54 protein-coding genes, 1 tRNA gene and 2 pseudogenes are annotated in these 55,785 nt (G+C 73.3%); 40 read left to right on the top strand and 17 right to left on the bottom strand.

Annotation, left to right across the window (positions count from 1 at the left end; translation table 11 throughout):
- The first annotated feature begins 219 nt into the window (after positions 1–219).
- The 13 genes from ACZ407_RS28730 to ygfZ all read left to right on the top strand — a co-directional run bounded on the left by ACZ407_RS28730 (position 220) and on the right by ygfZ (position 10,217).
- Positions 220–474: a MoaD/ThiS family protein gene (locus ACZ407_RS28730; RefSeq protein ID WP_468133253.1), complete on the top strand. Its 255-nt coding sequence runs from the start codon at positions 220–222 to the stop codon at positions 472–474.
- A gap of 10 nt (positions 475–484) precedes the next feature.
- Positions 485–1,981, top strand: a complete 1,497-nt coding sequence (locus tag ACZ407_RS28725) for a hypothetical protein (protein ID WP_468133251.1) — start codon at positions 485–487, stop codon at positions 1,979–1,981.
- A gap of 122 nt (positions 1,982–2,103) precedes the next feature.
- Positions 2,104–2,823, top strand: a complete 720-nt coding sequence (locus ACZ407_RS28720) for an LmeA family phospholipid-binding protein (protein ID WP_468133249.1) — start codon at positions 2,104–2,106, stop codon at positions 2,821–2,823.
- 301 nt (positions 2,824–3,124) lie between these two features.
- Complete coding sequence (locus tag ACZ407_RS28715; protein WP_372482430.1) at positions 3,125–3,208, top strand: putative leader peptide; 84 nt, start codon at positions 3,125–3,127, stop codon at positions 3,206–3,208.
- Positions 3,209–3,383: 175 nt separating this feature from the next.
- Positions 3,384–4,229, top strand: coding sequence for a sulfurtransferase (locus ACZ407_RS28710; RefSeq protein WP_468133247.1), 846 nt, complete (start codon positions 3,384–3,386; stop codon positions 4,227–4,229).
- Positions 4,230–4,261: 32 nt separating this feature from the next.
- On the top strand, positions 4,262–4,552 hold the full coding sequence (locus ACZ407_RS28705) for a DUF1416 domain-containing protein (RefSeq protein WP_226734345.1): 291 nt from the start codon (positions 4,262–4,264) through the stop codon (positions 4,550–4,552).
- Between the two features lie 132 nt (positions 4,553–4,684).
- Positions 4,685–4,960: a DUF3099 domain-containing protein gene (locus tag ACZ407_RS28700; protein ID WP_468133245.1), complete on the top strand. Its 276-nt coding sequence runs from the start codon at positions 4,685–4,687 to the stop codon at positions 4,958–4,960.
- A gap of 137 nt (positions 4,961–5,097) precedes the next feature.
- Positions 5,098–5,931 (top strand): hypothetical protein, encoded by an 834-nt coding sequence (locus ACZ407_RS28695; protein WP_468133243.1) that lies wholly within the window; start codon positions 5,098–5,100, stop codon positions 5,929–5,931.
- Positions 5,928–6,671 carry a hypothetical protein gene (locus tag ACZ407_RS28690; RefSeq protein WP_468133241.1) on the top strand — a complete coding sequence of 248 codons (744 nt, stop codon included), beginning with the start codon at positions 5,928–5,930 and terminating at the stop codon, positions 6,669–6,671. Before ACZ407_RS28695 ends, ACZ407_RS28690 begins: the two co-directional genes overlap by 4 nt.
- Entirely contained in the window at positions 6,668–7,762 is a 1,095-nt protein-coding gene (locus ACZ407_RS28685; RefSeq protein WP_468133239.1) for a hypothetical protein, read from the top strand. Before ACZ407_RS28690 ends, ACZ407_RS28685 begins: the two co-directional genes overlap by 4 nt.
- Before the next feature lie 283 nt (positions 7,763–8,045).
- The gene (locus ACZ407_RS28680) at positions 8,046–8,618 is read left to right on the top strand and encodes a heme-binding beta-barrel domain-containing protein (protein ID WP_468133237.1); all 573 of its coding nucleotides are present in this window, start codon (positions 8,046–8,048) and stop codon (positions 8,616–8,618) included.
- A gap of 160 nt (positions 8,619–8,778) precedes the next feature.
- On the top strand, positions 8,779–9,216 hold the full coding sequence (locus ACZ407_RS28675; protein ID WP_468133235.1) for a Fur family transcriptional regulator: 438 nt from the start codon (positions 8,779–8,781) through the stop codon (positions 9,214–9,216).
- Between the two features lie 32 nt (positions 9,217–9,248).
- A complete protein-coding gene (gene ygfZ, locus ACZ407_RS28670) occupies positions 9,249–10,217 on the top strand; it encodes a CAF17-like 4Fe-4S cluster assembly/insertion protein YgfZ (RefSeq protein WP_468133233.1) in 969 nt (322 codons plus the stop codon).
- Positions 10,218–10,298: 81 nt separating this feature from the next.
- Here ygfZ and dtd read toward each other — a convergent pair whose 3' ends face one another.
- Positions 10,299–10,724: a D-aminoacyl-tRNA deacylase gene (gene dtd / locus ACZ407_RS28665; RefSeq protein WP_468133231.1), complete on the bottom strand. Its 426-nt coding sequence runs from the start codon at positions 10,722–10,724 to the stop codon at positions 10,299–10,301.
- Between the two features lie 124 nt (positions 10,725–10,848).
- Between dtd and ACZ407_RS28660 the strand changes: the two genes are divergently transcribed.
- From ACZ407_RS28660 to ACZ407_RS28630, 7 genes are all read left to right on the top strand, one after another.
- Positions 10,849–11,436, top strand: a complete 588-nt coding sequence (locus ACZ407_RS28660) for an RsiG family protein (protein WP_468133229.1) — start codon at positions 10,849–10,851, stop codon at positions 11,434–11,436.
- Positions 11,437–11,836: 400 nt separating this feature from the next.
- A complete protein-coding gene (locus ACZ407_RS28655; protein ID WP_468133227.1) occupies positions 11,837–13,138 on the top strand; it encodes a GNAT family N-acetyltransferase in 1,302 nt (433 codons plus the stop codon).
- A gap of 112 nt (positions 13,139–13,250) precedes the next feature.
- On the top strand, positions 13,251–14,195 hold the full coding sequence (locus ACZ407_RS28650) for a sigma-70 family RNA polymerase sigma factor (RefSeq protein ID WP_468133225.1): 945 nt from the start codon (positions 13,251–13,253) through the stop codon (positions 14,193–14,195).
- Between the two features lie 26 nt (positions 14,196–14,221).
- On the top strand, positions 14,222–15,025 hold the full coding sequence (locus tag ACZ407_RS28645; protein WP_468133223.1) for a putative protein N(5)-glutamine methyltransferase: 804 nt from the start codon (positions 14,222–14,224) through the stop codon (positions 15,023–15,025).
- 115 nt (positions 15,026–15,140) lie between these two features.
- On the top strand, positions 15,141–15,560 hold the full coding sequence (locus ACZ407_RS28640) for a helix-turn-helix domain-containing protein (RefSeq protein ID WP_468133221.1): 420 nt from the start codon (positions 15,141–15,143) through the stop codon (positions 15,558–15,560).
- A 23-nt stretch (positions 15,561–15,583) separates the two neighbouring features.
- Positions 15,584–16,174, top strand: a complete 591-nt coding sequence (locus tag ACZ407_RS28635; RefSeq protein WP_468133219.1) for a hypothetical protein — start codon at positions 15,584–15,586, stop codon at positions 16,172–16,174.
- Between the two features lie 152 nt (positions 16,175–16,326).
- Positions 16,327–16,668, top strand: coding sequence for a DUF2516 family protein (locus ACZ407_RS28630; RefSeq protein WP_468133217.1), 342 nt, complete (start codon positions 16,327–16,329; stop codon positions 16,666–16,668).
- A gap of 163 nt (positions 16,669–16,831) precedes the next feature.
- Here the strand turns inward: ACZ407_RS28630 and ACZ407_RS28625 are convergent, their stop codons facing one another.
- From ACZ407_RS28625 to ACZ407_RS28615, 3 genes are all read right to left on the bottom strand, one after another.
- Positions 16,832–18,187: a PP2C family protein-serine/threonine phosphatase gene (locus ACZ407_RS28625; protein ID WP_468133215.1), complete on the bottom strand. Its 1,356-nt coding sequence runs from the start codon at positions 18,185–18,187 to the stop codon at positions 16,832–16,834.
- A gap of 337 nt (positions 18,188–18,524) precedes the next feature.
- The gene (locus tag ACZ407_RS28620; protein WP_468133213.1) at positions 18,525–19,568 is read right to left on the bottom strand and encodes a C40 family peptidase; all 1,044 of its coding nucleotides are present in this window, start codon (positions 19,566–19,568) and stop codon (positions 18,525–18,527) included.
- Between the two features lie 169 nt (positions 19,569–19,737).
- On the bottom strand, positions 19,738–20,553 hold the full coding sequence (locus ACZ407_RS28615) for a class I SAM-dependent methyltransferase (RefSeq protein ID WP_468133211.1): 816 nt from the start codon (positions 20,551–20,553) through the stop codon (positions 19,738–19,740).
- Positions 20,554–20,848: 295 nt separating this feature from the next.
- Here ACZ407_RS28615 and mshA point away from each other — a divergent pair, with 295 nt between their 5' ends.
- Complete coding sequence (gene mshA / locus ACZ407_RS28610; protein ID WP_468133209.1) at positions 20,849–22,240, top strand: D-inositol-3-phosphate glycosyltransferase; 1,392 nt, start codon at positions 20,849–20,851, stop codon at positions 22,238–22,240.
- A complete protein-coding gene (locus ACZ407_RS28605) occupies positions 22,233–22,739 on the top strand; it encodes a type III secretion system chaperone family protein (RefSeq protein ID WP_468133207.1) in 507 nt (168 codons plus the stop codon). The genes mshA and ACZ407_RS28605 overlap by 8 nt, the downstream gene beginning before the upstream one ends.
- Here the strand turns inward: ACZ407_RS28605 and ACZ407_RS28600 are convergent.
- On the bottom strand, positions 22,711–23,997 hold the full coding sequence (locus ACZ407_RS28600; RefSeq protein WP_468133205.1) for an MDR family MFS transporter: 1,287 nt from the start codon (positions 23,995–23,997) through the stop codon (positions 22,711–22,713). The genes ACZ407_RS28605 and ACZ407_RS28600 overlap by 29 nt on opposite strands.
- A gap of 222 nt (positions 23,998–24,219) precedes the next feature.
- Here ACZ407_RS28600 and ACZ407_RS28595 point away from each other — a divergent pair, with 222 nt between their 5' ends.
- Complete coding sequence (locus ACZ407_RS28595; protein ID WP_468133203.1) at positions 24,220–24,978, top strand: phosphoglyceromutase; 759 nt, start codon at positions 24,220–24,222, stop codon at positions 24,976–24,978.
- A gap of 82 nt (positions 24,979–25,060) precedes the next feature.
- Here the strand turns inward: ACZ407_RS28595 and ACZ407_RS28590 are convergent, their stop codons facing one another.
- The 3 genes and pseudogenes from ACZ407_RS28590 to ACZ407_RS28580 all read right to left on the bottom strand — a co-directional run.
- Positions 25,061–25,237, bottom strand: a complete 177-nt coding sequence (locus ACZ407_RS28590; protein WP_468133201.1) for a hypothetical protein — start codon at positions 25,235–25,237, stop codon at positions 25,061–25,063.
- Between the two features lie 345 nt (positions 25,238–25,582).
- A pseudogene (locus ACZ407_RS28585) lies at positions 25,583–26,369 on the bottom strand (site-specific integrase); the annotation flags it as partial.
- Positions 26,358–26,525: pseudogene (locus tag ACZ407_RS28580) on the bottom strand (helix-turn-helix domain-containing protein); the annotation flags it as partial. The pseudogenes ACZ407_RS28580 and ACZ407_RS28585, both read right to left, overlap by 12 nt.
- A 756-nt stretch (positions 26,526–27,281) precedes the next feature.
- On the opposite strand from ACZ407_RS28580, the gene ACZ407_RS28575 reads away from it, so the two are divergent.
- Positions 27,282–27,746 carry a GNAT family N-acetyltransferase gene (locus ACZ407_RS28575; protein ID WP_468133199.1) on the top strand — a complete coding sequence of 155 codons (465 nt, stop codon included), beginning with the start codon at positions 27,282–27,284 and terminating at the stop codon, positions 27,744–27,746.
- Positions 27,747–27,867: 121 nt separating this feature from the next.
- Positions 27,868–28,017 carry a hypothetical protein gene (locus ACZ407_RS28570; protein ID WP_468133197.1) on the top strand — a complete coding sequence of 50 codons (150 nt, stop codon included), beginning with the start codon at positions 27,868–27,870 and terminating at the stop codon, positions 28,015–28,017.
- A 142-nt stretch (positions 28,018–28,159) separates the two neighbouring features.
- Here the strand turns inward: ACZ407_RS28570 and phoU are convergent, their stop codons facing one another.
- The gene (phoU, locus tag ACZ407_RS28565; RefSeq protein WP_468133195.1) at positions 28,160–28,831 is read right to left on the bottom strand and encodes a phosphate signaling complex protein PhoU; all 672 of its coding nucleotides are present in this window, start codon (positions 28,829–28,831) and stop codon (positions 28,160–28,162) included.
- Between the two features lie 210 nt (positions 28,832–29,041).
- On the opposite strand from phoU, the gene phoR reads away from it, so the two are divergent.
- Positions 29,042–30,370, top strand: coding sequence for a two-component system sensor histidine kinase PhoR (gene phoR / locus ACZ407_RS28560; RefSeq protein WP_468133193.1), 1,329 nt, complete (start codon positions 29,042–29,044; stop codon positions 30,368–30,370).
- Positions 30,371–30,375: 5 nt separating this feature from the next.
- Entirely contained in the window at positions 30,376–31,047 is a 672-nt protein-coding gene (gene phoP, locus ACZ407_RS28555) for a two-component system response regulator PhoP (RefSeq protein WP_468133279.1), read from the top strand.
- Positions 31,048–31,175: 128 nt separating this feature from the next.
- On the opposite strand, the gene ACZ407_RS28550 is transcribed toward phoP, so the two are convergent.
- Entirely contained in the window at positions 31,176–31,838 is a 663-nt protein-coding gene (locus ACZ407_RS28550; protein ID WP_468133191.1) for a copper chaperone PCu(A)C domain-containing protein, read from the bottom strand.
- A 764-nt stretch (positions 31,839–32,602) separates the two neighbouring features.
- Here ACZ407_RS28550 and ACZ407_RS28545 point away from each other — a divergent pair.
- The 6 genes from ACZ407_RS28545 to ACZ407_RS28520 all read left to right on the top strand — a co-directional run bounded on the left by ACZ407_RS28545 (position 32,603) and on the right by ACZ407_RS28520 (position 39,076).
- Positions 32,603–33,085 carry a CarD family transcriptional regulator gene (locus tag ACZ407_RS28545; RefSeq protein WP_003953493.1) on the top strand — a complete coding sequence of 161 codons (483 nt, stop codon included), beginning with the start codon at positions 32,603–32,605 and terminating at the stop codon, positions 33,083–33,085.
- A gap of 401 nt (positions 33,086–33,486) precedes the next feature.
- Positions 33,487–34,233 (top strand): 2-C-methyl-D-erythritol 4-phosphate cytidylyltransferase, encoded by a 747-nt coding sequence (gene ispD / locus ACZ407_RS28540; RefSeq protein ID WP_468133189.1) that lies wholly within the window; start codon positions 33,487–33,489, stop codon positions 34,231–34,233.
- Positions 34,223–34,747 (top strand): 2-C-methyl-D-erythritol 2,4-cyclodiphosphate synthase, encoded by a 525-nt coding sequence (gene ispF / locus ACZ407_RS28535; RefSeq protein WP_468133187.1) that lies wholly within the window; start codon positions 34,223–34,225, stop codon positions 34,745–34,747. Before ispD ends, ispF begins: the two co-directional genes overlap by 11 nt.
- 139 nt (positions 34,748–34,886) lie before the next feature.
- Positions 34,887–36,290 carry a cysteine--tRNA ligase gene (gene cysS / locus ACZ407_RS28530; protein WP_468133185.1) on the top strand — a complete coding sequence of 468 codons (1,404 nt, stop codon included), beginning with the start codon at positions 34,887–34,889 and terminating at the stop codon, positions 36,288–36,290.
- Between the two features lie 100 nt (positions 36,291–36,390).
- A complete protein-coding gene (gene rlmB, locus ACZ407_RS28525) occupies positions 36,391–37,347 on the top strand; it encodes a 23S rRNA (guanosine(2251)-2'-O)-methyltransferase RlmB (RefSeq protein WP_468133183.1) in 957 nt (318 codons plus the stop codon).
- Positions 37,348–37,492: 145 nt separating this feature from the next.
- On the top strand, positions 37,493–39,076 hold the full coding sequence (locus ACZ407_RS28520; RefSeq protein WP_468133181.1) for a DoxX family protein: 1,584 nt from the start codon (positions 37,493–37,495) through the stop codon (positions 39,074–39,076).
- Positions 39,077–39,216: 140 nt separating this feature from the next.
- Here the strand turns inward: ACZ407_RS28520 and ACZ407_RS28515 are convergent, their stop codons facing one another.
- The 4 genes from ACZ407_RS28515 to ACZ407_RS28500 all read right to left on the bottom strand — a co-directional run bounded on the left by ACZ407_RS28515 (position 39,217) and on the right by ACZ407_RS28500 (position 43,589).
- Entirely contained in the window at positions 39,217–40,032 is an 816-nt protein-coding gene (locus ACZ407_RS28515; protein WP_468133179.1) for a nucleotidyltransferase family protein, read from the bottom strand.
- Positions 40,033–40,218: 186 nt separating this feature from the next.
- Positions 40,219–40,632, bottom strand: a complete 414-nt coding sequence (locus ACZ407_RS28510) for a hypothetical protein (RefSeq protein ID WP_468133177.1) — start codon at positions 40,630–40,632, stop codon at positions 40,219–40,221.
- 187 nt (positions 40,633–40,819) lie between these two features.
- Positions 40,820–41,908, bottom strand: a complete 1,089-nt coding sequence (locus ACZ407_RS28505) for an ABC transporter ATP-binding protein (protein WP_468133175.1) — start codon at positions 41,906–41,908, stop codon at positions 40,820–40,822.
- A gap of 316 nt (positions 41,909–42,224) precedes the next feature.
- Positions 42,225–43,589 carry an RNA-guided endonuclease InsQ/TnpB family protein gene (locus ACZ407_RS28500; protein WP_468133173.1) on the bottom strand — a complete coding sequence of 455 codons (1,365 nt, stop codon included), beginning with the start codon at positions 43,587–43,589 and terminating at the stop codon, positions 42,225–42,227.
- Positions 43,590–43,755: 166 nt separating this feature from the next.
- On the opposite strand from ACZ407_RS28500, the gene ACZ407_RS28495 reads away from it, so the two are divergent.
- Positions 43,756–43,831, top strand: a tRNA-Thr gene (locus ACZ407_RS28495).
- 90 nt (positions 43,832–43,921) lie between these two features.
- Here the strand turns inward: ACZ407_RS28495 and ACZ407_RS28490 are convergent.
- Both ACZ407_RS28490 and ACZ407_RS28485 read right to left on the bottom strand, forming a co-directional pair.
- Positions 43,922–44,128 (bottom strand): hypothetical protein, encoded by a 207-nt coding sequence (locus ACZ407_RS28490; RefSeq protein WP_468133171.1) that lies wholly within the window; start codon positions 44,126–44,128, stop codon positions 43,922–43,924.
- A 149-nt stretch (positions 44,129–44,277) separates the two neighbouring features.
- Positions 44,278–44,472, bottom strand: coding sequence for a hypothetical protein (locus ACZ407_RS28485; protein ID WP_468133169.1), 195 nt, complete (start codon positions 44,470–44,472; stop codon positions 44,278–44,280).
- 136 nt (positions 44,473–44,608) lie between these two features.
- Between ACZ407_RS28485 and ACZ407_RS28480 the strand changes: the two genes are divergently transcribed.
- The 5 genes from ACZ407_RS28480 (at position 44,609) to ACZ407_RS28460 (ending at position 53,029) form a co-directional block, all read left to right on the top strand.
- Positions 44,609–45,373 (top strand): GntR family transcriptional regulator, encoded by a 765-nt coding sequence (locus tag ACZ407_RS28480; RefSeq protein WP_468133167.1) that lies wholly within the window; start codon positions 44,609–44,611, stop codon positions 45,371–45,373.
- Between the two features lie 126 nt (positions 45,374–45,499).
- The gene (locus ACZ407_RS28475) at positions 45,500–47,170 is read left to right on the top strand and encodes an FG-GAP repeat domain-containing protein (protein ID WP_468133277.1); all 1,671 of its coding nucleotides are present in this window, start codon (positions 45,500–45,502) and stop codon (positions 47,168–47,170) included.
- Positions 47,171–47,370: 200 nt separating this feature from the next.
- The gene (locus ACZ407_RS28470) at positions 47,371–49,113 is read left to right on the top strand and encodes an FG-GAP repeat domain-containing protein (RefSeq protein WP_468133165.1); all 1,743 of its coding nucleotides are present in this window, start codon (positions 47,371–47,373) and stop codon (positions 49,111–49,113) included.
- A gap of 163 nt (positions 49,114–49,276) precedes the next feature.
- Entirely contained in the window at positions 49,277–51,019 is a 1,743-nt protein-coding gene (locus ACZ407_RS28465; protein WP_468133163.1) for an FG-GAP repeat domain-containing protein, read from the top strand.
- Positions 51,020–51,289: 270 nt separating this feature from the next.
- Positions 51,290–53,029 carry an FG-GAP repeat domain-containing protein gene (locus ACZ407_RS28460; RefSeq protein WP_468133162.1) on the top strand — a complete coding sequence of 580 codons (1,740 nt, stop codon included), beginning with the start codon at positions 51,290–51,292 and terminating at the stop codon, positions 53,027–53,029.
- Between the two features lie 104 nt (positions 53,030–53,133).
- Here the strand turns inward: ACZ407_RS28460 and ACZ407_RS28455 are convergent, their stop codons facing one another.
- Positions 53,134–54,558 (bottom strand): NAD(P)/FAD-dependent oxidoreductase, encoded by a 1,425-nt coding sequence (locus ACZ407_RS28455; RefSeq protein ID WP_468133160.1) that lies wholly within the window; start codon positions 54,556–54,558, stop codon positions 53,134–53,136.
- A 327-nt stretch (positions 54,559–54,885) separates the two neighbouring features.
- On the opposite strand from ACZ407_RS28455, the gene ACZ407_RS28450 reads away from it, so the two are divergent.
- Positions 54,886–55,590, top strand: a complete 705-nt coding sequence (locus tag ACZ407_RS28450; RefSeq protein ID WP_468133158.1) for a DsbA family protein — start codon at positions 54,886–54,888, stop codon at positions 55,588–55,590.
- The last annotated feature ends 195 nt before the right edge of the window (positions 55,591–55,785 follow it).

The raw sequence follows: 55,785 nt of genomic DNA, 5'->3' as shown, positions 1-55,785 counted from the left end.
GGCTACGTTGCCCGGATCCTCTGCCCAGCAGAATAGCCCACTCGCCCCCGCCGGTGCGGGCCGATTGCAAGCTCTTTCTGTCGCCTCGGTCACGTGCGGGTCAGGTGCCGGTGCCCGCTCCCGAGGGACCGCTGAACCGTCCCGGGGGCCGCAGGCGTCATCATGGAGGCCTGCGCACGCCGCCCGTCGGGCGGGACGAGCGGGACGAAAGGAGCTGCTGTGGCAGCGGGAACCATCCGCTACTGGGCGGCGGCCAAAGCCGCGGCCGGGACCGCGGAGGAGCCGTACTCCGCCGAGACACTGGCCGAGGCCCTCGACGCGGTGCGCGAGCGCCACCCCGGGGAGCTGACCGCCGTGCTCAAGCGCTGCTCCTTCCTGGTCGACAGCGATCCCGTGGGCACGCGCAGCCACGACGCCGTCCGGCTGTCCGAGGGGGGCACCGTCGAGGTGCTCCCGCCCTTCGCGGGCGGGTGAGCGCAGCACGATGAACAGCACTCACGGCAACCACGGCGGCCACGGCGAGCCGGACCCGCAGCATCCCGGGGCGCAGCAGGACCCGGACCCGTACACGACGCAGACCTGGTCCACGGACACCTGGGACACCTCGTACCAGCCGGTGCAGCCCCCGGCCCCGGCGCCCGGCCCCGCGGCGGACCCGGTCTGGCCGCAGCCGCAGGCCGGCGTGCCCGCGCAGGGCGGCGGCTGGGACGCACCCGCGGCGCCGCCCGCGGCCGCCGACGACTGGTCGTACGGGGGCGGGCAGCACGCCCCGCAGCGGCACGCCCCGCAGCACCCCGGACCCGAGCACGGCGGGCAGCAGCACACCGGGCAGCAGCCGTGGCCGCAGGCCGGGGCCGCGGTGCCGGGGCAGCAGACCGGCGGGGGCTACGGCGCGCAGCCGTGGCCGGAGGCGGGCGGCGCGGGATACGCCGGGGCCGGCGGAGCGGCGGAGTACGCCGACGAGCACACGGGCCACGGCAGCCACAGCAGCCACATGGGCCACGGCGGTCACACCGGCGATGGCAGCCACACCGGCCACGGCCGGCACGCCGGCCAGGCCGACCACGGCGGCCACCCCGGGGACCCCGGCCACGGCCGGCACGCCGGCGAGGGCGCCGAGCTCTACCGGCAGCTGTCCGCCGACCCCGTGCCCGACGCGGCGCCCGGCGCGGCCGCCGCCGGGGGCCCCGCGTACTCCACGCCCACCCTCGGCGGGAGCACCCGCGTGCGCGACCCGCGGCAGGCCCGGGCCGAGGGCCGGTCGCCGATCATCGACCCCGGTCCGCAGTCCGCGCTGCTCACGGCCGGACTCGGGCTGCTGCTCGCGGTCGCGGCCCCGGTGGGGGACTACGCGCTGCTGGTGCCGCTGGTGCTGCTCCAGGCCCTGACCGCGGCCGGCTGGTTCCGGCTGAACGGCATGTGGCCGGCCCGCCAGGGCATCGCGCTCGCCTTCCTGGGGGCACTGGTCGCGGACGCGGCCGTGCTGGCCGTGGCCGAGGAGCACTCCGCGGGGGCGCTCACGGGCACCCTCGGGGTGTGGGTGGTCCTCACCCTCGTCCTCCAGCTGCGCAGCCAGGCCGATCCCGACGAGCGGGTCTACGGCCTGATGGCGAGCGTGGCCTCGGCGGCGCTCGCGGTGATCTGCACCGCGTACCTGGCCGCCGGGCACGCCGCCGTGACGGTGGGGGCGGCCGCGGTGGCCGTCGCCGCGGTGGCGCGTGCGCTGCCGCTGCCGCAGGTCCCGTCCGTGGTCGCGTCGCTGGGCGCGGCCGTGGGCGCCGGGATCGCCGTCGGCGGGTTCACGGACCTGGGCGCGGGCGGGGCGCTGGTCGGCCTGGGGGCCGGGGTGTGCGCGCTCGTCGGCCTGCGGGTGGCCGCGTACGACTACCCGTCGAAGTTCGTCCACATGACCGCGGGGGTCGCGCTGCCGCTGGCCGCCGCCGCGCCCGCGGTCGCGATCCTCGGCCGCGTCGTCGGCTGAGCTCCCGGCCGGCCCGCGCACCGCCGGGGGCCGGCCGGGAGGCACCGCCGCCCGGCGGCCCGACCAGGGGCCGGGCCGGGCGGACCGAGGCACCATCACGCCCAGGCACCAGGGGGGAAGCCGTGCGTCCACTGCGCTCCAAGCGCGTGCTGCTGATCGTCGGAATCGTGGGGGTGGTCCTGGCGGCCCTCCTCGTGGGCGCGGACCGTTTCGCGGCCGCCCGCGCCGAGGGGAGGATCGAGGCGGCCGTCCGCCTCGAACACGGGGCCCGGGCCGGGGAGACCGAGGTGGAGATCACCGGATTCCCCTTCCTCACGCAGGCCCTCTCGGACCGCCTCGACCGGGTGGACGCCACCCTCGTCGGGGTCCGGTCGGGCGGCAGCTCGGGCCGGCAGGTGCGGATCACGCGGATCGACGCCCGCTTCCACGACGTGCGCCTGGAGGGCAGCTGGTCCGAGGGCCGGGCCGCGCGGGCCGACGGCGAGGTGTTCGTCTCGTACGCGGACCTCACGCGGGCGGCGGGCACCGCGGTGACGGTCGGCTACGGGGGCACCCCCGGCACCATGAAGGTCACCGCCTCGGTCGGGATCTTCGGCCGCAGCCTGTCGCGCAGCGTGGTCTCGACGATCAGCCTCCTCGGCGACGGCCGCACGGTCCGGGTGCGGGCGGGCCGCGTACCCGGCGAGGGCTTCCCCGGGCTGGAGGAGCTGGTCCGCTCCAAGACGGACTTCGACCACCGGATCGCCGGCCTGCCGCAGGGGCTGCAGCTGGGCCGGGTCACCACCGACGAGGACGGCGTACGGGCCACCCTCACGGGCCGGGACGTGCTGCTCGGACGCTGACGGGAGAGCCCCGCGCGGGTCGGCGGCAGGCGTCCGCACGGGCGCACCGCGGGGCCCGTGGCACCCCGCGCCGGAGGCCCGGCAGAGCCCCGGCGGAGCCCTTCCGGAGCGCCCGCGGACACCCCTTGGCCGCATAGTGAGACGGCGCGGTCCGTACCGCAGATGAACTGGGCCTTCCGAGTGGCCGGGAAGGGCCGCGGGGGTGGCGGAAACCGAATTCCATCCCGGAATCCGGACGATCCTGTCTCGATATATGACACAACGGTGACAGGCCCGCCCGTTCGTCCCTACGATCCTTGCCATGAAGCGACAGCAGGCGGACCTCACGAAGCGGCGGGCAGTAGACCTGTGCCGCGTCGCCGCCATGCTGTGTCGCTCGATGTGAGCGCATCCGCTCCCAGCCGGCCGTTCCACGGCCCTCCCCGCGTGACCGCACCCGCCGCCCGCCCCGCCGCCTCCCCGCGCCGGACGGCCGCGCGCCTTCCGTGCCACGCGCAGCACCACGCAGCACCCGCAGCATCTGCACGACCTCGCCGCACACTGCCCCGGAGGAGAACACCATGAGCCGCAGCGACGTCCTCGTCGACGCCGACTGGGTCGAGGCCCACCTGGACGACGCCAACGTCGTCATCGTCGAGGTGGACGAGGACACGTCCGCCTACGACAAGAACCACATCAGGAACGCCGTACGGATCGACTGGAAGAAGGACCTCCAGGACCCGGTCCGCCGCGACTTCGTGGACCAGGAGGGCTTCGAGAAGCTCCTGTCGGCCAAGGGCATCTCCAACGACGACACCGTCGTCCTCTACGGCGGCAACAACAACTGGTTCGCGTCCTACGCCTACTGGTACTTCAAGCTCTACGGCCACCAGGACGTGAAGCTCCTCGACGGCGGCCGCAAGAAGTGGGAGCTCGACTCCCGCGACCTGGTCGACGGCTCCGAGGTCCCGCAGCGCCCGGCCACCGCCTACAAGGCCCAGGCCCAGGACACGTCCATCCGCGCCTTCCGCGACGACGTGGTCGCCGCGATCGGCAGCAAGAACCTGGTCGACGTCCGTTCGCCCGACGAGTTCAGCGGCAAGCTGCTCGCCCCGGCGCACCTTCCCCAGGAGCAGTCGCAGCGCCCCGGCCACGTGCCGAGCGCCCGCAACATCCCGTGGTCGAAGAACGCCAACGACGACGGCACGTTCAAGTCCGACGAGGAGCTGACCGCCCTCTACCAGGCCGAGCAGGTCGATCTGGACAAGGACACCATCGCGTACTGCCGCATCGGCGAGCGCTCCGCGCTGACCTGGTTCGTGCTGCACGAGCTGCTCGGCCAGGAGAACGTCAAGAACTACGACGGCTCGTGGACCGAGTACGGCTCCCTCGTCGGCGTGCCGATCGAGCTCGGCGCCAACAAGTAACCCTTCTTCGCTCTCTAGGACAGGACAGAGACATGTGTGGAGCGCAGGCAGGCGGCCCCGACGCCTCGACGATCAAGCCCGGTGAGACCACCATCCAGGGCCAGGTGACCAAAGACGGCGAGCCCGTCGTCGGTTACGTGCGACTGCTGGACGGCGGCGGCGAGTTCACCGCCGAGGTCCCGACCTCGGCGACCGGACAGTTCCGCTTCTACGCGGCCGAGGGCGAGTGGACCCTGCGGGCGCTCGTGCCCGGCGGCACCGCCGACCGCAAGGTCGTGGTCGTGGAGACCGGTGGCGTGACGGACGTCGCGATCGCCGTCTGAGACTGCCCCTCGGGCAGCACCGCATGACCGGCCGGAGGGCCGCACCCCAGGGGGTTGGACGCCACTGGAACGGGGTGCGGCCCTTCGTGCCGTCCGGGGTCGTTCCCGCGCGGGCGGGCCTACGCTGGAGGTGTGTACGCCCGGCGGCGCCGCGCCTACTTCCTGATGATGGGCGGATGCCTGTTCCTCTTCGTGTCCGCCTGGTCCTTCGTGCGCCTGTGGTCGGTGGAGGCGGCGGTGGCCCTGTGCGTGGTCGCGATGGTCATCCCGCCGTTCGCCGCGATGACCGCGAACCGGCGCGGACCGGACGACCGCTGGTGGGACGACCCGTCCGGGGACCCGCAGTCGGACGAGTGGTGGGACGAACTGGACGGAAAGCGGCGTCCCGGGCGGGATGCCGATCCGTAACCGGGGTGCGTGTGCCGCCTTGCAGGTGCTAATGATCTGATGGGGATGCGGACCGCGAGGGTCCGCTGCCCGAACGTCCTGTGGGGGGACCCTTGCAATCAGATCAGACCCTGCCTGACCAGCGCACATCGGGGGAGGTGGGCGCGGAACCGGAAAATCCGACATTCCCGGACGCCTTTCCGGACGCGAACGAATCCGAGGCCGATCCTTCGGTCCTTCCCGGCGCCGGCCCCGACAGCCCCGCCCGGCCCCCGCGCCGCCGCGGCCGCACCGCCGCCCTGATCGCCGCCGCGGCCGCCCTCGGCGTCCTCGCCGGCACGGCGACCGGCTACGCGATCCAGTACGACCGCACACCGACCCCGCTGCCCCCGCTGGCCCAGCAGGAGCTGCCGCACCCGAAGCTGCGCGCCCCGGGCGACGCGACCACCGTCCGCTCGGTGAACGCGAACCGGTGGCACCCGACCGACGGCCCGCTGGCCAAGCTGCTCGTCAGGGCGCCGGCCGGGGCCAAGACCGCCATCGCGCCGGGCGCCCTGGGGGTGCCGGACTACGTGACCGACTTCTTCGACTATCCCGGCAGCATGTTCGACGACCTCCAGGCGGACGGCATCCGCCGGGTGGCGGTCACCGAGTGGCAGCAGAACGGCCGCCTGAACGTGACCGTACGGCTCATCCAGTTCCGCGACCGCGACGGGGCCGAGCACTTCCAGGACGACCAGGCCGCCTACATGGGCGACGAGGACTACGCCGACAACCTCGGCACGGCCGTGCCCGGCTCCGACATCGCCAACGGGCGGTACTGGGTGTACTCCGAGGCGGACGAGAAGGCCGGCTACCTGCCGACCCGGCAGGCCCGGGCCGTCGCCCGGCGGGGCGACGTCGTGATGGACATCTGGTTCTGGGACAACCGCGGCTCGATCGCCGAGCGCACCGTCCGGGAGCTGGCGAAGAAGCAGCTGGAGCGTCTGTGAAGCACAAGGCCCTGATCGCGGGCGCACTCGGGCTCGCAGCCCTCGCCGGCACCGGCACCTGGGGGGTGATCGCACTCGACGGCGCCGACCGGACCGCCGAGACCCGCTACTGGCGGACCGCCGAGGCCCGCCCGACCGGGGCGGCCACCCCGCCGTCCGTACCGGAAGGCGAGCTGCACAAGCTCCTGCTGCCGATGCCCTCGGGCATGCGCCCGGGCCCCGACCTGGGCGAGGACGGCAACGACTACGCGCTGTCCGGTCCGGTCGCCGTGGAACGCATCAAGGAGGAGCGCAAGGGCCTGCGGGCCGCCGAACGCCGGCAGCGCGACCGCATCCTCGACCGCCTCAAGCTGACCGGCACCGCCGGCCGCAGCTACGTGGAGCCCCGCGGCTATGCCGCCGAGGTCCGCGTCACCCGGGCGGAGGGCAAGGGGCTGGCGGATCTCGGCCGCTTCATGGAACGCGCGCTGAAGGCGGTGGCGAAGGAGGGCGGGGGCAAGGCGCGGAAGGTCGCCGGACACCCGGAGGCGTCCTGCGTCCAGGTTGCCCTGACGCCCGACGGCGACCGCTCGCGAAGCAAGAAGGACGAGGGCGTGGAATCGCTCTTCTGCTCGGCCTACAGCGAGGGCACCCTCGTGTCCTTCGAGGCCCACGGGGCCAAGCCGTTCGACCCCGCCGAGGCGCTGGGCCTGCTCGCGGACCAGCTCGACCACCTGAAGTCCCCCGGGGAGCGCGTGTGAGCGACCAGAACACGACCTGCACGGCCGAGCCGGCCGACGCGGCAGGCCTGACCGACGCGTCCGGCGCAACCGATGCGGCCGGCGTGACCGACGCGGCTGGTGCGGCCGACACGGCCCACGCGGCCGGCGTGCCCGACGCGTCCGACACGGCCGACGCGTCCGACACGGCCCACGCGACCGACGCGGCCGGCGTGCCCGACGCGTCCGACACGGCCGACGCGTCCGACGCGTCCGACACGGCCGACGCGTCCGACACAGCCGGCGTGACCGACGCGGGCGGCGCACCCGCCGGGAAGCCGCCGCGCGACCGGCGGGTGCTGCGGGCCGCCCTGCGCTGGACTGCCGCCGTCCTCGTCTTCGCGGCGGCCGGCGGTGCCACGGCGTACGGCATCACCGAGCGCGAGCGCACCGACCTGCCCGGTCTGGGCACCCTGGCCGACGGCCGCTGGGACTACCCCGAGCTGGTGAAGCCGCCCGTGCCCGCGGGCGCCCCGCTGCCCTTCGCCGAGGACAACCGGCAGAACGTCCACTACGCCGACCTGGGCGCCCTGCTGCTGCCCGCCCCCGCCGGGGCGGCACCCGACCGGCAGCCCGGGGCCCAGGCGGGCGAGGGCCGGGCCGACGTCACCCACGAGGTCCCCCTCGGACGGCTCCTGTCCGAATACGCCGAGGACGAGCGGGCCGCCACCCGGCAGTCGCTCGTCGACGAGGGCGTCCGGCACGTGGCCGCCCGGGGCTGGACCATGCCGGACGGCACCAGGACCCGGATCTACCTGATCCGGTTCCCCGGCGCGCAGGCCTCTGCGGCCTGGACCGGCTGCGCCCGGCAGATGTCCCTCGCAGGTACCGGGGAGCTCCAGCTCGACCTGGCATGGACGCGGACGAAGTCCGAGCAGAACTTCGTCACCCGCACCACCGACGTCGAGCTCGGCGTGTACGAGGAGTCCGCGCCCACCGGGCCCGAGCAGACCCGGGCCGCCTGCATCCAGGCGGGTGACGTGCAGGCGCTGGTCGTCGCACGGCGCAGGGGCGGGGTCCCGCCGGTCCCGTTCCACCAGACCGTGGTGCTGCAGAACCAGCTGCTCGGCTGAGTGCCGCCCACCTCGCAGAGAGGGCCGGGCCCCGGACCAGTAGGCTTGGGGACCGGCCCGTACCTCCCGCCGGCCCAGTCCGGAGGGATCCCGACGAATCCTCCGAGGAGCACCCCGTGCTTGAGGCAGTCTTCACCTCCCTGCTGGTCCTGGTCTGCGTCGGCGTTCTCGCCTTCTCCGGCCTGGCCGTGAAGAAGCTGTACCAGGGTCAGCGCTGAACCGCTGACCGCCCCGGACCCCCTCCGCACCTTCCGCACCCGACAGATCGCCTGAGCTGCCAGCCATGATCCAGATCCCCTCCGACCTGAACCCGGGTCTCGTCCCGCTCGCCTTCCTCCTCGGTACCTGGGAGGGCGCGGGTGTCTTCGACTTCCCCGGCGACGAGAAGTGCAACTTCGGCCAGGAGGTCGTCTTCAGCCACGACGGCCGGGACTTCCTGCAGTACACCTCGCACAGCTGGGTCCTCGACGCCGAGGGCAACAAGGTGCGGCCGCTGGAGTCCGAGTCCGGCTACTGGCGCATCGACAAGGACCGCAACGTCGAGGTCGTGATGGTGCGCGACCAGGGCGTCGTCGAGATCTGGTACGGGCAGCTCGCCGACCAGAAGCCGCAGATCGACCTGGCCACGGACGCGGTCGCCCGCACCGCCGCCTCGGGCCCGTACAGCGGCGGCAAGCGGCTCTACGGCTACGTCAAGAGCGACCTGATGTGGGTCGGCGAGAAGGCCACCCCCGAGGTGGAGCTGCGCCCGTACATGTCGGCCCAGCTGAAGAAGGTCGTCACCCCGGAGGAGATCGCCGACATGGCGCGCAACCTCCCGGACATGCCGGACGACGGCATCGCCTTCTTCCGCTGACGCGCTGACGCGCTGACGCGCAGACGCGCTCACGCGGCCACGCGCTGACGCAGCCACGCGCTGACGCGCTGAGGGCCCCGCCCGCAGGCGCACTCCGGCAAGGGGATCACGGCCTCCGTGATCCCCTTCCGCATGCCCGCCCGCCGCCTAGACTGGGGGCGTGGTGACTACCGACTGGAAGAGCGACCTGCGGCAGCGGGGCTACCGGCTGACCCCGCAGCGGCAGCTGGTGCTCGAAGCGGTCGACACCCTGGAGCACGCGAGCCCGGACGCGATCCTCGCCGAGGTCCGCAAGACCGCCTCCGGCGTGAACATCTCCACCGTCTACCGGACCCTGGAGCTCCTGGAAGAGCTCGGACTCGTCTCGCACGCGCACCTCGGGCACGGAGCGCCGACCTACCACCTCGCCGACCGGCACCACCACATCCACCTGGTCTGCCGGGACTGCACCGGGGTCATCGAGGCCGACGTGGACATCGCGGCGGAGTTCACCGCGAAACTGCGCGAGACCTTCGGGTTCGACACCGACATGAAGCACTTCGCGATCTTCGGCCGGTGCAAGGAATGCGCGGCCGGGAAGCAGCCGGACCCCTCCTAGCGGGCCGCCCGGGCAGTCGTACGCTTGGTCCCATGACCAGCAGCCCTTTGCTTGCCCTGCCCGGCGCCGTGGCGGCCGAAGGCCGTGACGAAGCCGTCGCCGCCCATTACGGTGATCTGTTCCGAGAGCAGCGCTCTCTCGCCGAGGGCCGCGGTTTCGTGGACCTCTCCCACCGGGGCGTCGTCACCGTCAGCGGCCCGGAGCGGCTCAGCTGGCTGCACCTGCTGCTCACCCAGCACGTCACCGCCCTGCCCGCAGGCCAGGCCACCGAGGCGCTGATCCTCTCCGCGAACGGCCACATCGAGCACGCGCTCTACCTCGTGGACGACGGCGAGACCGTGTGGGCGCACGTGGAGCCCGGCACCCAGGAGGCCCTGCTCGGCTACCTGGAGTCGATGAAGTTCTTCTACCGGGTCGAGATCGCCGACCGCACCGCGGACTTCGCCGTGGTCCACCTCCCCGCCGGCTCCACCGACGAGCTCGACGAGGAGCTCGTCGTCCGGGACACCCCGTACGGCCGCGACGTCTTCCTGCCGCGCGCCCGGCTGGAGGAGTTCGCCGCCGCGCACGGCCCCGCCGCCGGACTGCTCGCGTACGAGGCGCTGCGCGTGGAGGGGCACCGGCCGCGCCTGGGCCTGGAGACCGACCACCGGACCATCCCGCACGAGCTCGGCTGGATCGGCACCGCCGTGCACCTCCAGAAGGGCTGCTACCGCGGCCAGGAGACCGTGGCGCGCGTCCACAACCTGGGGAAGCCGCCGCGCCGCCTGGTCTTCCTGCACCTGGACGGCAGCGAGGTGCTGCTGCCCGGCCACGGCACCCCGGTGCGGCTGGCGGCGGACGGCGCCGAGGGCCGCCAGCTCGGCTTCATCACCACCGCCGCCCGGCACCACGAGCTCGGCCCGATCGCCCTGGCCCTGGTGAAGCGGAACGTTCCGGTGGACGCCCCGCTGCTCGCGGGCACGACGGCTGCCGCCCAGGAGGTCGTGGTCGCCCCGTAGCGGCGGGCCCGGCCCGGGCCCCGGCCCCGGGACGCTGCGGGGCGGCGGCCCGGACGCCGCGTGGCTTGCGGGCTGCGGGCCTCAGACCTCGACGAGAACGGTGAACGGGCCGTGGTTCGTCAGCGAGACGCGCATGTCCGCTCCGAACCGGCCCGTCTCCACCGTCGCCCCCAGCGCCCGCAGCTGCGCCACCACTTCGTCGACCAGCGGCTCCGCGACCGGGCCCGGCGCAGCCGCGTTCCACGTGGGGCGGCGCCCCTTGCGGGCGTCGCCGTAGAGGGTGAACTGGGAGATGACCAGCAGCGGCGCGTTCACGTCGCTGCACGACTTCTCGCCGTCCAGGATCCGCACCGACCACAGTTTGCGCGCCAGCTGCGCCGCCTTCTCCGGGGTGTCCTCGTGGGTCACCCCGACCAGGACGCACAGTCCCTCGCCGACGATCTCGCCCACGGTCTCTCCGGCGACGGTCACGGCCGCCCCGTCCACTCGCTGAACCACTGCTCGCATACCCCTTGTGTAGCAGGCGTGCACCCGTCCGGGGCCGATCGGGTGGACTGCGACTGCACCTGCGGTACGGAGAGTGGCACGATGCTCGCAAGCGGTGTGCCGCACGTCGAGGGGACGGATTCGTATGAACAACTCTGGTGCCGGACAGCCCCACGGGCCGGCCGCCGTGGACGTCCCGACGACCCGACGGCCCCCGCTCCAGCGCACTCCCGACCGGCTGCCCGACGGCCGGCCCGGGCCGGGACTCGGCGGACTGCGCCTGCCGGAGCTGCGCACCCTGCGCCGCGAGGCCCAGCGGGACGAGGCCGACCTCAGCTACGTGCGCCGGCTGCTCCAGGGCCGCATCGACATCCTCCGGGCCGAACTGGCCCGGCGGGCCGATCCCGAGGCCCCCGTCGTGGACCGGCTCTCCGAGATCCTCGCCGACGCCCCCTCCAGCCGCAGCGCCTCCGCCCGGCACGTCACCCTCGGCACCCCGCACGGCGAGGAGTACCGGCTGCTGGCCGCCGAGATGCTTTCCGACGTGGAGCTGTCCGACCTGGACGCCCGTACGGACGAGGAACTGCACGCCGCGATGGCCCGCCTGGTCCGCTACGAGCACCAGGTCTCGCGGCGCCGGCAGCAGCTCCAGCAGACCACCGACGAGTGCAGCGCGGAGATCACCCGCCGCTACCGGGAGGGCGAGGCGCAGGTCGACGACCTGCTGGCCTGACCCACCGGTCCGGCCGACCGGTCCGGCGCAGCGGCTAGGTCGTGTCTTTCGGATATTGCCGGTCAAGCCCGCGGCGTCTGGTGCCACTGCGTTCGCTGCGCTCACTCCGTCTCGGCTCTCTGAGCCTTCCTTCGGATGCCGAGCGCATCGCAAGGCGGAGGGTGGACCGCCGTACTGGACGTACTTGGTCTGCCCGACAGCTCGGCATCCAAGGGCCTTCAAGAAGAGCCGAGACGAAGCGAGCGGAGCGAGCGCAGTGCGGCGAGGCGCGGTGCCAGGCGTCGCGGGTCAGGCAAGATCCGGAAGACACGGCCCAGGCCCCTGCGCCACCCCGGTGCCACCCGGCCCGACACCGGGAAAACAGGGTGACCCCGGGCGCGGCCCGCCGTACGTTGGCCGGATGAGCGCCGCCGGCACCCCCACGCCTCCCGCCGTCGAAGACCGACCCGCCGCCGAGGTCCGGTCCGTCACCGAGTCCGAGTTCAAGGGCTGGCTGACGGCCGCCCGGACCGGCTTCCTCAGCCCGCCGGTCGTCACGGACGAAGAGGTCGCCCGGCGGCTCAAGCACACCGACATGAGCCGGGTGCAGGGCGCCTTCGACCCGGACACCGGCCGCTGCGTGGCCACCTTCCGCTCCTTCCGGCAGGAGCTGACCGTGCCCGGCGGCGCAGCCGTCCCCGCGGACGCCGTCTCGCACGTGACCGTGCTGCCCACCCACCGCCGCCGCGGGCTGCTCACCCGCATGATGGCCGCGGACCTGCGGGCGGCCAAGGACCGCGGCGAGGTGCTGGCCACCCTGGTGGCTGCCGAGTACCCGATCTACGGCCGCTACGGCTTCGGCCCCGCCACCTCCCTCACCGCCTGGGAGATCGACGTCCCGCGCACCGGCCTCGACCCGCGCCGCACCGGCCGCCCGGAGTGCGGCGGGCGCATCGACCTCGTGGACGCCGCCGAGGTGCGCCGGGTCGGCCCCGTCCTGCACGAGCGGCTGCGGGCCCGGCAGCACGGGCTGATCGACCGCAGCGCCCACTGGTGGGACCGGGCCACCGGGCTGGAGCCGGACCCCTTCCGGCCGTGGACCGAACCCTTCTCCGCGGTCTACCGCTCGCCCGCCGGGGAGCCGGAAGGCCTGGCCGTCTACACCGCCGACGACCGGTGGGGGGACGCGAAGACCCCGCAGAACACCGCCACCGTCAAGGACCTCATCGCGCTCACCGCCGCCGCCGAGCGGGCCCTGTGGCACTACGTGTGCTCCATCGACTGGATCCGCACCGTCCGCAGCGGCCACCGGGCGCCCGACGACCTGCTCCCCGACCTCTTCCCGGACGTCCGGGCCGCCGCGGTCGTCACCCACGCGGACTGGCTGTGGGTGCGCGTCCTGGACGTCGTACGCGCCCTGGAGGCCCGTACGTACGAGGCTCCCGGCGCGCTCGTGCTGGAGGTCGAGGACCCCGACGGCCTCGCCGGTGGCCGCTTCCGGCTCGCGGCCGGCCCGGACGGCCGGGCCCGGTGCACGCCGAGTGCGGAGCCCGCCGAGCTGCGGATCGGAGTGGCCGGCCTGGGCGCCCTGTACCTGGGGGAGGGCTCGGCGGTGCGGATGGCCGCGCTCGGCCGGCTGACGGAGGAGGTGCCGGGGGCGGCCGCCCGCGCGGAGGCCCTGTTCCGCACCGCCCGCCGCCCCTGGTGCCCCGACCTCTTCTGATCCCGCCCGCGCCCGGCGCACCGGCCCCCGCTGTCACATCGGCGGGCGCAGCCGCGTCAGAGAGGTGTACGGCAGCCACGAGGCACGAGCGATGCGACACGGGGAGCGGGACATGACGACGGAGACCGGCCGGCGCGACTACCTGGCGGAGCGGTTCGAGGAGAACCGCGGGCACCTGCGGGCGGTGGCCTACCGGATGCTGGGATCGGTGGGCGAGGCCGAGGACGCCGTCCAGGAGGCCTGGCTGCGGCTGGACCGCAGCGACACGGCGGAGGTGGACAACCTCGGCGGCTGGCTGACGACCGTGGTGGGCCGGGTCTGCCTCGACCAGCTGCGCACCCGCAACTCCCGGCGGGAGGAGCCGCTGGAGGAGCGGGTCCGGATGCCCGAGCCGGTGCTCGGTCCGGCGGACCCGGTGCCCGGCCCGGAGCAGGACGCGATGATCGCCGACTCGGTGGGGCTGGCCCTGCTGGTGGTGCTGGAGCAGCTGGCCCCGGCGGAGCGGCTGGCCTTCGTGCTGCACGACATGTTCGGCATGCCCTTCGACGAGATCGCGCCGATCGTGGACCGCACTCCTGCGGCCACCCGGCAGCTCGCGAGCCGGGCCCGGCGGCGGGTGCAGGGCAGCGCGCCCGTCCAGGACGCCGATCCCGCCGTGCAGCGGGAGGCGGTCGCCGCCTTCCTCGCGGCGGCCCGCAACGGGGACTTCGAGGGGCTGCTGGCCGTGCTCGACCCGGACGTGGTGCTGCGCGTGGACCTCGGCGCGGCCGCGGGCGGGGCGTCGAAGCTGCTGCGGGGGGCGCGGAACGTCGCCCAGCAGGCCCTCACCTTCGCCCGGTTCGGGTCGGTGGGCGTGCCGGCCATGGTCAACGGGGCGCCCGGGGTGGTCTCCATGCCGGGCGGGAAGCCGTCCGCGGTGCTGGGCTTCACGGTCGGCGGGGGCCGGATCGTCGAGATCGACATCCTGGCCGACCCCGAGCGGCTGGAGCGGCTGGACCTGGCCTTCCTGGACGCGGCTGCGGGCGGGCCGGCTGCGGGCGACGGGGGTACCGAGTGATCTTCCTGCGAGTAGGGTGACCGTACGTGACTGTCTCCGATCTCTCCCCCGTGGTGGCGGCCCTGCGCGCGGCCGGCTGCGTCTTCGCCGAGGACGAGGCACAGCTGCTGGCGGCCGCGGCCGGGAGCCCCGAAGAGCTCGACGCCCTCGTGGCGCGGCGGGCGGAGGGCCATCCGCTGGAGCACGTGGTGGGCTGGGCCGGGTTCTGCGGGCTGCGGATCGCGGTGGGCCCCGGGGTCTTCGTACCGCGGCGGCGCAGCGAGTTCCTGGCCCGGCAGGCCGCCCGGCTGGCCCGGGGGGCCGGGCCCGGGGCGGTGGTCCTGGACCTGTGCTGCGGGGCGGGGGCGGTGGGCGCGGCGGTGGCCGCGGCCGTGCCGGGCGTGCGGCTGTACGCGGCGGACATCGAGCCGGCCGCGGTGCGCTGCGCTCGCGACAACGTGGCGGCGGCGGGCGGGCAGGTCTTCGAGGGTGACCTGTACGCCCCGCTGCCGCCGGAGCTGCGCGGCCGGGTGGACGTGCTCGTGGCCAACGCCCCGTACGTCCCCACGGGGGAGATCGGCCTGCTGCCGCCGGAGGCCCGCGACCACGAGCCGCTGGTCGCCCTGGACGGCGGCGCGGACGGGCTGGCGGTGCAGCGGCGGGTCGTGGCCGAGGCCCCCCGCTGGCTGGCCCCCGGCGGACACCTCCTCGTCGAGACGGGCGGGCACCAGGCGGCGGAGACGGGGGCCGCGTTTCGGGCGGCCGGGCTGGCGGTGCGGGTGGCCGCGTCGGAGGAGTACGCAGCCCACGTCGTGATCGGCACGGCGAAACCCAGCCCGTCCGGCGTCTGAGGACCGGGGTCCGGGGCGGAGCCCCGGGGGGTTTCGGCCGGGCCGAGTCGCGGAAAAGGCGTGCCGTTGCAAGCATCCGCTTGCAAAAGTTAGCGCCGCGGGGCAGGATCGGAGCATGGGAACGCTCAACGTCGGGAACCTCGGGGAGTACCTGCGCGAGCAACGGCGCCAGGCCCAGCTCTCGCTGCGCCAGCTGGCCGACGCGGCGGGGGTCTCGAACCCGTACCTGAGCCAGATCGAGCGAGGGCTGCGCAAGCCCAGCGCAGACATCCTGCAGCAGCTCGCCAAGGCGCTGCGCATCTCCGCCGAGACCCTGTACGTGCGCGCCGGGATACTCGACGAGCGCAGCCCGGACGAGGTCGAGACGCGGGCCGCGATACTCGCGGACCCCTCGATCAACGAGCGGCAGAAGCAGGTGCTCCTGCAGATCTACGAGTCGTTCCGCAAGGAGAACGCCTTCGAGGCGATGGCCGACGACGGCGACGGCACCGCCCAAGGCGGCACGGGCACCCCGACGAATCCGAACACGAACTGAACTGAGATCCGGGAGGACCAGTCATGGCCATCACCGATGACCTGCGCAAGACCCTCGCCGACCCCACCCCCCTCTACTTCGCCGCCGGCTCGGCCGACCTCGCCCTCCAGCAGGCCAAGAAGGTCCCGGCCCTCATCGAGCAGCTGCGCGCCGAGGCCCCGGCGCGCATCGAGGCCGTGCGCAACACCGACCCCAAGGTCGTGCAGGACAAGGCCAAGGAGGCCCAGGCCGCCGTGACCGCCAAGGTCACCGAGGTGCTCGGCTCCTTCGACACCGACCTCAAGAAGCTCGGCGAGCAGGCCCAGGACCTGGCGCTCCGCGGGGTCGGCGTGGCCGCCGAGTACGCCGTACGCGCCAAGGAGGCCTACGACCGGGTCGCCGAGCACGGCGAGCAGGCCGTGAAGCAGTGGCGCGGCGAGGTCGCCGAGGAGATCGTCGACCTCGCCGTCACGGTCGAGGTCAAGGAGGAGCCGGCGCAGGAGCCGCAGCCGGCCGAGGCGGCGGCCGGTGCCAAGCCGGCGCGCAAGACCGCGGCCCGCAAGACCACGGCGAAGAAGGCCGCCGCGGAGGAGCCGGCCGCCCCGGCCGAGGACTCCGCCGCCGAGCAGGGCTGACCGGCTGAGGCGCGGGCCGGCGGACCGGGCACCCGGCGGGTGCCCGGTTCGTTGGCCCTTCAGCGGGTAATTTGGCCGCTGGGCCGCCACCCGGCCCGGGCGCCCCGCAGGGGCCGTTCCCCGAAGACGAAGACGACGAAGCTGGTGCCGGCATGCTGATGCAGAAGTTCGACTCCCTCCTCGCGACGCTGCTGTACTTCGGCACGCTCGTGCCCGCCGTCATCGCCCTCGTCCTGGCCGCCACCTCGCGCGAGGACGCGTTCCGGGCCGCCGACAAGCAGACCAAGCCGTTCTGGCTGATCCTGCTCGGGATCACGGTCCTCGTGGACATGTTCCTCGGGATGCTGTTCCTGCAGATCGCCGGACTGATCGCGACCATCGTCTTCTTCGTGGACGTGCGCCCCGCGCTGCGGCAGGTCTCGGGCGGCGGACGCCGGCCCCGCGGCGGCAGCAGCAGCGACGGCCCGTACGGGCCCTACAACGGCGGCCGCTGACCCCAGCCGGGCCCTACAACGGCGGCCGCTGACCCGAGCCGGGCCCTACAACGGCGGCCGCTGACCCGAGCCGGGCCCTACAACGGCGGCCGCTGACCCGAGCCGGGCCCTGCAACGGCGGCCGCTGACCCGAGCCGGGCTCCCTGCGGCACCCGGCCGCGCCTCAGCGCCGCCGACCGCCCGCGGTGCGGTCCAGCAGGACCACGGCCACGTCGTCCGTGAGCTCCCCGCCGTTGAGCCGGCGGGCCTCCGTCACGGCGGCCTCCAGCAGCGCCTCGCCGCTGAGGGACTGCTCCAGGTGGCGGTTGATCATCTCGACCATGCCGTCCTGCCCCAGCCTCTCGCGGCCCCGGCCGATCCGGCCCTCGATCAGGCCGTCGGTGTACAGCATCAGGCTCCAGGTGCCGCCCAGCTCCACCTGGCGGCGCGGCCACCGGGCCCCGGGCAGCAGACCCAGCGCCGGCCCGCTGTTCTCGTACGGCAGCAGCTGCGCGGCCCGTCCCGGCCGGGCGATCAGCGGGGCCGGGTGCCCGGCCAGGCACAGCCCGGCGCGGCGCCCGTCGGGGGCTATGTCCACCGTGCACAGGGTCGCGAAGATCTCCTCGTGCGGCCGCTCCACCTCCAGCACCTCCTGGAGGGTGGCGAGCAGCTCGTCCCCGCACAGCCCGGCCAGGGTCAGCGCCCGCCAGGCGATGCGGAGCTCCACGCCGAGGGCGGCCTCGTCGGGGCCGTGCCCGCAGACGTCGCCGATCATCGCGTGGACCGTGCCGTCGGGGGTGCGGACGGCGTCGTAGAAGTCGCCGCCGAGCAGGGCGCGGCTGCGGCCGGGCCGGTAGCGGGCGGCGAAGCGCAGGTTCGAGCCCTCCAGCAGGGGGGTGGGCAGCAGGCCGCGTTCCAGTCGGGCGTTCTCCTGGGCCCGCAGTTTCGATTCTGCAAGCTTGTACTGGGCGATGTCGGCGCGCTTGCGCTCCACCGCGTACCGGATGGCGCGGCTCAGCAGCCGCCCGTCGAGCTCGTCCCGCGACAGGTGGTCCTGGGCACCGATCCGCACCGCCTCGGCGGCCCGCTCGGTGTCGGTCTCGGAGGTCAGGACGAGCACCGCGTGGCCGGGGGCGATCCGCAGCACCTGCCGCAGGGTGGCCAGCTCGTCCACGGCCGGCTCGGCGGCGGGGCCCGCGGGCGCACCGCCTGCCGCCCCGGCGGCCGAGGGGGCCGCGGCCGGGGCGGGCCGCCGGCCGCCCCGCAGGGACAGGTCGAGCAGGATGCAGTGCACGTCGGGGGTGAGCAGCCGGGCGGCCTCGGTGAGGTTGCGCGCGGTGCGGATCCGGATGCGGTTGCCCTCGCCGTCGAGCATTTCGGGGACGGTGAGGCCGCCCGCCGGATCGTCCTCGATCACGAGCAGGGTCAGCGACTGCTGCTGCGGGTGCTGCGGCAGGTGCTGGGGCGGATGCGGGGGGAGACCGGCCTGACCGCTCTCCGCGGCCGGGGTGTCCCTCTGCCGCGGTACGGGTACGGGCATCGTCTGGGTTCCTTCCCTCCCCCCGAGGGTGCGGCGGTGCCGGAACGGCACCCCACCAGACCGGGACCATAGCGGTACGAGCCGCGTAATCGGAATGCCGCGGCGGAACCGGCCACCGTCATATGCCGAAATCCCGGGGAAAACGGCGCACAGGGGGATGACGAACATCACGCCGGACGGACCGTCCCGCCCGGCACCCGGCACCCGGCACCCGGCACCCGGCACCCGGTACGCCGCGCCCCCGCCCGGTCCGCGGGCTGCGCATGCCGCCCGGGGCGCTGTACGTACGGCCCTGAGGGCTGCGCGTCCGCCCGAGGGCTGCGCGTCCGCCCGGGGGCTACGCGTCCGGCCGGACCACCGCGAGGATCGGCATCGAGCCCGCGCCGGCGATCGTCACCTGCCGCCCCGGCCGCGGGGCGTGCACCATCGCGCCGTCCCCTATGTACATGGCGACGTGGCTGGCGTCGTTGAAGTAGATGATCAGGTCGCCGGGGCGCATGTCCTTGATCGCGACCTTCGGCAGCAGCCGCAGCTGCTCCTGCGAGGTGCGCGGGATCTGCCGGCCGGCCGCCAGCCAGGCCTGCGAGGTCAGACCGGAGCAGTCGAACGCGTCGGGGCCCTCGGCGCCCCACACGTACGGCTTGCCGATCTGGGCCGTGGCGTACAGCACCGCCCGCTTGCCGGCCTCCGTGGCCTTGCCGTTGACGTCCTTGAGCGCGCCGGACTTGAGCCAGTTGTCCTGCGCCTTGTACTGGGCCTCGCGCTCCAGCTGGAGCAGCCGGGCCTTCTCCTCGGCCTCCAGCCGGTTCTCCAGCTGCTCGGCCGCCTTGATCTTGTCGTTGATCTGCTTCTTGGCGGCCTCCTTCTTGATCCGGTTGGCCTCCAGGGTCTTCCAGTGCGCGCTCGCGTCCTTCGCGTACTGCTTGAGGTCCGCCTGGGTGCGGTCCAGCTCGGTCAGCATCCCCTTGGCGGCCCGCTCGCCCTGGCGCAGCAGGCCCGCGCCGTCGAGGAACCGGTTGGGGGTGGGGCTCAGCGCGAGGCGGGCGGCCGGCGGCAGCCCGCCGGTGCGGTATTGGGCCCGGGCCGCGGCGCCCGCCCGGTTCTTCAGGTCGGCGATCCGCTCCTGCCCGGCGACGATCTGCTTGGCGAGGGCGACGAGTTGGTCGGACTGCCGCTTGGCCTCCTCCTCGGCGAGGTTGTACTCGTCGGTGGCCTTCGCGGCCTGGTGGTAGAGGTCCTCGATCTGCTTGCGGACCTGCTCCAGGGCGGGGCTGGGGGTGGGCTCGGGCCGCTGCGGCGCGGCATGGGCCACCCCGGTGGCGCTCAGCACCGTCATGGCGCAGATCAGCGTGAGTGCGGCGGCGCCGCGCCTTCGGTTCACTGTCCCCCCAGCGAAATGTCCGGTCGTTCCCTCGCGACAGAAGCTGATTTACCGTCAGTAACTTGTTGTCGCCTTCGGGATGGTGTCACGACTCGGCGGATTGCGACACCCCCGACCGGGGGTTTGTGGACAACTCCCGCCGTACGGCGCGTCCGACGCCTTCATACGGCTACCGGACGCCCGGGCGCAACGCCTCCCACCGGACCGTCAGCTCCCCCTGCCGCCACCGCCGGGGCCCGTCCGCGAGCGGCCAGTCGGCCGCCAGCGAGCGCGCCGTGCGGATCCACCGCTGCCGCGCACCGAGCGAGGCGTACGGGGCGGCCGCCGCCCAGGCCCGGTCGAAGTCCCGGAGGAAGGCGTGCACCGGCTCGCCCGGCACGTTGCGGTGGATGAGCGCCTTCGGCAGCCGCTCCGCCAGGTCCGAGGGGCGCTCCAGGGAGCCCAGCCGGGTGGCGAAGGTGACGGTGCGCGCCCCTTCGGGCCCCAGTGCGACCCACACGTGGCGGCGCCCGATCTCGTCGCACGTCCCCTCGACGAGCAGGCCGTCCGGGGCCAGCCGGGCGCAGAGCCGCGCCCAGACCGCCGCCACCTGCTCCTCGTCGTACTGGCGCAGCACGTTCGCGGCCCGGATCAGCGCCGGGCGCTCCCCGCCGTCGAGGGGGACCTCGAACCCGCCGTGCCGGAAGGACAGCCCCTCGCGCTCGTACGGCCGGGCGCCGGCCACCCGGGCCGGTTCGATCTCGATCCCCACCACCCGCACCGCGGGGGCCGCCGCCCGCAGCCGGGCCAGCAGTTCCACGGCCGTCCAGGGCGCTGCCCCGTACCCGAGGTCCACGGCCACCGGGGATCCGGCGCGGCGCAGCGCCTGCCCGTGGGTGGCGGCGATCCAGCGGTCCATGCGCCGCAGCCGGTTGGGGTTGGTGGTGCCGCGGGTGACCGTGCCCACGGGGCGTCCGGGGGGCGGTGAGGGGGTGCGGGCGGCCATGACGCCAGGGTATGCGGCCGGTGCGGCACGCCGCCCCCGCCCCCGCGCCGGCCCCGCCCCGCGCCGGCCCCGCCCCGCGCCGGGCCCGCCCCGCCACCCCGCGCTCCGCCCCGGCCGGCGTCCCGGCCGCCCCCGCTCCGCCCCCGTGGCCGGATCCCCACCGCGCCCGCGGCAGAAAAGTTCTGCACAGTGGAATGCGGGCGGCATCCGTGGTGGTTGCACCCGGTGAGGACGGAGACCGTCCTGTTTCCGTCATGCCCGGCGCCCGGAGTGCCCGAGCGAGAGGACCGCTCACGTGAGTCAGTACGTGTCCCGGCTCGGCGGCCTTGGCGGGATCGGCGGCCGCATCGCCGCCGGCCGCCCGACGTTCGCCGCCCCCCACCCGCCCAGGCTCCGCATCCCCGGGAGCCACCACCGCAGGCCCCGCCGCGTGGCCATGCTCAGTGTCCACACCTCCCCCCTGCACCAGCCCGGCACGGGCGACGCGGGCGGCATGAACGTCTACATCGTCGAGCTGGCCCGGCGGCTGGCCGCGATCGGCATCGAGGTCGAGATCTTCACCCGGGCCACCGCCGGCGGGCTGCCCCCGGTGGTCGAGCTGGCGCCCGGGGTCCTCGTACGGCACGTGGACGCGGGCCCGTACGAGGGGCTGGCCAAGGAGGAGCTGCCCGCCCAGCTGTGCGCCTTCACGCACGGGGTGATGCAGGCCTGGGCCGGGCACCGGCCCGGCTACTACGACCTCGTCCACTCCCACTACTGGCTGTCCGGCCACGTCGGCTGGCTCGCCGCCCAGCGCTGGGGCGTGCCCCTGGTGCACGCCATGCACACCATGGCCAAGGTCAAGAACGCGGCGCTCGCCGAGGGAGACACCCCCGAGCCGGCCGCCCGCGTCATCGGCGAGACCCAGATAGTGGAGGCCGCGGACCGGCTCATCGCCAACACCGCGGAGGAGGCCGACGAACTCGTACGGCACTACGACGCGGACCCGGGCAAGGTGGCCGTCGTCCACCCCGGCGTGAACCTGGAGCGCTTCACCGTCGCCGACGGGCGGGCCGCCGCGCGCGCCCGGCTCGGCCTGCCGCAGGACGCGCTGATCCCGCTGTTCGCCGGGCGCATCCAGCCGCTGAAGGCCCCCGACGTGCTGCTGAAGGCCGTGGCCGAGCTGGTGGCGCAGGACCCCGCGATGCGCCGGCGGCTGCTGGTGCCGGTGGTCGGCGGCCCGAGCGGCAGCGGGCTGGCCAAGCCGGAGGGCCTGCAGAAGCTGGCCGCCAAGCTGGGCATCGCCGACCTCGTGCGCTTCCAGCCGCCGGTGGCCCAGGACCGACTCGCCGACTGGTTCCGCGCCGCGTCCGTGCTGGTCATGCCCTCGTACAGCGAGTCGTTCGGGCTGGTCGCCATCGAGGCGCAGGCCACCGGCACCCCGGTGATCGCCGCCGAGGTGGGCGGGCTGCCGGTGGCGGTCAACGACGGGGCCACGGGCTTCCTCGTCCCCGGCCACGACCCCGTGGACTACGCGCGGGCGCTGCGGCGGTTCGCCGACGACCCGGGGCTGACGGAGCGGATGGGCGCCGAGGCGGCCCGGCACGCCCAGTTCTTCGGCTGGGACACGGCCGCGAGCGGCACGGCCGACGTGTACACCGCGGCCCTGCATGATCACCGCCGTCGCGTACGCTCGCTCCATGGCTGAGGTCACGGAGGCAGAGCGCATCGCGCAGGTCGTCGAGCGCACGCTCGCAGACGCGGAGCTGGAGTGGGAGAGCCCGGAGCCGGGCTCGTACGTGGTGAAGCTCCCGGGCACCCGGAAGCTGTCCACGACCTGCTCCCTGCTCATCGGCCGCCACACCCTGTCCGTGAACGCCTTCGTGATCCGGCACCCGGACGAGAACGAGGCGGGCGTCCACCGCTGGCTGCTGGAGCGCAACCTGCGCCTGTACGGGGTCTCGTACGCGGTGGACCGCCTCGGCGACGTCTACCTCACGGGCCGGCTGCCCCTCTCGGTGGTCACCCCGGAGGAACTGGACCGGCTGCTCGGCTCGGTGCTGGAGGCGGCCGACGGGGCCTTCAACCCCCTGCTGGAGCTGGGCTTCGCGAGCTCCATCCGCAAGGAGTACGCGTGGCGGGTCTCCCGGGGGGAGTCCACGCGCAACCTCGACGCGTTCAAGCACCTGACGGAGCGGCCGTCCTGAGGTCCGCGGCGGGCTCCTCCGCCTCGGCGGCGTCCGCGGGCGTCTCCGCCGCCGGCAGGTTGCGCATCAGCAGCCAGTAGCCCAGCCCGGCGAGCGTGCCGAGGACCGCCGTCGCCGCCCACAGCCAGTCCGCGCCGAACCGGTCGATCACCGCGCCCGCCATCAGCGGGGCGACGAACGCGGCCACCGCCCAGGACGTGGTGTAGACGCCTTGGTAGCGGCCGCGGCCGTGCACGGGGGAGAGCCGCACCACCAGGCCCATCTGCGTGGGGGAGTTCAGGATCTCCGCCAGGGTCCACACGCACACCGTCAGCGCGTACCCGGCGAGCGGGCCCGCGAAGGCCGTCAGCCCGAAGCCGTAGCCGGCCAGCAGGGCGGAGAGCACCAGGATCCGCTGCGGGTCGCGGTGTTCGATGAAGCGGGTCACGGGGATCTGGAGCGCCACGATCAGCAGGCCGTTCACGGCGATGACGAGCCCGTACTCGGAGGGGGAGAAGCCGGCCTCTCCCATCGCCACCGGCAGGCCCACCGAACCCTGGGTGAAGACCAGCGAGATCAGGAACGACAGCCCGACCACGCCCATGAACCGGCCGTCGCGCAGGACCGCGCCGAGCCGGACGTCCGGCTCCTTCACCGCCCCCGCCGCCGGCTTCTGCGGCCGGGACTCGGGCAGCTTCACGTACACGAGGACCGCGCACAGCAGGGTCAGGGCGGCCTCGCCGAGGAAGCCCGCGAGGTAGCTGTAGCCGGCGATGAAGCCCGCTCCGGCCGAACTCACCCCGAACCCCAGGTTGACGGCCCAGTAGTTCAGCGCGAAGGCCCGGACCCGGTCCTCGGGCCGGACGATGTCGGCCATCATCGCCTGCACGGCGGGCCGCGAGGCGTTCGAGGCCATGCCGACGAGCAGGGCGACGGCCGCGATGGCCGCCGGGTGCTCCATGAAGCCGAGCAGCGCCACCGAGAAGGCCGTCGAGCTCTGGGCGATCAGCATCGTGGGGCGCCGTCCCAGCCGGTCCGTCATCACCCCCGCGCCGAGCGAGGAGACCACTCCGCCGAGCCCGTGCAAAGCGGCCACCAGTCCCGCGAAGGAGGCCGAAAAGCCCCGCTCCAGGGTCAGGTACAAGGCCATGAACGTGGCGACGAAGGCCCCGAGCCGGTTCACGAGGGTGCTGGCCCACAGCCACCAGAACGCGCGGGGCAGTCCGGACACGCTCGCGCGCGCGGAGTCTCCGAGGGATCTGAGCGAGACGGCGGACATACGGCTCCCCCCTGGCGGCGTACGCGCCGCTGTAACAGGCGTATTGACTGGTCGCACATTACGGATGGGGTGCTCGCGGACGCCACCGGATTGACGCGGACCGTCAATCGTCCGCCCGCGGAAGGCCGTTCCCCAGGGGCCCCGGCAGGGGTCCCGGGACCGTCCCCGCCACCCCCCGGACGGGTCGCGCAGGCCCTCCGCCCGTCCACTAGGCTCGTACGCATGGCCGACGCACCGTACAAGCTGATCCTCCTCCGCCACGGCGAGAGCGAATGGAACGCGAAGAACCTGTTCACCGGCTGGGTGGACGTCAACCTCAACGAGAAGGGCGAGAAGGAGGCGGTCCGCGGCGGTGAGCTGCTCAAGGACGCCGGCCTGCTCCCCGACGTCGTGCACACCTCGCTGCAGAAGCGCGCGATCCGCACCGCGCAGCTGGCGCTGGAGTCCGCCGACCGCCACTGGATCCCGGTCCACCGCTCCTGGCGCCTGAACGAGCGCCACTACGGTGCGCTCCAGGGCAAGGACAAGGCCCAGACCCTCGCCGAGTTCGGCGAGGAGCAGTTCATGCTGTGGCGCCGCTCGTACGACACCCCGCCCCCGGCCCTCGAGGACGGCACCGAGTTCTCGCAGTCCGAGGACCCGCGCTACGCGGCCATCCCCCCGGAGCTCCGCCCCAAGACCGAGTGCCTCAAGGACGTCGTCCAGCGCATGCTGCCGTACTGGTACGACGGCATCGTCCCGGACCTCCTCGCCGGCCGCACCGTCCTGGTCGCCGCCCACGGCAACTCGCTGCGCGCCCTGGTCAAGCACCTCGACGGCATCTCGGACGCCGACATCGCGGGCCTGAACATCCCCACCGGCATCCCCCTCTCCTACGAGCTGGACGCCGACTTCAAGCCCCTCAACCCGGGCGGCACCTACCTCGACCCGGAAGCCGCCGCGGCCGCCATCGAGGCCGTCAAGAACCAGGGCAAGAAGTAACCCTGTAGCGCAAAGAGCCCCTCACCTGCCAGTTCTCGGCGGGTGGGGGGCTTCTTGTCGTCCGTGGGCCGTCTCTGGGCCGTCAGGCGCGCCGGGCCTGCCGACGGACACGGGTCTGCGTGGCGACCAGGAAGGCCACGGGCAGAGCGGCCGCCGGCGGGACGTCGGTCCAGGCGGGGAGAGCTGCCGCCCCGGCGCTGATGGCGAGGAACGGCAGTTCGCGAAGCGAGATGTCGATGGTCAAACCCGGGCGTGGCACGATGGAGGCTCCAGATGTGCTCGTAGGTCCAGACAAGAGGTCATGCAAGCGCGTATGGAAGCGAGAGCCGCCCCTGCCAGGGCGGCTCTCTTTTTGCGCTGCCGCGACCTTAGCGACGCTTCTCTCGCTACGCCAAATTCCCAGGTGAGAGGCTGTGTGTGGGTGAAACTAGTATTTGATTGGATCCAGGGCGGACGGCCTCTGAACTGCTACTTCTCTACTGTAGATGTAGAAGTAGCGGCCCGACGGCCTGTTAATAGCGCCGCATGCGTGGTGCCGTATAGAGGGTAAAGTTATTTCGCATCCCGCTAAGGCTAACGGCTAAGGTTAAGGCTAATGCGGACGCTAATGATGGTGATTGCGGCTGATCACCTCTTGGTGCAAGCCCGAGATCGCCTTCTTAGTCCGCTCCTGACTGGTCGGCATCAAGTGCGCGTAGACCCGAAGCGTCAGGCCGGGGTCCGAGTGGCCTAGGTACTCGGCCAGGGCCTTCACGTTCTCCCCCGGAGTCGAGCAGCACCGAAGCGTAGAAGTGCCTCAGCGCATGCATCCCGTGTTCGCGGGCGGAGGCGTACGTCTCCTGCCCCTTATCCCGCTCGGCGATGACCCCAGCGGCAGCGAGGGCGGGCTTCCACTGGTCGCTGTTGCACATGTTCCGCCACACGTGACCGCCCATCGGCGCGGTGAAGACGAGCTGCTGCCGGGCAGAGGCACATCCCGCCTGCACGGCGAAGACCCGCTCGACGGTCCACGGAATCGCTCGTTTGGCCTTCACGGTCGGGGGCCTTCACCGACCGAGCCGCGCACGGATTCTTGGCGAGCAGGGTGTCATCCACCGCCGCGTTCAGAACGGTCCGCACATTGGAGTAGATGACCCGTGTATACGAACCGACTACTCCCGATGCCTTGAGCTTGGCCAGGCAGTCTCGGATGTGCGTGGGCAGGAAGAGGCCAGTGGCCCCGACCCGATGTACGGGAACGCGTGCAGCCGTAGCTGCGACTCCATCGAGCCCGTGCTGGGGTCGGCGCGGTGGTTGTCGAGCCACTGTTCCGCGTACTGCTTGAAGGTGACCCGACTGGCCTTGGGATCGATGTAGCCCGCGCGACCTGTCGACCTCGATGAGGCGACCCAGGAACGGACGTCCTCCGGGTCGTATCGCAGGTGAACGCCGACCCGGAAGCCGCGCGGACCGGTGCGCTTGCGGCGCCACTGGTAGACGGTCTCCAGCGGCACCCCGAGAAGGTCGGCCAAGTCCACCGGGGTGGGGTACCGGTCAGGCAGAGACACGGGCCCTGGCGTCCGCTTCACATACGTGTGGGTCGACGGCAGACGAGATGGGAGCCGGGCGAGTTGTGGGTACAGGGAGGGGATGCGTGGACCCGCTGACCCTGGCCGGGCGCTCTATTTCAGCCGAAACATGGAGGCGTCTTTCCGCTGTTACCAGCGATTTTTGGGGCACGCACGTCCATCCCCGCAGTACAGGGGACGTTGAAAAAGCGTCGGTCGGCACTTTGGGCACGGCTGGACTCAGATGCTTGCCTGCAAGCAAGTAGTCGCAGGTCATTCATCATGACCGCAGCAAGCAGCCCACTTGGCCGCGACAGCTTGCCGGCAGAGGCGGCCAAGTGGGCCTCGAACCCCCAAAGGAGGCCCAACGTTGAGTGTGTTCTGCGTCCCCCAGCCCCTGTCAAACCCGCAGTGGCGCTTTCTAGTCATCACTGTCATCGTCATCGCGATCCTGGGGTGGCCCGAGTCAGCCGAAGTGTTCGGCGCCTGTGCCGATGCGGCAGCCGTGCTTGGGCTCCTCTTGATGGGCGCTGAGCAATGCAGCGCCGGGCCGTCCCTGGGCCGTGGAACGCCGAGCAAGCCCGGCCAAGGGTGACAACCGCTGACCGGCCGACCGCAGGTCAGCGGGCCTTTACCCGGTAAAGGCCCAGGCCGGAGCAGGAACCAGGGCAAGAAGAAGTAGTCCGCCCGCACCGGCGCCCGCCGCCTGCGGATATTCCGTGGTCGGGGGGTTCGTGCGTCTGGTTGGGTGGGGGCATGACGATGAGGCTGGTGGAGATCACCCCCGAGAACGTGGACGCGGCGCTGGAGCTGCGGGTGCGGCCCGAGCAGGAGAAGAACGTGGCCCCCGTGGCGAAGTCGCTGGCGGAGGCGTACGCCTTCGGCGACTGCGCCTGGCCCCGGCTGATCTTCGACGGGGAGGAACTCGTCGGCTTCCTCATGGCGTTCGTGGACATCCAGTGGGACCCGGCGAAGGACCCCGAGGACCGGCGGTACGGGCTGTGGCGGCTGAACATCGCCGCCGGGGCGCAGGGCCGCGGGTACGGGAAGTACGCGGTGGCCGCCGTGGCCGACGAGGTGCGCCGCCGCGGTGCGGACCGGATGTACGTCAGCTGGGAGCCGGGGGCCGACGGGCCCGGGGAGTTCTACCGCCGGCTCGGCTTCACCGAGACGGGGGAGACCACCGGCGGGGAGCCGGTGGGGGTGCTGGAGCTCGGCTGAGGCCCGGCCGGGGCCCGCAGCGGGCGGGCGCTTCTGCGCCAGTGCGCCGTTGACGCGCCGGGGCGGCTGGGCATGAATGGGTCAGGGCAGTGCGACGCGTACGCCTTCCGAGGAGGAACCCATGGCCGATTCCCCCGTCCCGATCACCCCCGAGCAGGACCAGCAGCCGCCCGCCGAGCCGCTGCGGCTCCCGCTCCTCGCCGCCTGCGGGTGCGGCTCGGGCTGCGGCTGCGGCTGCCAGTCCGGTGCGCCGTGCCAGTGCGGAGGCTGAGCCCCGCCCGCGGGGAGCCAGCGCGAGCGTGGGGTCCGCCCTTCCGGGCGGGCCCTTCTGCATGCGCACCGGCCGGCCGGGGGCTGCGCCGGGCCGGACCGGCCCCGCGGAGCGGCCCCGTGCACCGGCCGGACCACCGCGGTCAGACCGCCTCGGTCGGGGTCTGCAGCTCGTCCGCGTGCTCGCCGGTGACCAGGTAGACCACGCGCTTGGCCACGGAGACCGCGTGGTCGGCGAACCGCTCGTAGTAGCGGCCCAGCAGGGTCACGTCCACGGCCGTCTCGATGCCGTGCTTCCAGCGGTCGTCCATCAGGTGCTGGAACAGCGCCCGGTGCAGCGTGTCCATCTCGTCGTCGTCGGTCTCCAGCTGGAGCGCCAGGTCCACGTCCTTGGTGATGATCACCTCGGCCGCCTTGGCCATCAGCCGCTGCGCGAGCTGCCCCATCTCCAGGATGGTCGCGTGCAGGTCCCGCGGCACCGCCGTCTCGGGGAAGCGCAGCCGGGCGAGCTTCGCCACGTGCTGGGCCAGGTCGCCGGAGCGCTCCAGGTCGGCGCTCATGCGCAGCGAGGTCACCACGATGCGCAGGTCGGTGGCCACCGGCTGCTGGCGGGCCAGCAGGGCGATGGCCCGCGCCTCCAGGTCGTGCTGCAGATCGTCGACCTTCTGGTCCGCGGCGATCACGTTCTCGGCAAGGTTCAGGTCGGCGTCGAGCATGGCCGTCGTGGCCCGCCCGATCGCGGAGCCGACCAGCCGGGCCATCTCGACCAGGCTCTCGCCGATCGAGTCCAGTTCCTCGTGGTACGCGTCCCGCATGGGTGTCCCTCTCTGTATCTACCGGGGGTGTCTCTTCCCGGGGGCCGGGGGGCTCGGACCCCCACGCTCCCACGGTCGGCGGGCTTCGCGACGGACTCCGGCACCACAAGTGAATCAGCACGGTCGCCACGGTGAACTCTGGGCGACGACTGTTCGAGGTGCCACCCGAACGGCTGTGGAACTGTCGCCGGCCCTGCTTAACCTGGACACATGGACGTGAACGCGGCGGTCGCCGCAGCGGCAGCGATCGCCGGGTTGTGCACCGGCGTGATCGCCATGCTGGCGTTCCGCTGGAGCGAGCGCGACCAGGCCCGCCCCACGCGGAGCGCCATGCGCCCCGACATCAACGCGGTCCTCCCGCCCGGCGTGGACACGGTGCTCTCCGTGCTCCGCTCCTCGGCCGTCGTCCTCGACGAGGCCGACAGCGTGGTCAAGGCCAGCTCGGCGGCGTACGCCCTCGGCCTGGTCCGCGGCGGCAAGCTCGCGGTGGAGCCGATGCTCCACATGGCGCGCGACACCCGCCGGGACGGGGAGATACGGCAGGTCGAGCTGGACCTCCCGCGGCGCGGCACCGGCCGGGGCGAGGCCCTCGCGGTCTCCGCCCGGGTCGCCCCCCTCGGCTCCCGCCTGGTCCTGCTGCTCGTCGAGGACCTCACCGAGGCCCGCCGCATCGAAGCCGTGCGCCGCGACTTCGTCGCGAACGTGTCGCACGAGCTGAAGACACCGGTGGGAGCGCTCTCACTGCTCTCGGAGGCCGTCATGGACGCCTCCGACGACCCCGAGGCGGTCATCCGCTTCGCGGGCCGCATGCAGATCGAGGCCACCCGCCTCACCAACCTGGTCCAGGAGCTCATCGACCTCTCCCGGGTGCAGAACGACGACCCGCTGGAGGACGCCGAGCCGGTCCGGGTGGACACCCTGGTCGCCGAGGCCATGGACCGCTGCCGGCAGACCGCCGGGAGCAAGCAGATCACCATGGCCGCCGGAGGCACCGCGGACCTGCGGGTCTGGGGCAACCGCGGACAGCTCGCCGCGGCCCTCGGCAACCTCGTCGAGAACGCCGTCAACTACAGCCCGGCCCGCACCCGCGTGGGCATCGCCGGCCGCCGCGTGGCCGCACCCGGCGGGGACTTCATCGAGATCGCCGTCACCGACCAGGGCATCGGCATCCCCGAGAAGGACCGCGAGCGCATCTTCGAACGCTTCTACCGGGTGGACCCGGCCCGCTCCCGCGCCACCGGCGGCACCGGCCTCGGCCTGGCCATCGTCAAGCACGTGGCCGCCTCCCACGGCGGAGAGGTCACCGTGTGGAGCTCCGAGGGCCAGGGCTCGACCTTCACGCTCCGGCTCCCGGAGGCCGCGCCCCCGCGCGGCCGGGACGCCGGGGACCACGCCGGCCTGCCCGCCGGCGGCACCCAGACCGCCCCCGGTGCCCACGGCGGCTCCGCGGGCACCCATCCCGGAACGGGAACGGCCGCCACCGCTCGCTCCGTCCTCGCAACAGAACCAGCCATTCCTGCCCCGGAGGTCCTTCCGTGACCCGAGTGCTCGTCGTCGAGGATGAAGAATCCTTCAGCGACGCCCTGTCCTACATGCTGCGCAAGGAGGGCTTCGAAGTCGCCATCGCAGCGACCGGACCCGACGGACTGGACGAGTTCGAGCGCAACGGCGCCGACCTCGTCCTCCTGGACCTGATGCTGCCGGGGCTGCCCGGCACCGAGGTGTGCCGCCAGCTGCGCGGCCGCTCGAACGTCCCGGTCATCATGGTGACGGCCAAGGACAGCGAGATCGACAAGGTCGTGGGGCTGGAAATAGGAGCCGACGACTACGTGACCAAGCCCTTCTCCTCGCGGGAGCTGGTCGCCCGCATCCGCGCGGTGCTGCGCCGCCGCGGGGAGCCGGAGGAGGTCACCCCGGCGGCCCTGGAGGCCGGACCGGTCCGGATGGACGTGGACCGGCACGTGGTCACCGTCGCGGGCGCCAAGATCGACCTCCCGCTCAAGGAGTTCGACCTGCTGGAGATGCTGCTGCGCAACGCGGGCCGGGTGCTCACCCGCATGCAGCTCATCGACCGGGTGTGGGGCGCGGACTACGTCGGCGACACCAAGACCCTCGACGTCCACGTGAAGCGGCTGCGCGCCAAGATCGAGCCGGACCCGGGTGCCCCGCGCTACCTGGTGACCGTCCGCGGCCTGGGCTACAAGTTCGAGCCATAGGCCGCGGCGCCGCCGCGGGCGCGCCTGCGGGCTGCGGGCGGCGGAGGACGGAAACGGCCGGAGGGCCCCACCCGAGCTCGGGTGGGGCCCTCCGGCCGTGTCGCGTACGGGCGGGTGCCCGCGGTGCGTCAGTGGCCCGCGGCGTGCGAGGCCGTGCCGGACGGGGTGCCCGCGGGGGTGCCGGACGGGCCGCCGGCCGGGGTGCCCGAGGGGCTGCCGGACGGGGTGCCCGAGGGCTTGCCCGACGGGGTGGCGGAGGCGGTCGGCGCGGCCGGGACCTCGGCCGGGCCGAACTCCTTGAAGTAGCTCGTGGCCGGCACGACGAAGGCGGCCAGCTCGACGTCGCCGGTCTTGCTCAGCTGGAAGACGACCTTCTGCGCGTTGCCGTCCTCGACCGCCTCGCGGCCGTTCTCGATGACGGCGCTGGCGTTGCCCTTGCCGCCGAGGACGACCGAGCCGCCGGCCGGCACGGTGATCTTGCCGGAGCCGGTGGCCGGCTTCAGCTTCACGGTGCCGCTGCCGCCCGGGAGGGTGATCGCGTCGAGGGTCTGCGGCTCCTGGCCGGCGTTGAACAGCGTCGCGGAGACGACGGCCGGGCCCTTCGCCTCCTTCTCGGGCTGCGTGATGACCAGCGCGTTCTGGATCTTGATGTCGCCCTTGGTGATCGCCGCGGTGTCCGGCTTGATCTGCAGGGTCTGCGCGTCGTTGCCCGCGCCGCAGGCGGCGAGCGATCCGATCGAGAACACGATGGCGGCGGCGGCAACGGCGCCGCGTCGAAGGGTCCGGCTCACGGCGGCGGCATCTCCTAGGACGTACGTACGGACGGAAGCGGTTCGGGGGCTCCGCCTGGCGAGGTAAAGCCGCCCTAAGGGTGTGTCAGCGGGCTTAGGTTACCGAGCCGCCGCCCCGCCCCCGCACCCGACCCTCCGCGGGGCAGGCCGTGCCGACCGGGCGGTGGACCGGGCGGTGGACCGCGCGGTGGATCAAGACCGCGGCCGGCGCGTGGATCGCGTGCGTCGGGCGCGTGGATCAGCGCGCGGCTCGGCGCGTGGATCCGCCCGCCGGTTCGCCTTCCCCTCACCCGCCCCCACCCGCACCCACCCGCCCTCAACCCTCCGTCACCCCGCCGTTCACATATCGCGCGCATATCGCCGTTGATCAATTTCCCGCCGTCCCGCGACCGCTTCCGAGGGCCCCGGCAAATACGGCGGAGCTGTTCCGGCGGATCCGCTCCCGTGATCAATTCCGGATTGGGCCGGAAGGCGCTCCGTACAGACGCTCGCCAGTCGAACGGAGTAGTTGACTTTCTCGACTTCGAAACCGGCAAAACGGGACGTACGTCACAGTGCCGCCGTCACTCGTGAGGTGTAACGTGGCCGTTTCGGGGCGTGCTGTCAGCCGCTCCCACCTGCGAATACCCCCTTCCGGAAGCCCTGCGCAGCACGTCCGTGTCCGGGTTGTCAAGCCCCGAGATAGGCCCTGACCTGCGAAAACGCCATTCATAACAGTCAGTTCTCGTGTTACCCTGGATAGCCACGGAAGGGGTACCTGTCACATGACGTTCAAGGTTGGCGACACCGTGGTCTATCCCCATCACGGGGCCGCGCTGATCGAGGCCATCGAAACTCGCCAGATCAAAGGCGTGGACAAGACCTACTTGGTGCTCAAGGTCGCTCAGGGCGACCTGACGGTTCGTGTGCCTGCGGACAATGCGGAGTTCGTCGGCGTTCGCGACGTAGTCGGCCAGGACGGGCTGGACCGGGTCTTCGAGGTGCTGCGTGCACCGTACGCCGAGGAGCCCACGAACTGGTCTCGTCGCTACAAGGCAAACCTGGAGAAGCTCGCCTCTGGCGATGTCATCAAGGTGGCGGAAGTCGTCCGCGACCTGTGGCGTCGTGAGCGCGAGCGCGGACTGTCCGCCGGTGAGAAGCGCATGCTCGCCAAGGCTCGCCAGATCCTGGTGAGCGAGCTCGCGCTCGCCGAGAACACCAACGAGGACAAGGCCGAGGCCCTCCTCGACGAGGTCCTCGCGTCCTGACGCGAGTGCGCTCAACGTCGTGCCGCGGTGCCCGATGACACGCCCCTCCCACGGAGGGGCGCGTTGCCGGGCGCTGCGGCATGTCTGTACCCCGGCGCATGTCCGGACCCGGAGGCACGTCCGCACCCGGACACGGACCGCCACGACGGGCCCCAGTGCCGGCGGGCTGGGCCGGCACGGATCGCCGTACGCGTGAAAGCCGTACTCACAAGCCGTTACTCGTACCCTCTGGGCGTGCCGGGCCCGGGCAGCCGACTCGACCGGTCGTCACGGAAGGGGCCCCGGTCGCGGCATCGTGCCCGGCACTCCCCCAACCTCCGGCCGGGGGTACCCCCAGGCCATACCCACGTCGGCCGAAGGCACAAACCTGGCCGCCCCCACGCCCTTGCCCGGAGCTCCCGATGACTGACGAATCGCGACCGTCCCGCACCGCCGCGGTGATCCCCGCCGCCGGCCGCGGCGTACGCCTGGGCCCCGGCGCCCCCAAGGCGCTGCGCACCCTCGGCGGCACGCCGATGCTCATCCACGCCGTCCGCGCCATGGCCCGCTCCCGGGCCGTCTCGCTGGTCGTCGTGGTCGCCCCGCCGGACGGCGCGGCCGAGGTCAAGAACCTCCTCGACGAGCACGCGCTCCCCGACCGCACCGACTTCCTCGTCGTGCCCGGCGGCGAGACCCGCCAGGAGTCGGTGCGCGCCGGGCTCGCCGCCCTCCCGGAGACCGTCACCTCCGTGCTCGTCCACGACGCCGCCCGCCCGCTGGTCCCGGTGGACACCGTGGACGCGGTGGTCGAGGCCGTCCGCGACGGCGCGCCCGCCGTGGTCCCCGCCCTGCCGGTCACCGACACCGTCAAGGAGGTGGACCCGCAGCCCGCCGGGGCCCCCGAGCCGGTGGTCGCCACCCCCGAGCGGGCCCGGCTGCGCGCGGTGCAGACCCCGCAGGGCTTCGACCTCGCCACCCTCGTACGCGCCCACGAGAGCATCGCCGTCAACGGCGAGGGCGCCACCGACGACGCCGGAATGGTGGAAAAGCTCGGCGTCCCCGTCGTCCTCGTGCCCGGCCACGAGGAGGCCTTCAAGGTCACCCGTCCCCTGGACCTCGTACTCGCCGAGGCCGTACTCGCCCGCAGGAGGGCCACCGATGCCTACTGAGCCCACGCCGCCCGTCGCCCCGGTGATCCCGCTCGTCGGGATCGGCACCGACGTGCACGCCTTCGAGGAGGGCCGCGAGCTGTGGTGCGCGGGCCTGCTCTGGGACGAGGACGCGAGCGGGGGCCACGGGCTCGCCGGGCACTCCGACGGGGACGTGGCCGCCCACGCCGCCTGCGACGCCCTGTTCTCCGCGGCCGGGGTCGGCGACCTCGGCGCGCACTTCGGCACCTCCCGCCCCGAGTGGTCCGGCGCCGCCGGCACCACCCTCCTCGCCGAGGCGGCCCGGATCGTACGCGCCGCCGGCTTCACCATCGGCAACGTGTCCGTGCAGGTCATCGGGGTGCGCCCGAAGGTCGGCAAGCGGCGCGAGGAGGCGCAGAAGGTGCTCAGCGAGGCGGCCGGCGCCCCGGTGTCGGTGTCCGGGACCACCACCGACGGGCTGGGCCTGACCGGCCGCGGCGAGGGCCTGGCCGCCATCGCCACCGCGCTCGTGTACCGGACCCCCGGCCTCTGACCGGACCCGGCCGGTCCCCGCGCCGCCCCGCACGCGGCCGCGGCCGGGCGGCGGTCGCGGCAACGATCGGGGAAACAAAGCGCCCCGCGTCCCCCAAAGGGTCGCGGGGCACCACCACACGCCCACTACCCTTGGTCCCGTGACTATTCGCCTGTACGACACCAACGCCCGGCAGATCCGCGACTTCACCCCGCTCGCGCCGGGCTGCGTCTCGATCTACCTCTGTGGTGCGACCGTGCAGGCCGCCCCGCACATCGGGCACATCCGGTCCGGTCTGAACTTCGACATCATGCGCCGCTGGTTCGCCTACCGCGGCTACGACGTCACCTTCATCCGGAACGTCACCGACATCGACGACAAGATCATCGCCAAGTCCGGCGACCAGGGCCGCCCCTGGTGGTCCATCGGCTACGAGAACGAGCGCGCGTTCAACGACGGGTACAGCGCCCTCGGTTGCCTGCCGCCCACCTACGAGCCCCGCGCCACCGGCCACGTCACCGAGATGGTCGAGATGATGCGCGGGCTCATCGAGCGCGGCCACGCGTACGAGGCCGACGGCAACGTCTACTTCGACGTCCGCTCCTTCCCCGGCTACCTGGAGCTGTCGAACCAGGAGCTCGACAACCTGCTCCAGCCCTCCGGCGAGGGGGAGACCGGCAAGCGCGACCCGCGCGACTTCGCCATGTGGAAGGCCGTCAAGCCCGGCGAGCCCTCCTGGGAGACCCCGTGGGGCCGCGGCCGTCCCGGCTGGCACCTGGAGTGCTCGGCGATGGCGCACAAGTACCTCGGGTCCGCCTTCGACATCCACGGCGGCGGCCTCGACCTGATCTTCCCGCACCACGAGAACGAGATCGCCCAGGCCAAGGCCTTCGGAGACGAGTTCGCGAACTTCTGGGTGCACAACGCCTGGGTCACCCTCTCCGGCGAGAAGATGTCCAAGTCGCTCGGCAACTCGGTGCTCGTCTCCGAGATGGTCAAGCACTGGCGCCCGATCGTGCTCCGCTACTACCTCGGCACCCCGCACTACCGCTCGATGATCGAGTACAGCGAGGAGGCCCTGCGCGAGGCGGAGGCCGCCTTCGCCCGCATCGAGGGCTTCTGCCAGCGCGTCGTGGAGAAGGCCGGCAAGCCGGTCGAGCCCGCCGACCAGGTGCCCCCGGCGTTCGCCGAGGCCATGGACGACGACATGGGCGTCCCGCAGGCGCTGGCGATCATCCACACCACCGTCCGCCAGGGCAACAGCGCGCTCGCCGCCGACGACAAGGACGCGGCGATCGCCCGCCTCGCGGAGGTCCGCGCCATGCTGGGCGTCCTCGGCCTCGACCCGCTCGACCCGCACTGGGCCGGCACCGACGGCGACCGCGGCGAGGAACTGCACGGGGCCGTGGACACCCTCGTACGGCTCGTCCTCGACCAGCGCGAGGCCGCCCGCGCCCGCAAGGACTGGGCCACCGCCGACGCGATCCGCGACCAGCTGCAGCAGTCCGGCCTGGTCATCGAGGACAGCCCCACCGGGCCGCGCTGGACGCTCGGCCCCCGCTGAGCCGGGCCGCCCGGAGCAGCCGCGCCGTGCCGCCCGGCCTTCCGGGCGGCACACTCTTCATACGTACATATCGCAGCACGAACGAAAACAGGTAGAGGTCATGGCCGGGAACAGCCAGCGCAGGAACCGCCGCACGTCCAACAAGAAGGGCGCCACGGTCGGCAGCGGTGGCCAGCGGCGCAAGGGCCTGGAAGGCAAGGGCCCCACGCCCAAGGCCGAGGACCGCAAGGGCCACAAGGCCTTCCGGATCTCCAACGCCATGGCCCGCCAGGCCGCCAAGCGCCGCCCCGCCCCCCGCCGCGGCGGCCCCAAGGGCCAGAGCGAGATGGTCGTCGGCCGCAACTCCGTCTTCGAGGCCCTGCGCGACGGCGTGCCCGCCACCACGCTCTACGTCCAGCAGTTCATCGACAACGACGAGCGCGTCCGCGAGGCCCTCGCCCTCGCCCAGGCCCGCGGCAACATCAACCTGATGGAAGCCCCGCGCCCCGAGCTCGACCGCATGACCAACGGGCTCAACCACCAGGGCCTCGTCCTCCAGGTGCCGCCGTACGAGTACGCCCACCCGGAGGACCTCACCGCCGAGGCCTACGACGAGGGCCAGGACCCGCTGATCGTCGCCCTCGACGGGGTCACCGACCCGCGCAACCTCGGTGCGATCGTCCGCTCCGTCTCCGCCTTCGGCGGCCACGGCGTGGTCATCCCCGAGCGCCGCGCCGCCGGCATGACCGCCGGCGCCTGGAAGACCTCCGCGGGCACCGCCGCCCGCACCCCGGTCGCCCGCGTCACCAACCTCACCCGCGCCCTCCAGGACTACAAGAAGGCCGGCATCACCGTCGTCGGCCTCGCGGCCGAGGGCACGCACGAGGTCCAGGACCTGGAGGCGCTCGGCGGCCCCGTCGTCATCGTCGTCGGCAGCGAGGGCAAGGGCCTGGGCCGCCTCGTCGGCGAGACCTGCGACTTCCTCGTCCGCATCCCGATGCCCGGCGGCGCCGAGTCCCTCAACGCCGGCGTCGCCGCGGGCGTCGTCCTCTACGAGGCCGCCCGCCGCCGCGCCTGACGCCTTCCCCCGCGCCTGGGCCTCCTCCCGGAGGCCCAGGCGTGCGTTCGAACGGCGGGCAGCCATGCGAGTGGCCGGAATTTGACGGGTCTCGGACACATCCCCGGTGTCAAGGCAGTGTCCTAAACACTCATCACTCGGTTAGATGAGTGTGGACACCAGAACGCCCAGGTTCGACGACCAGCCCGCGCTGAGCATGGTGAAGGTGCCGTGCGACCCGGCGCAGGTCATCGTGAACCACGCCAGCTTCCGCGTGCAGCTCGCCGCCGCCCCCCGACGGCCCGCGCCCCCCGCCGGTCCGCTCCGGGTCCCCGCGCTGAGCGGCGCCGCGGCCCTGGCCGGCGCCTCGGTGCGGACCCGGCGCCGGGCCCCCGTGGTGTGGAGCGGCAAGTCCGACGGCGCCGCCACCGGCGGCCTCCTCCAAGCCGTCCGCGAGGCCGGCCACGGACAGCCGTACGGCACCGGCGCCGCCGACGGCGGCACCACCCAGGTCATCCCCCGCATCGACCTGGCCGACGACACCATGCCCACCCCCACCGTCATCGGCCAGCGCAGCCGTCCCCACCCCGAGGACGACACCCAACTCATCGCCCCCGTACGGGACTACGAAGGCGGCTACGACAGCGGCTACGGCGGCCGCCACGGCTACGGGCCCGCCCCCGACGAACTCGGCGCCGCCGGAGCCGCCGACGAGGCCGGCCTGCGCCGCCCCGCCGACCGCGACACCGACCGCCAGGGCTACTACCCCGACCGCCGCATGAACCTCGGCCTCGTGCTGCTCCCGCTGCGCGTCTTCCTCGGGTTCATCTCCATCTACGCCGGCATGGGCAAGCTCTGCGACCCCGTCTACTTCGACGGCGGTGAGCGCGGCTCCATGGTCACCTGGCTGCACACCCTCCACCCCTGGGCCCTCGCCGAACCCCTGCGCGACTTCGCCCTCTCCCACCCCGTCGGCGCCGGCCTCACCGTCGCCTTCCTCCAGGTGATCGTCGGCGTCCTCACCGTCTTCGGCCTCTGGCAGCGCTTCGCCGCCTGCATCGGCGCCCTGCTCTCCGCGGCCCTGCTCATGACCGTGAGCTGGAAGACCGTCCCCGCCTACGACGCCCCGGACATCATCTACCTCGCCGCCTGGAGCCCGCTGATCATCGCGGGCGCCCCCGTCTACTCCATCGACGCCCGCCTCTCCGGCGAGGCCTGGCGCACCCTCGGCCCGCGCTCCGCCCTCTGGGAGCTCCGCCGCCGGGTCCTGCGCCGCGGCACCATGATCGCCACCGTGGTCGTCGGCCTGACCCTGCTCATCGGATCCGTGCTCGGCGGCGCCGTCCGCTCCAGCACCGTGGTCACCGTCCCCGGACCGGGCGAGGCCCCCAGCAACTACCTGCCCGGCCAGCCCCTCCCGCAGGAGCCCGTCAGGACCCGCAAGCCCGCCAAGAAGGCCGTACGGCCCACCGCCCCGGCCTCCACCCCCGCCGAGCGCCCCGCCACCCGGCAGCAGACCACCCCCGGCAGCACCCGCACCGGCACCACCCGGGGCGCCGAGTCCCCGACCGCCACCCGCGGCAGCAGCACCGGCGGCTCCACCGCCCCCCGCCAGAACACCCCCCAGCCCCCGCCCGCCACCAGCGGCCGCCCCAGCTCCTCGGGCGGCACCACGGGCGGCGGCGGCAGCACCGGCGGCGGCACCACCGAGCCCGCCAAGCCCGGACTGGTCGGCGGCCTCCTCGGCTGACCCGCCGCCCCGCCCCCCCCGCCGACCCGTCGGCGGGGGGCGTACGGACGCAACACGAAGGGCCCGGCGCGCGAGATGCGCGCCGGGCCCTTCCCCGTGTCCCCGGACCGGCTCCGGACCGCGGTGCCCCGCGGGAGGCCTCAGAGGCCCCGCTGGGACTCCAGCTCCTTCGCGGCCTCGGTCAGGTCCTTCGCCGTGTCGATCGCCCGCCAGTAGGCCCCCTGCGGCAGCGGGAAGCCGGCCAGCCGCCGCTCCCGGGCCAGCCGCGGGAACGTCGTCCGCTCGTGGTCGCCCAGATCCGGCAGCAGCGAGGCGAACTCCGCCGAGAACACGTACACGCCCGCGTTGATGAGGTACGGGGACGGCGGCGACTCGATGAAGTCCAGTACGTGACCGAACTCGTTGGTCTCGACCGCACCCCAGGGGATCCGCGGCCGGGCCAGCGCCAGGGTCGCGGTCGCGGCGCGCTCCTCGTGGAAGGCCGCCATCTCGCGCAGCGAGAACCGGGTCCAGATGTCCCCGTTCGTCGCGTACCAGGGGCGCTCCGGATGCGGCAGGTGCGCGGCGGCGTACTTCAGGCCGCCGCCGCGGCCCAGCGGCTCGCTCTCCACGACCGTGGTGACGCGCAGCGGGAGCTCGGTCTTCGCCAGCCAGTCCTGGAGGACCTCGGCGAGGTGGCCGCAGGAGACGACGGCGTCGGTGACGCCCTCGGCCGCCAGCCAGGCCAGCTGGTGCCCGATGATCGGCACCCCCGTCCCGGGGATCTCCACCATCGGCTTCGGCCGGTCGTCGGTGTACGGACGCAGCCGCGAACCCTGGCCGCCCGCCAGGACCACGGCCTGGGTGGGGGCGGCGGGGAACGCGGCCGCGGGTGCTGCGGTGGATGCTGCTGTCGTGCCGGCTGCGGAGCGGTCTCCGGAGCCGTCTGCGGAGCTTGCAGGGGGCGCTGGCGTCATGCGCGCAGCCTATGACGGGACGGGCGCACAGGGGGGCGTACGGCGGGCGGCGGGCGGGGCCGGCGGGCGGGAGTGCGACCGAACCGGGCGCGGCGGGCCCGCTGCGGTGCCGCCCGGCAGGCTCGGGATGCCGGGGCGGCCCCGCAGGCGCACGGTGCCCGCTGCTGGACGGGCCCGCGGCGGGCGTCAGCTGAAGGAGGCCACGCCCGCGGCGAAGGAGGTGTCGCAGGCCGGACGCGCGTACGTCTGCGCCTTCGTCGGCCCGTACAGCTTGGCCGCCTGCACACCCAGTGCCTTGGCGATCTCGCCGCAGTAGGAAGCCAGCGAGGGGCGCTTGTCCACCTGCTGCTGGAGGTGGGTCAGGACCACGCCCGGGTCCTGCTTCGCCTGCAGCTCGCCGAGCAGCTTGTCGCGCAGCACCTCGTGCGGGGCGCGGACCTTGGCGGGCACGGAGACGTTCTCCGCGGCGGCGGTCAGGACCTGGGAGGAGGAGTTGTCCGCCCAGGGGACCATGGTGACCGCGAGGGTCCCGGAGAGGACCAGGACGACGGGCAGGACCAGGGCGAGGGATCGGCCGATACGGCGGGCAGTGTGGGTCACGAGGGCGAGAGTAGCGCTCGGTGAAGATTTGGCGACATTTAGTCACCCTGTCGAGGGATGGTTCGACGTGGTTTTTCGAATGGGGTGTTGACGTACACCGCTCGAAATGCCCGTTGTGCCGGGGTATTTGTCACACTGGCCCCCGCCGGAAGGGCGGGGGCCAGTGCGGTTGCCGCGGGGCCTCGGGTCAGTCGGCGAGGCGCTCGCCGGTGGAGGTCGAGAACACGTGGATCTCACCCGGGCGCGGGACCACGTGCAGCGTGGCGCCCTTCTCCGGCACCTGGCGGCCGTTCACGCGCACCACGAGGTCCTGCGCGGTGCCGCCGACCTCGGCGGTGCCGTACACGTATCCGTCGGCGCCGAGCTCCTCCACCACGTTGACGGTGACGGCCAGGCCGCCCTCCGCGACGAGGTCGAAGTGCTCGGGGCGCACGCCCACGGTGACCGTGCGGTCGCCCTTGTCGGCGGCGGAGGACAGCGCCTCGCGGGACACCGGCACCACGCTGTCGCCGAACTTCACGCCGCCGTCGGCGATCGGGACCTCGACCAGGTTCATGGCGGGGGAGCCGATGAAGCCGGCGACGAACAGGTTCGCCGGGCGGTCGTACATGTTGCGCGGGGTGTCGACCTGCTGGAGCAGACCGTCCTTGAGCACGGCCACCCGGTCGCCCATCGTCATGGCCTCGACCTGGTCGTGGGTCACGTAGACGGTGGTGATGCCGAGGCGGCGCTGCAGGCTCGCGATCTGCGTACGCGTGGAGACGCGGAGCTTGGCGTCCAGGTTGGACAGCGGCTCGTCCATGAGGAAGACCTGCGGCTGCCGCACGATGGCGCGGCCCATGGCCACGCGCTGGCGCTGGCCGCCGGAGAGGGCCTTCGGCTTGCGGTCCAGGTACTGGGTCAGGTCGAGGATCTTGGCCGCCTCCTCCACCTTCTGCCGGATGGTGGCCTTGTCCACACCGGCGATCTTGAGCGCGAAGCCCATGTTGTCGGCGACGGACATGTGCGGGTACAGCGCGTAGTTCTGGAACACCATCGCGATGTCCCGGTCCTTGGGCGGCAGGTTGGTGACGTCGCGGTCGCCGATGCGGATGGCGCCGCCGTTCACGTCCTCCAGACCCGCGAGCATGCGCAGCGAGGTGGACTTGCCGCAGCCCGACGGACCCACGAGGACGAGGAACTCCCCGTGCTCGATGCTGAGCTCAAGCGCGTCGACGGCGGGCTTGTCGGCCCCCGGGTACAGCCGGGTCGCCTTGTCGAAAGTGACAGAAGCCATGGTGATGCGTCCCTTCACCGGCAGGAACGTGCCGGACGATCCGAGTGGAAGGAAGGATGGTCTAGTCCATCAAGATGGACTTCCCGCGCACGCTACCTGCAGATCCCGGTTCTGTCAGCAGGCAGAGCGCCGCCCTTTTGGCGTGGGTGAGGCAGAGCAGCTCACTTCTGACCTCCTGCCGCCCTCGCGAGCGGCGTTTCCTGCTTCACCGTCCGGTGCCGCCTCGTACGGCCTCACGGCCGCATCGACGCGGTCTTACCCGGACTCCACAGGCAAGAAGACCGACAGCCCGTCGGCCCGTACATCGGGGCGCGGCCTACGCCGCCACCTCGGGCAACTCCGAGACGCGCATCACAGCGGGGGCCGGCCGCCCCGGAGGCAGCGCCATCGCCACCTGCCAGTACATCCGCAACCCCTCGTCCCGCAGGTTCACCGCCGCGTTCCCGTCCCGGTCGTGCTGCGCCCCGCAGGCGCCGCAGGTCCATGACCGGACCGAGACGTCCAGCCGCTCCCCCTTGGTGTGACAGGCCGAGCACCGCCGCGTGGACGGGAAGAACCGGTCCACGACCACCAGGGTTCGCCCGTACCACTCGCACTTGTAGCGGAGCTTGACCAGCAGTTCGCCCCAGGCGGCATCCTGGATCGACCGGTTCAGTCTCGCCTTCCGCCGTCGGCCGGGGCCGGAAGCGGAGCGGACCAGGGACGCGACCGACAGGTCCTCCACCACGAGCACTTGGTTCTCGCGCACGAGGCGGGTGGTGAGCTGGTCGATCAGGTCCCTGCGCGCGTCCGCCATCAGGGCGTACAGGCGGGCGATCTTCTGCCGCGTCCGGTTCCGGTTCCGTGAGCCCCTCTCCCTGCGGTGCAGCTCCTTCTGGAGCCGCGCCAGCTTCGCCGTGTACGTCTTCATCAGCCGCGGGTGATCCACCGTGACGCCGTCGTCCAGTGTGACGAGGGCGGCGAGACCGAGGTCGATGCCGACGGCGCGAGGCGCCTGCGTGCCCGGAACGAGCGCCGGGGGCAGTGGCTCGATCCGCTCCTCCACGAGCACGGAGACGAAGAACCGGCCCGCCCGGTCGCGCGACACGATCAGCTTCACCGGCTCGCACCCCGGCGGCAGCGGCCGCGACCACCGCACGTCCAGCGGCCCCGACTGCTTGGCGAGGCTCAGATCACCCGTACCCGGCCGAGTCGGATCCTCCGCCCACCGGAAGCCGGTACGGACGTACGTCGCCGAGTCGCGAGAGCGGTGCCTCCGCTTCGGCTGGGGGTACTTCGCTCCGCCCTTGAAGAAGCGGCCGAACGCCGCCTCCAGGTGCCGCAACGGCTGCTGGAGCACCGTCGAGGAGATCTCACCCAGCCAGCGCGTCTCCTCCGCCCGGCGCCAGCCGGTCAGCGCCCGGGAGGTCTCCGCGAACCCGACCCTCAGCCGGTGCTCCCGCCACGCCTTCGTCCGCAGCGCCAGCGCCTCGTTGTAGACCCACCGGCACGCCCCGAACGTCCTGGCCAGCTGCTCGGCCTGCTCCTCGGTCGGGTAGAAGCGGTACCGGTACGTCCGCTGCCAGGTGCCCGGCTCCTTCGCCCGCCCCTTGAACGGCGCCTTACGCCCCCGGTGCTTGCGCTGCTCGGGGATGCCGAGCAGGTCCCGCTTGAGGCGCGTGGATTCCGTCGTATCGGTCACTGGCCCCTCCCCTGGCCGTTCGGAGCCGGAACTGCACTCCAGTGCGTAGAACGAACTGGATGGCGAACGGGTCACGGGCGGCTGGCGAACTTCTTCGCGGGGCGAGCGGGCCGCTGTGTACAGTGAGGGCGGCTCGCGTGCGCGGTGATACCGCGCTGCTTGTCACGCCTCCTTAGCTCAATTGGTAGAGCAACGATCTTGTAAGTCGTAGGTCGTCGGTTCGATTCCGACAGGGGGCTCCATCCCAGGTCAGCAGCTTGCCGGCCGAGTGGATTCGAACGAAAGCGGAGGGCCCCGGGTGATTCACCCGGGGCCCTTTCGCATGCCCGGGGTCACCCCGCGGGCCGTCGCCACAAGCCCGGATCCGGGCGGAATCCCGTCGCGTGGATCAGGGCGCGGGTGCGGGCGCGGCGGCGGGGGTGGTCCGGGGTGGGGGCGGCGTGGACGTACGGGCCGAAGCGGGAGCAGAGGGTCTCGTACGCGGCCGGGTGGCGGCGGAGCGCGCGCCAGGCGTCGATGACCAGGGGCGGGGCTGCCATCGCGGTGCCGGGGTTGAGGGCGCGGGCGGCCGTGAACTTGACCGCTTCGGCGACGGCCCGCTCGGCGAGCTCGGCGGGGAGTCCGGGGTGCGCCTCGCGGAGGGTGCGGCAGGCGGCGGGGAAGGCGGGGCCGAACAGTTGCCGGGGGCTCAGGGGTGCCGGCGGGGGTGGCGGCGGAGTTCGACGTTGCAGTCGGTGGCGCGGGAGTGGTCGCCGTCGCGGCGGGCGGCCGCCCGTTCGTGCGCGAGTGCTGCGCAGACGCCGCAGCCGGGAGTGGGGGCCGGGTCGGGGGCCGGGAGGTGCAGGTGGGGCGCGGGGGACAAGGTGGTGGGGTCGCCGGGCATGGGTGGGCCTCCTAGGGCCGTGCCACTTCTCTAGGTACCTCTCCAGTGAAGCGACGCGCCTCGGCTCTGGTCACGTGTTCTCTATACATCTCCAACCTTTTGGGTGGGGCAGGCGCGCCGGTCCTAAGGTGGTCCGGTGGACAGCACGGGCAGTGGGCGGCAGGCGAAGTACGTGCGGATCGCCGATGAGTTGAGGGCCGGTATTCAGTCGGGTCGGTACGGCCCCGGGGACCGGTTGCCGGGCGAGAACGACCTGATGGCTGCTCATGGCGTGGCGCGGATGACGGCCCGGCAGGCTCTGGGCGTCTTGCAGCACGAGGGACTTGCCGAGGCGCGCAAGGGTGCCGGGGTGTTCGTCCGCGGGTTGTGGCACAGCCCCACGCGGCGGCGGGGGATTCAGCGGCTTGCGCATGAGCAGTGGGGTGCCGGGCGGTCGGTGTGGGCCGATGAGGCGGGGGAGCGGGAGCTCGTCGTCGATCAGGTCGAGGTGCGGGAGGCGTCGGCCGGGGAGCCGGTCGCGTCCGTGCTGGGCGTGCCGGTCGGGGCTGCGGTGTGGGTGCGGAGCCGGCGGTTCGTGCTGGACGGGAAGCCCGTGATGACGGCGGTGTCCTGGCTGCCGGACGAGCTCGTGGCGGGGACGCCGGTCACCGAGGCGGACACCGGGCCGGGCGGGACGTACGCGCGGCTGGCGGAGCTGGGGTTCGGGCCGGTGCGGTTCCGGGAGGAGAGCCGGTCGCGGATGCCGTCGGCGGAGGAGGCCGAGCGGCTGCGGCTGGGGGCCGGGACCCCGGTCGTGGTGGTCGTGCGCACGGCCTTCGCGGAGGGCGGGCGGGTGGTCGAGGTGAACGAGATGACGCTCGACGCCGGGTCGTACGTGCTGGAGTACGAGTTCGACGCGTAGGGGCGTGGGGCGGTGAGGGGACCCCTACCGGCCGGTTCGGAGCGGGTGCGTGTTAGCGTCCGCCGACTGTTGAGAGACATGGGGGAAGCTTTGCGGAAGCTTGTTGGGGCCGGGGTTGCGGCTGTGATGCTGGCGACCGGGGTGGCGGCCGGGACGGCCGTGGCGGCGGGGGATCCGACGTTCTACTTCGATCCCGTCACGGACAAGACCGTGATGCCGGGCGAGGGGCGGGTGTGGCTGTCGCCGGGTTCGACCGGTGGGGAGCACACCGGGGAGCCGGACGGGACGTACGTCTACGCGATTTCCAAGAAGGCGCTGACCGGGGGGACCTGGTACGGCGGTGTGCCGGCCGGGATGAAGATCGACCCGACGGACGGGTGCAAGGCCAAGGCCGGGGTGGCCGGGGTCTACCTGTGCGACCTGCAGGGGTGGAACAACCCGGCTCCGGAGATCTCCGCGGCCTCGACCACCGCCGACATGTCGACCGCGTACTACAGCCTCGTGTACGTGCCGCGCGGCGCGAGCATCGAGGCGGGTGTCAAGGAGGCGCAGACGGCGGGCTCGAAGCCGGTCACCGGCCGCCGGGCGCACGCGACGGTCGTGGCGAAGACGAAGGCGCACGTCGCGAAGAACACGATGGCGCTGACGACGCCCGCGCTGCCGGCCGGCGGCACGGTGTCGCACACGGTGAAGCTGCACGCGGTCGACAAGGGCCGGCTGTCGATGTACGTGACCCAGGCCCCGGGCTTCCGCAGCTGGGACGAGGGCGAGCTCAAGGTCGAGGCCGACGGCGTGGAGTCGAGCGCCGGCATCGACGCGACCGAGTGCGACCACTCGCTCGGCGAGGTCGGCGAGATCCGCTGCACGGTCAAGAAGCCGGGCGACTACACGATCACGTACAAGCTGAAGGCGGACGCGGCCTCGCCGGCGTGGAAGCTGCGCAACACGGCGACGTACGAGGTGTACGACTTCGGCACGGGCAACCCGGAGTCGGTGTCGGACTTCGCGGTCACCGGGGGCCCCGCCGTGACCGAGCGCTTCCGGCTGGTGGGCCGCAAGGCGGACGGCGAGCTGTACGACTACCGGGGCACCGGCAAGGGGTCGAGGCCGTTCGCCATGGTGGAGCTGGTCGGCGCCAGCCTGAACTGGAACCAGTACTCGGCGCTGACCCGGCTGGGTCCGGTGACGGTGCAGAGCACCGGTCCGGGCGCGGTGGCGCGGTCCAAGGACGGCGTGCTGTGGTTCTACCGGATGGCCGGGCACGGCGGGATCTACAAGGACCGGCTGCGTGTCGGCGCCGGGTGGAACGCGTTCAACTCGCTGACGGGTGCCTCGGACCTGACCGGGGACAAGAAGGCGGACCTGCTGGCGCGGGACACCGCGGGCACGATGTGGCTGTACCCGGGTACGGGTGTCGCCACGGCGCCGTTCGGTACGAAGCTGAAGGTCGGCGCGGGCTGGAACGCGTACAACGCGCTGGCCGGCGGTACGGACGTGACGGGTGACGGCAAGGCGGACCTGGTCGCGCGGGACGCGGCGGGCGGGCTGTGGCTGTACCCGGGTACGGGTGCGGCGGCGAAGCCGTTCGGTGCGCGGGCGCAGATCGGCACCGGCTGGGGGATCTACGACTCGATCGTGGCGCCCGGGGACCTGAACTCGGACGGCAAGGCGGACCTGGTGGCGCGGGACAAGTCGGGCGTGCTGTGGTGGTACCAGGGCACGGGTGCCGCGGCGAAGCCGTACGCGTCGCGGGTGAAGGTCGGTCCGGGCTGGCAGACGTACAACCTGCTGTTCTAGCGGCGTGCACGCTGCTGTTCCGGCGGCGTGCAACCTGCTGTTCCGGCAGCCGGATGCGAGTGAAAAGCGGCCTCCGTCCCTTGTGGGCGGGGGCCGTTACTCTGTAACAAACGCCCGTGTTATACGGTCCGCGCACGTCATGCGGGGAACATGACGTTGCCGCGGCAGCACTATGCCGCCTTCACGTAGTGGAGCGCGAGATGCGCGAAATGCACGAGATGCGAGGAAAGTTGGGGCGGGGCGCGGCGCGTCTCGGCGTGTTCGGGGGTGCGGCGGCGCTGGTGGCCGCCGGTTCGGTGCCCGCGTTCGCCGCCGTGAGCGATGACTACGCGTTCACGTTCAAGGAGCACGTGGTGGCGCCGGGCGAGGGCTCGATGGCGCTGCTGCGGCCGGACACGGTGGACGGGATGCCGAACGGCACGCTGGTGTTCGCGATGTCCAAGGCGCCGCTGACCGATGCGTCCTGGGCCAACGGGGGCCTGCCGGTGGGGATGTCGGCGCGGACCGACGACGCGTGTACGGCTTCGCCCACCGTCAAGGGCGTGTTCCTGTGCAAGACGGGTGAGGACACGGGGTTCGTGGGTCCGGCGGTGTTCGCCAAGGACTCGGTGAAGGACAACACGAAGCTGCACTTCGGTGTGGCGTACGCGCCGCGCGGCTCGGATCTGAAGGCCGCGGTGAAGAAGGCGCAGCTGGCGCAGAGCGCGCCGGTGCGGGGCCGGGTGGAGGCGCACTCGGTGACGGTGCTGACCTCCGAGCACGTGAAGAAGAACAAGCTGTCGCTGAAGGTCCCGGCGCTGCCGGCGGGTGGCTCGGTGACCCAGTCGGTGACCGTGAAGGCCTTCGACGCCGGCAAGCTGCGGGTCGGCTTCGGTGCCGCGGCGGGCCAGCGGCAGTGGGACAAGGGCGAGTTGAACGTCGAGGTCGCGTCGGTGCAGCCGGGTGCGGGTGCGTCGAACTGCACCTTCGCGCCGGGCGAGCTGGCGTGGGAGGGCCTGACGTGTGACGTGGCGGCGCGCGGGGGCGCGGACGTGACGGTGAAGTTCACGCTGAAGGCGGCGGCGACCTCTCCGGCGTGGCAGCTGGACGCGTATGCCGGGTACGAGGTGTACACCTCGGGCTGGGGCGAAGGGCCGCAGGCGCAGGCGCAGTTCGGCGTGCAGAGCCCGTACCCGGTGAAGGAGCGGCACCTGCTGCTGGCCCGGGACAAGAAGGGCGGCCTGTGGGCGTACGCGGGTACGGGCCAGGCCTCGCGGGTCTTCGAGCGGGGTGAGAACTACGGCGAGGAGTGGAAGAAGTACACCCTCGCGGCGAAGCTCTCCCCGGTGAAGGTGCAGATGGCGGGCGGTCCGGTGGTGGTCCGGGATGCGGCGGGCGTGCTGTGGTACTTCCCGCTGACCGGGCAGGGCGGCCTGTGGGAGCCGCTGAAGGTCGGCGCGGGCTGGAACGTGTACGACGCGCTGACGGGTGCCGGGGACGTGACCGGTGACGGCAGGGCGGACCTGCTGGCGCGGGACGCGAACGGCACGCAGTGGCTGTACGCGGGCACGGGCGTGGCGGCGAAGCCGTTCGCCCCGCGCGTGAAGATCGGCGCGGGCTGGAAGGTGTTCGACTCGCTGTCGGGCGGCGCGGACCTGACGGGCGACGGCAAGGCGGACCTGCTGGCGCGCGACAAGGACGGCGCGCAGTGGCTGTACGCGGGCACGGGCGTGGCGGCGAAGCCGTTCGCCCCGCGGGTGCAGCTGGGTGCGGCGGCGGACTGGAAGGGCTACACGGCCTTCAGCGTGGTCGGCGACCTGGATTCCGACTTCAAGGCGGACCTGGTGGCGCGGGACGCGGCGGGCGTGCTGTGGCTGCTGAAGGGGACGGGGCAGGCGGACGCCCCGTTCGCGCCGCGGGTCAGGATCGGCGGCGGCTGGAACACGTACGGCTCGCTGCTGTAGCGGCAGGACGCGGCAGGACGCGGCCGGCCCGGAGCGGGTCGGCGGCAACGGCGGGCTGGGGTCCGCCGGTTGAGGACGAGGGGTCCCGGCGGTACGGCCGGGGCCCCTCGCGTGTACGTTGCACGCGTACTTCGTTGCTCATGGGTTCACGGGGGATTTTGTGATGCGGATACGTGGTTCGATGGCGCTCGGGGGCGCGGTGGCGCTGCTGGCGTCGGGGGCGGTGACGGGGGCGGTGTCGGGCTCTGCGGCCGCGGCGGGCACGCCGTTCGGCTTCTCGCAAGTGGTCGACGGGGTGGTCAAGCCGGGTGAGGCCCAGTTCCTGTCGCCGCAGCTGGGCGAGGGGGAGAACGGGCGGCCCGCGGGCACGTTCGTGTACGCCGTCTCGCGCAAGCCGCTGACCGGCGGTACGTGGGCGGGCGGGGCGCCGGCGGGCATCGAGGTGTCGGTGCCCTCGTACGACAGCTGCAAGCCGCGGGCCGGGGTGGCCGGGGTGTACGTGTGCCCGGCGAAGGGCCTGTCGCACTACCCGGGGCCGGTGCTGCGGGGGAAGCCGGACGCCGCGCACAACACGCGGGCGTACTACGGGGTGGTGTACGTGCCGCCGGGCGGGAGCGTCGCGGCGGGGATCGCGGAGGCGCAGAGCGCCGGGGCGCGGCCGGAGGACGGGACGCACGCGGCGGGCACGGTGACGGTGAAGTCCCCGGCGCGGGTCGCGGAGAACACGCTCGCGCTGTCGGTGCCGGGGGTGCAGGCGGGCGGTTCGGTGGCGCAGTCGGTGTCGGTGCACGCGGTGGACGCGGCCCGGCTGCGGCTGACGTTCGCCTCGTCGGCGGGGCAGCGGCAGTGGGAGTACGGCGAGCGGTCGCTGTCGGTGGAGGAGGTCACGGCGCCGCCGTCGGTGAAGTGCGAGCCGGCGGGTTCCTCGGGTCTGGAGGTCGTGTGCGACGTCCTGGCGCCGGGGGACGTGACGATCGGCTACACGCTGCGGGCGGGCGCCGACCTGAAGGCGTGGAAGCTCGATGCGAAGGCCGTCTACCAGGTCTACTCCTCGTCGATCAGCGAGGACAACCCGGTGAAGTCGGCGGCGTTCCGGGTGTCGAGCCCGTATCCGGTGCGGGACCGGCACCGGCTGTTCGGCCGGGGCCAGGACGGCTGGCTGCGGGTGCTGACGGGCACCGGCAAGGCCTCGGACCCGTTCGCCGCGTACGTGGAGCAGGCGGGCTCGGAGTGGGGCGGCTACGGGCTGGTGACGAAGCTGGCGCCGCTGACCGGCCGGGGCACGGGCGGTGCGGTCGTGGCCCGGGACAAGGCGGGGGTGCTGTGGCACTACGCGCCGTCCGCGCCCTCGAAGGGGGCGGGTCCGCTGGGCTCGCGCACCAAGGTGGGCAAGGGCTGGGAGGTCTACGACGAGATCGCCGGTGTGTCCGACGTGACCGGTGACGGCCGGGCGGACCTGGTGGCCCGGGACAAGGGCGGGGTGCTGTGGCTGTACGCGGGCACGGGCAGGGCCGCGGCCCCGTTCGCCCCGCGGGTGCGGATCGGCGCGGGCTGGAAGGCCTTCGACGAGCTGACCGGGCTGGGCGATGTGACGGCCGACGGGAAGGCGGACCTGCTGGCGCGGGACGCGGCCGGTGCGCTGTGGCTGTACGCGGGTACGGGCGTGGCGGCGAAGCCGTTCGCGCCGCGGGTGGTGACGGACCTGGAGGGGGCCGGGCTGCGGTCGCTGTCGGGTGCGGGTGATCTGACGGACGACGGGCGGCCGGACCTGGTCACTCAGGACGGGGCGGGGGTGCTGTGGCTGCACGAGGGGACGGGCGATCCGTCGGCCCCGTTCGGCGCGCAGTCGCGGATCGACCGCTGGTGGGACCAGTCGACGATCGCGAAGTTCGACACGCTGCTCTAGTCGGCCGCTTCCTTCCGGCAGCGGCGTCGCGCAGGGCGGCGAGGAGGGGGCATCGAGAGGTGCCGCACCCCGCAGGGGGTCGGCACTCGGAGGTGCCGTACCCCGCAGGGGGTGTGAACCGGCCGTTCCTCTGGGGAAGTTGAGGCAGATGCGGGCTCCGTCGGCTTCCGGCGGGGCCCGCGTTGCTACGGTCCGCAGGCGCCGCGGGGGGAGTGCCGGGCGCTGTCGCGGCAGCATCGTGCCGCAGTTTTCCGCCAGGGGGACAGAGGCATGCGCATGCGCAGGACGGTTGTTTTCGGGAGCTCGGCGGTGCTGATCGCCGCCGGGGCGCTGACCGGGGCCGGGCAGGTGGCGGCCGCCGGCCCGGCCGGGGCGGGGATCGGGTTCCACGACCTGCCTGACTGGACGGTCCGGCCGGGCGGCAGCCCGGCGGCCCTGGCGCCGCGAATGCTGACCGGTGACGGCCCGCAGGACCCGGAGGGCACGTTCGTCTACGCCCTGAGTGCGAAGCCGCTGACGGGCGGGGCCTGGTCGGGGAGGCTGCCGGCCGGCATGACGGCCGAGGCGGGCCGCGGCTGCACCGAGAAGCCGGGGGTGCCGGGGGTCTTCCTGTGCGACTACCGCAACTGGGACGCGCGGGCCCCGCGGGTGCGTACGGCGGTGGGGGCCGCGGACGGGGCGCGGGTGCACTTCGGCGTGGTGCTGGTGCCGAAGGGCGGGAGCGTGGACCGGGGTGTCCGGCAGGCGCAGACGGCGGCGGCCCGGCCGGAGGACCGCCGGCACGCGGCCCGGACCGTGACGGTGAAGACCGCGGAGCACGTGGCGCGGAACGTCGTGGACCTGCACGCGCCCGGCCTGAAGGCGGGCGGCTCGGTCCGGCAGTCCCTGAAGATCAACGCGGCTGACGCGGCGGACCTGGAGATCTCGTTCGCGCCGACCGGGGGGCAGCGGCCCTGGGACGGCGCGGAGCCGGGCATCGCGGTCGACTCGCTGTCGGTGACGGGTCCGGCGAAGTGCTCCGCGAGCCCCTTCGTGAGCAGGTGGGAGCCGAGCATCGTCTGCACCGTGCGGAAGCCGGACAAGGTGACCGTGTCGTACCGGCTGAAGGCGCAGGCGGACACGGCGGCCTGGAAGATCCGGGCGGCCGCCACCTACCGGGTGTGGAACGAGGATCCCGGAAACCCGCGGTCCGCGGCCCGGTTCGCGGTGGACAGCCCCCGCCCGGTGCGCGAGCGGCACAGCCTGCTGGCGCGCGGCAGGGACGGCCGTCTGTGGGCGCACGCGGGGACGGGCAGGGCGGACGTGCCGCTCGAAACGAAGGTCATGGAGCCGGTCGGCAAGGGCTTCGGGCAGTACGACCGGATGGTGAAGCTGTCCCCGGTCACCGGGCGGAACGCGGGCGCCGGGGTGCTGGGCCGGGACCGGTCGGGCGTGCTGTGGTTCCACCCGATGGGCCGCTACGAGGGGCTGGCTCCGCGGACCCGGATCTCGGCGGGCTGGAACGCGTACGACGAACTGGTCGGCGCCTCCGACGTGACGGGGGACGGGGTCCCGGACCTGCTGACCCGCGATCCGGAGGGGAACCTGTACGCGGTCACGGGGCGGCCCGGTCCGCAGTGGCGGCCCGCCCACCTGACCACGCTCGACGGAGGCTGGGAGCGGTACGACCGGATCGTCGGCGCGTCCGACGTGACGGGCGACGGGAACGCGGACCTGGTGGCCCGGGACCGGGCCGGGGTGCTGTGGCTGCGGGCGGGCACCGGGGACCTGACCGACCCGTTCCGTGCCCGTACCCGGATCGGTGCGGGCTGGGGTGCGTACCGTGCGCTGTCGGGTCCGGGCGACCTGACGGACGACGGCCGGCCGGACCTGCTGGCGCAGGACGCGTCGGGGGCGGTGTGGCTGTACGCGGGCACGGGCGTGGCGGCGCGGCCGTTCGCACCGCGGGTGCCGGCCCTGGCGCCCGGCGACAACGGGGGCGCGGTGCAGGGGTACGACACGCTTCTCTGAGGGGTTGCGACCCGCGCTCCTCTGAGGGGGAAGGGCGTACGGGGAGCCCGTACGGGGAGCTGTAAGGGGACCCCGTACGGGCAGCCCCGGCCGCTGCGGGGCCGTCAGTGGCGGCCGGAGATCCGGTCCGCGATCCGGGCGAGCGGGGTGGTGGCCGCGCTGTGGGAGGCGGCCTCCCGGCGGTCCGCCTCGCGGTAGGCCGCGTACAGGGCGTGGACGCCGAGCCAGCGGAAGGGCTCCGGCTCCCAGCTGCGGACCTTGTGGTTCACCCAGGGCAGGCTGGTCAGTTCGGTGGCGCCGCCCTGGCCGGAGTCCTGCTGGACCAGGTCGCGCAGGGTGCGGGCGGCGAGGTTGGCGGTGGCCACCCCGCTGCCGACGTAGCCGCCCGCCCAGCCGAGGCCGGTGCTGCGGTCGAGGGTGACGGTGGCGCACCAGTCGCGGGGCACGCCGAGCACTCCGGACCAGGCGTGCGCGATGCGGGTGCCGGCGAGCTGCGGGAAGAAGCGGACGAGGATCTCGCGCAGGGCCTCGACGGTGGCGGGCTGGGTGGTGCCGTCGTTGTCGGTCCGGGAGCCGAAGCGGTACGGGACCCCGCGGCCGCCGATGGCGATGCGGTCGTCGGCGGTGCGCTGTGCGTACATGTAGGCGTGGGCCATGTCGCCGAGGGTTTCGCGGCCCTCCCAGCCCAGTTCGGCCCAGACCTCCGCCGGCACGGGCTCGGTGACGATCATCGAGGAGTTCATGGGCAGCCAGGCCCGCTTGTGGCCCTTGATGCCCGCGGTGAACCCCTCGGTGCAGCGGAGCACGTAGGGGGCGCGGACGGTCCCGTACGGGGTGACCGCGCGGCCCCGGGCGATCTCCGTGACGGGGGTGGACTCGTGGATGCGCACCCCCAGGGCCTCGCAGGCGGCGGCCAGTCCCTTGGCGAGCTTCACGGGGTGGATGCGGGCGCCGTGCGGGGTCCAGCCGGCGCCGACCGCGCCGGAGATGCGGATCCGTTCGGCGGTCTCGCGGGCGCCGAGGAGCAGCCGGTCGTGCTCGCCGAAGGCGGTCTCGGCGGCGTGGAAGGCCTTGAGGCGGGCGAGCTGGGCGGGGGTGTGGGCGACTTCGAGGACCCCGCCCTGGTGGATGTCGGCGTCGATGCCCTCCTTGGCGGCGGTGTCGACGACCTCGGTGACGGTGGCGTTCATGGCCCGCTGGAGGCGGACGGCGGCCTCGTGGCCGTGCAGCTCGGCGTAGCGGTCGCGGCCGGCGATGCCGTTGTAGAGCCAGCCGCCGTTGCGGCCGGAGGCGCCGTAACCGCAGAACTTCTGCTCCAGGACGGTGACGCGCAGGAAGGGGGCGGCCTGCTTGAGGTAGTACGCGGTCCACAGGCCGGTGTAGCCGCCGCCGACGATGCAGACGTCGGCGGTGGCGTCTCCGGGCAGCGGCTCGCGCGGGGGCGGGGTGCCGTCCTGGGCGTACCAGAAGGAGATGCCGCCGTTGACCGTGCCGGATGTCTGGGCGGTCGTGATCGTCGTGCGCGTCATGGGGGAGTGGTACACCGCGGTCCGTACGGGTGTCCAGGGTTCGGCGCCGCGTTCGGTTCCGTGTTCGGCGCCGGGTGTGGGGGTGCGTGGGGCCCTTCGGCCTCGAATCGAAGGCCGAAGGGCCGGGGCGGCTGGGCGGTGTGGCCGTTTAGGGTCCATTAGGCATATGTATGCCTAATGGAGGGTTCTGCGCGGATGGTCACGAAGGTCGTACGTACGGTGGGCCGCGCGGGGTCGGCGGGGGCGGCGGGGTCGGCGGTGTCGGCGGTGTCGCCGGGGGCGGCAGGGTGGCCGGGGCGAGTGGGGCGGGCCGGCCGGGCGGGGCGGATGCGGCGGACGGGCGTCGCGGTGGCCGCGGCCGTGGTGCTCGGTGCGGCTGCGGTGGCCTGCGGGGGTGGGGGCGGGGGTGGTGAGGGCGATGCTGCGGGGTCGTCCGCCGCCGCGCCGGTGCGGACCAGTCCGATGGCGGACCGGCTCGCCAAGCTGCCCTCCGCGGTGGAGGGGACGAACGTGGTCGTCGGCGACCCGGCGGCCCCGCGGACGGCCCGCGTCCTGGTGGACCCGCACTGCGGCTACTGCGCGCTCTTCGAAAAGGAGGGCGGCGAAACGCTCCTCAAGGCGGCCCTCACCGGGCAGGTCAAACTCGAATACGTCCTCGCCTCCTTCCTCGACCAGGGCGGCAGCGGCTCCGCGAAGGCCGTGAACGCGCTGCGGGCGGCGGCCGAACAGGGCAAGTTCGCGGAGTACAACGCGGCCGTCTTCGCCAGCCAGCCGAAGGGCGCCTTCACGGAGGCGCACCTCCTCGCCATCGCGGCGAAGGTGCCGGGGCTGCGGGGTGCCGCGTTCGACGCGGCGGTGAAGGAGGACAAGTACGCGGACTGGGTGGTGCGGGCCGAGAAGGCCTTCGAGGCGACGGGCGTGCCCGGCACGCCGGCCGTCCTGGTGGACGGGAAGCCGGTCGGGTCGGAGGACCGCTCGATGTTCGACGCGAAGGCTTTCGCCCACACGCTGAAGTCCACGGGCATCGGTTGACATTGCTCCACCCCAACCCGGGACCCGATCTCGACCCGGCGGGTCCTGTCGCGACCCTGCGGGTCCGATCCCGGCCCTGCGGGGGCACATTCCAGCCTCGCCGGGGGGGGGGGGGGGGGGGGGGGGGGGGGGGGGGGGGGGGAGGGGGAGGAAGAGGGGGAGAGGGGGGTGATGGCAAAGGAGACACGAAGAAGA

It is taken from the genome of Streptomyces sp. NPDC030809 (genome assembly GCF_055572195.1).
The sequence above is the reverse complement of the archived record's forward strand: the minus strand, read 5'-3'. Positions and strand labels throughout refer to the sequence as shown.

Bases quoted from the DNA above. Each gene is read 5' to 3' on its own strand.
- ACZ407_RS28725 (WP_468133251.1), top strand. From the start codon at position 485: ATGAACAGCACTCACGGCAACCACGGCGGCCACGGCGAGCCGGACCCG.
- ACZ407_RS28715 (WP_372482430.1), top strand. From the start codon at position 3,125: ATGAAGCGACAGCAGGCGGACCTCACGAAGCGGCGGGCAGTAGACCTG.
- ACZ407_RS28710 (WP_468133247.1), top strand. From the start codon at position 3,384: ATGAGCCGCAGCGACGTCCTCGTCGACGCCGACTGGGTCGAGGCCCAC.
- ACZ407_RS28705 (WP_226734345.1), top strand. From the start codon at position 4,262: ATGTGTGGAGCGCAGGCAGGCGGCCCCGACGCCTCGACGATCAAGCCC.
- ACZ407_RS28680 (WP_468133237.1), top strand. From the start codon at position 8,046: ATGATCCAGATCCCCTCCGACCTGAACCCGGGTCTCGTCCCGCTCGCC.
- ygfZ (WP_468133233.1), top strand. From the start codon at position 9,249: ATGACCAGCAGCCCTTTGCTTGCCCTGCCCGGCGCCGTGGCGGCCGAA.
- dtd (WP_468133231.1), bottom strand. From the start codon at position 10,724: ATGCGAGCAGTGGTTCAGCGAGTGGACGGGGCGGCCGTGACCGTCGCC.
- ACZ407_RS28660 (WP_468133229.1), top strand. From the start codon at position 10,849: ATGAACAACTCTGGTGCCGGACAGCCCCACGGGCCGGCCGCCGTGGAC.
- ACZ407_RS28655 (WP_468133227.1), top strand. From the start codon at position 11,837: ATGAGCGCCGCCGGCACCCCCACGCCTCCCGCCGTCGAAGACCGACCC.
- ACZ407_RS28650 (WP_468133225.1), top strand. From the start codon at position 13,251: ATGACGACGGAGACCGGCCGGCGCGACTACCTGGCGGAGCGGTTCGAG.
- ACZ407_RS28640 (WP_468133221.1), top strand. From the start codon at position 15,141: ATGGGAACGCTCAACGTCGGGAACCTCGGGGAGTACCTGCGCGAGCAA.
- ACZ407_RS28635 (WP_468133219.1), top strand. From the start codon at position 15,584: ATGGCCATCACCGATGACCTGCGCAAGACCCTCGCCGACCCCACCCCC.
- ACZ407_RS28630 (WP_468133217.1), top strand. From the start codon at position 16,327: ATGCTGATGCAGAAGTTCGACTCCCTCCTCGCGACGCTGCTGTACTTC.
- ACZ407_RS28625 (WP_468133215.1), bottom strand. From the start codon at position 18,187: ATGCCCGTACCCGTACCGCGGCAGAGGGACACCCCGGCCGCGGAGAGC.
- ACZ407_RS28615 (WP_468133211.1), bottom strand. From the start codon at position 20,553: ATGGCCGCCCGCACCCCCTCACCGCCCCCCGGACGCCCCGTGGGCACG.
- ACZ407_RS28605 (WP_468133207.1), top strand. From the start codon at position 22,233: ATGGCTGAGGTCACGGAGGCAGAGCGCATCGCGCAGGTCGTCGAGCGC.
- ACZ407_RS28600 (WP_468133205.1), bottom strand. From the start codon at position 23,997: ATGTCCGCCGTCTCGCTCAGATCCCTCGGAGACTCCGCGCGCGCGAGC.
- ACZ407_RS28595 (WP_468133203.1), top strand. From the start codon at position 24,220: ATGGCCGACGCACCGTACAAGCTGATCCTCCTCCGCCACGGCGAGAGC.
- ACZ407_RS28575 (WP_468133199.1), top strand. From the start codon at position 27,282: ATGACGATGAGGCTGGTGGAGATCACCCCCGAGAACGTGGACGCGGCG.
- ACZ407_RS28570 (WP_468133197.1), top strand. From the start codon at position 27,868: ATGGCCGATTCCCCCGTCCCGATCACCCCCGAGCAGGACCAGCAGCCG.
- phoU (WP_468133195.1), bottom strand. From the start codon at position 28,831: ATGCGGGACGCGTACCACGAGGAACTGGACTCGATCGGCGAGAGCCTG.
- phoR (WP_468133193.1), top strand. From the start codon at position 29,042: ATGGACGTGAACGCGGCGGTCGCCGCAGCGGCAGCGATCGCCGGGTTG.
- ACZ407_RS28545 (WP_003953493.1), top strand. From the start codon at position 32,603: ATGACGTTCAAGGTTGGCGACACCGTGGTCTATCCCCATCACGGGGCC.
- ispD (WP_468133189.1), top strand. From the start codon at position 33,487: ATGACTGACGAATCGCGACCGTCCCGCACCGCCGCGGTGATCCCCGCC.
- ispF (WP_468133187.1), top strand. From the start codon at position 34,223: ATGCCTACTGAGCCCACGCCGCCCGTCGCCCCGGTGATCCCGCTCGTC.
- rlmB (WP_468133183.1), top strand. From the start codon at position 36,391: ATGGCCGGGAACAGCCAGCGCAGGAACCGCCGCACGTCCAACAAGAAG.
- ACZ407_RS28520 (WP_468133181.1), top strand. From the start codon at position 37,493: ATGAGTGTGGACACCAGAACGCCCAGGTTCGACGACCAGCCCGCGCTG.
- ACZ407_RS28515 (WP_468133179.1), bottom strand. From the start codon at position 40,032: ATGACGCCAGCGCCCCCTGCAAGCTCCGCAGACGGCTCCGGAGACCGC.
- ACZ407_RS28505 (WP_468133175.1), bottom strand. From the start codon at position 41,908: ATGGCTTCTGTCACTTTCGACAAGGCGACCCGGCTGTACCCGGGGGCC.
- ACZ407_RS28490 (WP_468133171.1), bottom strand. From the start codon at position 44,128: ATGGCAGCCCCGCCCCTGGTCATCGACGCCTGGCGCGCGCTCCGCCGC.
- ACZ407_RS28485 (WP_468133169.1), bottom strand. From the start codon at position 44,472: ATGCCCGGCGACCCCACCACCTTGTCCCCCGCGCCCCACCTGCACCTC.
- ACZ407_RS28475 (WP_468133277.1), top strand. From the start codon at position 45,500: ATGCTGGCGACCGGGGTGGCGGCCGGGACGGCCGTGGCGGCGGGGGAT.
- ACZ407_RS28470 (WP_468133165.1), top strand. From the start codon at position 47,371: ATGCGCGAAATGCACGAGATGCGAGGAAAGTTGGGGCGGGGCGCGGCG.
- ACZ407_RS28465 (WP_468133163.1), top strand. From the start codon at position 49,277: ATGCGGATACGTGGTTCGATGGCGCTCGGGGGCGCGGTGGCGCTGCTG.
- ACZ407_RS28460 (WP_468133162.1), top strand. From the start codon at position 51,290: ATGCGCATGCGCAGGACGGTTGTTTTCGGGAGCTCGGCGGTGCTGATC.
- ACZ407_RS28455 (WP_468133160.1), bottom strand. From the start codon at position 54,558: ATGACGCGCACGACGATCACGACCGCCCAGACATCCGGCACGGTCAAC.
- ACZ407_RS28450 (WP_468133158.1), top strand. From the start codon at position 54,886: ATGCGGCGGACGGGCGTCGCGGTGGCCGCGGCCGTGGTGCTCGGTGCG.